Annotated in this window: 47 protein-coding genes (1 of these 47 only partly in view); 38 read left to right on the top strand and 9 right to left on the bottom strand. The window is 71.4% G+C overall.

What is annotated here, in order from left to right:
- Positions 1 to 29 precede the first annotated feature (29 nt).
- Both miaB and ACLQ2N_RS25935 read left to right on the top strand, forming a co-directional pair.
- On the top strand, positions 30 to 1550 hold the full coding sequence (miaB, locus tag ACLQ2N_RS25940; protein WP_425816545.1) for a tRNA (N6-isopentenyl adenosine(37)-C2)-methylthiotransferase MiaB: 1521 nt from the start codon (positions 30 to 32) through the stop codon (positions 1548 to 1550).
- Between the two features lie 92 nt (positions 1551 to 1642).
- Positions 1643 to 2356 carry a class III extradiol dioxygenase subunit B-like domain-containing protein gene (locus ACLQ2N_RS25935; protein ID WP_425816544.1) on the top strand — a complete coding sequence of 238 codons (714 nt, stop codon included), beginning with the start codon at positions 1643 to 1645 and terminating at the stop codon, positions 2354 to 2356.
- A 72-nt stretch (positions 2357 to 2428) separates the two neighbouring features.
- Here ACLQ2N_RS25935 and ACLQ2N_RS25930 read toward each other — a convergent pair whose 3' ends face one another.
- On the bottom strand, positions 2429 to 2680 hold the full coding sequence (locus ACLQ2N_RS25930) for an antitoxin (protein WP_425816543.1): 252 nt from the start codon (positions 2678 to 2680) through the stop codon (positions 2429 to 2431).
- A gap of 145 nt (positions 2681 to 2825) precedes the next feature.
- Here ACLQ2N_RS25930 and miaA point away from each other — a divergent pair, with 145 nt between their 5' ends.
- The 6 genes from miaA (at position 2826) to hflX (ending at position 10770) form a co-directional block, all read left to right on the top strand.
- A complete protein-coding gene (gene miaA / locus ACLQ2N_RS25925; RefSeq protein WP_425816542.1) occupies positions 2826 to 3764 on the top strand; it encodes a tRNA (adenosine(37)-N6)-dimethylallyltransferase MiaA in 939 nt (312 codons plus the stop codon).
- A 104-nt stretch (positions 3765 to 3868) separates the two neighbouring features.
- Positions 3869 to 4336, top strand: a complete 468-nt coding sequence (locus tag ACLQ2N_RS25920) for a hypothetical protein (RefSeq protein ID WP_425816585.1) — start codon at positions 3869 to 3871, stop codon at positions 4334 to 4336.
- Between the two features lie 85 nt (positions 4337 to 4421).
- A complete protein-coding gene (dapF, locus tag ACLQ2N_RS25915; protein ID WP_425816541.1) occupies positions 4422 to 5294 on the top strand; it encodes a diaminopimelate epimerase in 873 nt (290 codons plus the stop codon).
- Between the two features lie 139 nt (positions 5295 to 5433).
- Positions 5434 to 7548, top strand: a complete 2115-nt coding sequence (locus ACLQ2N_RS25910; protein WP_425816540.1) for a RelA/SpoT family protein — start codon at positions 5434 to 5436, stop codon at positions 7546 to 7548.
- Between the two features lie 104 nt (positions 7549 to 7652).
- Positions 7653 to 9107: a M1 family metallopeptidase gene (locus ACLQ2N_RS25905; protein WP_425816539.1), complete on the top strand. Its 1455-nt coding sequence runs from the start codon at positions 7653 to 7655 to the stop codon at positions 9105 to 9107.
- A gap of 142 nt (positions 9108 to 9249) precedes the next feature.
- Positions 9250 to 10770: a GTPase HflX gene (hflX, locus tag ACLQ2N_RS25900; protein WP_425816538.1), complete on the top strand. Its 1521-nt coding sequence runs from the start codon at positions 9250 to 9252 to the stop codon at positions 10768 to 10770.
- An 84-nt stretch (positions 10771 to 10854) separates the two neighbouring features.
- Here the strand turns inward: hflX and ACLQ2N_RS25895 are convergent, their stop codons facing one another.
- Both ACLQ2N_RS25895 and ACLQ2N_RS25890 read right to left on the bottom strand, forming a co-directional pair.
- On the bottom strand, positions 10855 to 12036 hold the full coding sequence (locus tag ACLQ2N_RS25895; RefSeq protein WP_425816537.1) for a trypsin-like serine peptidase: 1182 nt from the start codon (positions 12034 to 12036) through the stop codon (positions 10855 to 10857).
- A 127-nt stretch (positions 12037 to 12163) separates the two neighbouring features.
- Positions 12164 to 13396: a hypothetical protein gene (locus tag ACLQ2N_RS25890; RefSeq protein WP_425816536.1), complete on the bottom strand. Its 1233-nt coding sequence runs from the start codon at positions 13394 to 13396 to the stop codon at positions 12164 to 12166.
- A gap of 327 nt (positions 13397 to 13723) precedes the next feature.
- On the opposite strand from ACLQ2N_RS25890, the gene ACLQ2N_RS25885 reads away from it, so the two are divergent.
- The 5 genes from ACLQ2N_RS25885 (at position 13724) to ACLQ2N_RS25865 (ending at position 21634) form a co-directional block, all read left to right on the top strand.
- The gene (locus tag ACLQ2N_RS25885; RefSeq protein WP_425816535.1) at positions 13724 to 15103 is read left to right on the top strand and encodes a diaminobutyrate--2-oxoglutarate transaminase family protein; all 1380 of its coding nucleotides are present in this window, start codon (positions 13724 to 13726) and stop codon (positions 15101 to 15103) included.
- A gap of 28 nt (positions 15104 to 15131) precedes the next feature.
- Positions 15132 to 17063 (top strand): IucA/IucC family protein, encoded by a 1932-nt coding sequence (locus ACLQ2N_RS25880; RefSeq protein WP_425816534.1) that lies wholly within the window; start codon positions 15132 to 15134, stop codon positions 17061 to 17063.
- A gap of 63 nt (positions 17064 to 17126) precedes the next feature.
- Complete coding sequence (locus ACLQ2N_RS25875; protein ID WP_425816533.1) at positions 17127 to 17717, top strand: GNAT family N-acetyltransferase; 591 nt, start codon at positions 17127 to 17129, stop codon at positions 17715 to 17717.
- A 60-nt stretch (positions 17718 to 17777) separates the two neighbouring features.
- Positions 17778 to 19613 carry an IucA/IucC family protein gene (locus ACLQ2N_RS25870; protein WP_425816532.1) on the top strand — a complete coding sequence of 612 codons (1836 nt, stop codon included), beginning with the start codon at positions 17778 to 17780 and terminating at the stop codon, positions 19611 to 19613.
- 50 nt (positions 19614 to 19663) lie between these two features.
- Positions 19664 to 21634 carry an ATP-dependent DNA helicase gene (locus tag ACLQ2N_RS25865; RefSeq protein ID WP_425816531.1) on the top strand — a complete coding sequence of 657 codons (1971 nt, stop codon included), beginning with the start codon at positions 19664 to 19666 and terminating at the stop codon, positions 21632 to 21634.
- Positions 21635 to 21733: 99 nt separating this feature from the next.
- On the opposite strand, the gene lexA is transcribed toward ACLQ2N_RS25865, so the two are convergent.
- Positions 21734 to 22528, bottom strand: coding sequence for a transcriptional repressor LexA (lexA, locus tag ACLQ2N_RS25860; protein WP_026171816.1), 795 nt, complete (start codon positions 22526 to 22528; stop codon positions 21734 to 21736).
- A gap of 517 nt (positions 22529 to 23045) precedes the next feature.
- Here lexA and nrdR point away from each other — a divergent pair.
- Both nrdR and ACLQ2N_RS25850 read left to right on the top strand, forming a co-directional pair.
- Complete coding sequence (gene nrdR, locus ACLQ2N_RS25855; RefSeq protein ID WP_073967409.1) at positions 23046 to 23558, top strand: transcriptional regulator NrdR; 513 nt, start codon at positions 23046 to 23048, stop codon at positions 23556 to 23558.
- A gap of 164 nt (positions 23559 to 23722) precedes the next feature.
- Positions 23723 to 26626 (top strand): vitamin B12-dependent ribonucleotide reductase, encoded by a 2904-nt coding sequence (locus ACLQ2N_RS25850; protein WP_425816530.1) that lies wholly within the window; start codon positions 23723 to 23725, stop codon positions 26624 to 26626.
- Between the two features lie 66 nt (positions 26627 to 26692).
- Here the strand turns inward: ACLQ2N_RS25850 and ACLQ2N_RS25845 are convergent, their stop codons facing one another.
- On the bottom strand, positions 26693 to 27229 hold the full coding sequence (locus ACLQ2N_RS25845) for a TerD family protein (RefSeq protein WP_425816529.1): 537 nt from the start codon (positions 27227 to 27229) through the stop codon (positions 26693 to 26695).
- Between the two features lie 189 nt (positions 27230 to 27418).
- On the opposite strand from ACLQ2N_RS25845, the gene ACLQ2N_RS25840 reads away from it, so the two are divergent.
- The 6 genes from ACLQ2N_RS25840 to ACLQ2N_RS25815 all read left to right on the top strand — a co-directional run bounded on the left by ACLQ2N_RS25840 (position 27419) and on the right by ACLQ2N_RS25815 (position 33437).
- Complete coding sequence (locus tag ACLQ2N_RS25840) at positions 27419 to 28024, top strand: YdbC family protein (RefSeq protein ID WP_425816528.1); 606 nt, start codon at positions 27419 to 27421, stop codon at positions 28022 to 28024.
- 89 nt (positions 28025 to 28113) lie between these two features.
- Positions 28114 to 28773 carry a histidine phosphatase family protein gene (locus ACLQ2N_RS25835; RefSeq protein ID WP_425816527.1) on the top strand — a complete coding sequence of 220 codons (660 nt, stop codon included), beginning with the start codon at positions 28114 to 28116 and terminating at the stop codon, positions 28771 to 28773.
- Positions 28774 to 28783: 10 nt separating this feature from the next.
- Entirely contained in the window at positions 28784 to 29701 is a 918-nt protein-coding gene (locus ACLQ2N_RS25830; RefSeq protein ID WP_425816526.1) for an ADP-ribosylglycohydrolase family protein, read from the top strand.
- Between the two features lie 218 nt (positions 29702 to 29919).
- Positions 29920 to 31713, top strand: coding sequence for a DUF4153 domain-containing protein (locus ACLQ2N_RS25825; RefSeq protein ID WP_425816525.1), 1794 nt, complete (start codon positions 29920 to 29922; stop codon positions 31711 to 31713).
- A gap of 338 nt (positions 31714 to 32051) precedes the next feature.
- Positions 32052 to 32762, top strand: a complete 711-nt coding sequence (locus ACLQ2N_RS25820) for a ribonuclease HII (protein WP_425816524.1) — start codon at positions 32052 to 32054, stop codon at positions 32760 to 32762.
- A gap of 60 nt (positions 32763 to 32822) precedes the next feature.
- Entirely contained in the window at positions 32823 to 33437 is a 615-nt protein-coding gene (locus ACLQ2N_RS25815; RefSeq protein WP_425816523.1) for a hypothetical protein, read from the top strand.
- A gap of 105 nt (positions 33438 to 33542) precedes the next feature.
- On the opposite strand, the gene ACLQ2N_RS25810 is transcribed toward ACLQ2N_RS25815, so the two are convergent.
- Positions 33543 to 34172, bottom strand: a complete 630-nt coding sequence (locus ACLQ2N_RS25810; protein ID WP_425816522.1) for a hypothetical protein — start codon at positions 34170 to 34172, stop codon at positions 33543 to 33545.
- A gap of 401 nt (positions 34173 to 34573) precedes the next feature.
- On the opposite strand from ACLQ2N_RS25810, the gene ACLQ2N_RS25805 reads away from it, so the two are divergent.
- Positions 34574 to 36733 (top strand): RecQ family ATP-dependent DNA helicase, encoded by a 2160-nt coding sequence (locus ACLQ2N_RS25805; RefSeq protein ID WP_425816521.1) that lies wholly within the window; start codon positions 34574 to 34576, stop codon positions 36731 to 36733.
- 43 nt (positions 36734 to 36776) lie between these two features.
- Here ACLQ2N_RS25805 and ACLQ2N_RS25800 read toward each other — a convergent pair whose 3' ends face one another.
- Both ACLQ2N_RS25800 and ACLQ2N_RS25795 read right to left on the bottom strand, forming a co-directional pair.
- Positions 36777 to 38006 (bottom strand): ATP-grasp domain-containing protein, encoded by a 1230-nt coding sequence (locus ACLQ2N_RS25800; RefSeq protein ID WP_425816520.1) that lies wholly within the window; start codon positions 38004 to 38006, stop codon positions 36777 to 36779.
- Positions 37945 to 39297, bottom strand: a complete 1353-nt coding sequence (locus ACLQ2N_RS25795) for an MFS transporter (protein ID WP_425816519.1) — start codon at positions 39295 to 39297, stop codon at positions 37945 to 37947. The genes ACLQ2N_RS25800 and ACLQ2N_RS25795 overlap by 62 nt, the downstream gene beginning before the upstream one ends.
- A 348-nt stretch (positions 39298 to 39645) precedes the next feature.
- On the opposite strand from ACLQ2N_RS25795, the gene ACLQ2N_RS25790 reads away from it, so the two are divergent.
- The 11 genes from ACLQ2N_RS25790 to ACLQ2N_RS25740 are packed head-to-tail and all read left to right on the top strand — an operon-like array spanning position 39646 to position 50612.
- Entirely contained in the window at positions 39646 to 40884 is a 1239-nt protein-coding gene (locus tag ACLQ2N_RS25790) for a DUF6421 family protein (RefSeq protein WP_425816518.1), read from the top strand.
- A complete protein-coding gene (locus ACLQ2N_RS25785) occupies positions 40877 to 41974 on the top strand; it encodes a branched-chain amino acid aminotransferase (protein WP_425816517.1) in 1098 nt (365 codons plus the stop codon). Before ACLQ2N_RS25790 ends, ACLQ2N_RS25785 begins: the two co-directional genes overlap by 8 nt.
- A complete protein-coding gene (locus tag ACLQ2N_RS25780) occupies positions 41971 to 42570 on the top strand; it encodes a bacilysin biosynthesis protein BacA (protein ID WP_425816516.1) in 600 nt (199 codons plus the stop codon). Before ACLQ2N_RS25785 ends, ACLQ2N_RS25780 begins: the two co-directional genes overlap by 4 nt.
- Positions 42564 to 43817 carry an ATP-grasp domain-containing protein gene (locus tag ACLQ2N_RS25775; RefSeq protein WP_425816515.1) on the top strand — a complete coding sequence of 418 codons (1254 nt, stop codon included), beginning with the start codon at positions 42564 to 42566 and terminating at the stop codon, positions 43815 to 43817. The genes ACLQ2N_RS25780 and ACLQ2N_RS25775 overlap by 7 nt, the downstream gene beginning before the upstream one ends.
- Entirely contained in the window at positions 43814 to 44893 is a 1080-nt protein-coding gene (locus tag ACLQ2N_RS25770) for an aminotransferase class IV (protein ID WP_425816514.1), read from the top strand. The genes ACLQ2N_RS25775 and ACLQ2N_RS25770 overlap by 4 nt, the downstream gene beginning before the upstream one ends.
- A 14-nt stretch (positions 44894 to 44907) precedes the next feature.
- Entirely contained in the window at positions 44908 to 45222 is a 315-nt protein-coding gene (locus ACLQ2N_RS25765) for a 4Fe-4S dicluster domain-containing protein (RefSeq protein ID WP_136205845.1), read from the top strand.
- A 23-nt stretch (positions 45223 to 45245) separates the two neighbouring features.
- Positions 45246 to 46781 carry a coproporphyrinogen-III oxidase family protein gene (locus ACLQ2N_RS25760; protein WP_425816513.1) on the top strand — a complete coding sequence of 512 codons (1536 nt, stop codon included), beginning with the start codon at positions 45246 to 45248 and terminating at the stop codon, positions 46779 to 46781.
- Between the two features lie 7 nt (positions 46782 to 46788).
- Positions 46789 to 47070 carry an acyl carrier protein gene (locus ACLQ2N_RS25755; protein ID WP_425816512.1) on the top strand — a complete coding sequence of 94 codons (282 nt, stop codon included), beginning with the start codon at positions 46789 to 46791 and terminating at the stop codon, positions 47068 to 47070.
- Between the two features lie 19 nt (positions 47071 to 47089).
- Complete coding sequence (locus ACLQ2N_RS25750) at positions 47090 to 47653, top strand: RBBP9/YdeN family alpha/beta hydrolase (protein WP_425816511.1); 564 nt, start codon at positions 47090 to 47092, stop codon at positions 47651 to 47653.
- On the top strand, positions 47650 to 49233 hold the full coding sequence (locus ACLQ2N_RS25745; RefSeq protein WP_425816510.1) for an amino acid adenylation domain-containing protein: 1584 nt from the start codon (positions 47650 to 47652) through the stop codon (positions 49231 to 49233). Before ACLQ2N_RS25750 ends, ACLQ2N_RS25745 begins: the two co-directional genes overlap by 4 nt.
- On the top strand, positions 49230 to 50612 hold the full coding sequence (locus tag ACLQ2N_RS25740) for a S8 family serine peptidase (protein ID WP_425816509.1): 1383 nt from the start codon (positions 49230 to 49232) through the stop codon (positions 50610 to 50612). Before ACLQ2N_RS25745 ends, ACLQ2N_RS25740 begins: the two co-directional genes overlap by 4 nt.
- 18 nt (positions 50613 to 50630) lie before the next feature.
- On the opposite strand, the gene ACLQ2N_RS25735 is transcribed toward ACLQ2N_RS25740, so the two are convergent.
- Positions 50631 to 51716 carry a branched-chain amino acid aminotransferase gene (locus ACLQ2N_RS25735; protein WP_425816508.1) on the bottom strand — a complete coding sequence of 362 codons (1086 nt, stop codon included), beginning with the start codon at positions 51714 to 51716 and terminating at the stop codon, positions 50631 to 50633.
- Positions 51717 to 51808: 92 nt separating this feature from the next.
- On the opposite strand from ACLQ2N_RS25735, the gene acpS reads away from it, so the two are divergent.
- The 5 genes from acpS to ACLQ2N_RS25710 form a co-directional block, all read left to right on the top strand.
- Positions 51809 to 52270: a holo-ACP synthase gene (gene acpS, locus ACLQ2N_RS25730; protein ID WP_425816507.1), complete on the top strand. Its 462-nt coding sequence runs from the start codon at positions 51809 to 51811 to the stop codon at positions 52268 to 52270.
- A 265-nt stretch (positions 52271 to 52535) separates the two neighbouring features.
- Positions 52536 to 53840, top strand: a complete 1305-nt coding sequence (locus ACLQ2N_RS25725) for a DUF4192 domain-containing protein (protein ID WP_425816506.1) — start codon at positions 52536 to 52538, stop codon at positions 53838 to 53840.
- 176 nt (positions 53841 to 54016) lie between these two features.
- The gene (locus ACLQ2N_RS25720; protein WP_425816505.1) at positions 54017 to 54781 is read left to right on the top strand and encodes an NUDIX hydrolase; all 765 of its coding nucleotides are present in this window, start codon (positions 54017 to 54019) and stop codon (positions 54779 to 54781) included.
- A gap of 145 nt (positions 54782 to 54926) precedes the next feature.
- The gene (locus ACLQ2N_RS25715) at positions 54927 to 56801 is read left to right on the top strand and encodes an ATP-binding cassette domain-containing protein (RefSeq protein ID WP_425816504.1); all 1875 of its coding nucleotides are present in this window, start codon (positions 54927 to 54929) and stop codon (positions 56799 to 56801) included.
- A 181-nt stretch (positions 56802 to 56982) separates the two neighbouring features.
- Positions 56983 to 57671: the 5' portion of a FadR/GntR family transcriptional regulator gene (locus ACLQ2N_RS25710; protein ID WP_425816503.1), read on the top strand. It continues 178 nt past the right edge of the window; only the first 689 of its 867 coding nucleotides appear in the window; its start codon is at positions 56983 to 56985; its stop codon lies beyond the right edge, outside the window.

The following is a 57671-nucleotide window of genomic DNA, read 5'->3' as shown; positions in this document are numbered from 1 at the left end:
AGAGCCCGGACACCACCTACCCTGGTCACATGAGCAGCGGCAACCGGAGCGAAGCAGTGGACGTCAGAAAAAGCTATGAGGTGCGCACCTACGGGTGTCAGATGAACGTCCACGACTCCGAGCGTTTGTCGGGGCTCCTGGAGGACGCCGGCTACGTCCGCGCGCCCGAGGGCTCGGACGGCGACGCCGACGTCGTCGTCTTCAACACCTGCGCGGTCCGCGAGAACGCCGACAACAAGCTCTACGGCAACCTCGGCCGGCTCGCCCCCATGAAGACCAAGCGCCCCGGCATGCAGATCGCCGTCGGCGGCTGCCTCGCCCAGAAGGACCGCGACACCATCGTCCAGCGGGCTCCCTGGGTCGACGTGGTCTTCGGCACGCACAACATCGGCAAGCTGCCCGTGCTGCTGGAGCGCGCCCGCGTCCAGGAGGAGGCGCAGGTCGAGATCGCCGAATCCTTGGAAGCGTTCCCCTCCACGCTGCCCACGCGCCGCGAGTCCGCGTACGCCGCGTGGGTCTCCATTTCCGTCGGCTGCAACAACACGTGCACCTTCTGCATCGTTCCGGCCCTGCGCGGGAAGGAGAAGGACCGCCGCACCGGCGACATCCTCGCCGAGATCGAGGCCCTGGTCGCCGAGGGTGTCTCGGAGATCACCCTGCTCGGCCAGAACGTCAACGCGTACGGCTCCGACATCGGCGACCGCGAGGCGTTCTCCAAGCTGCTGCGCGCCTGCGGGAAGATCGAGGGCCTGGAGCGCGTCCGCTTCACCTCGCCGCACCCGCGCGACTTCACCGACGACGTCATCGCCGCCATGGCCGAGACGCCGAACGTGATGCCTCAGCTGCACATGCCGATGCAGTCCGGTTCGGACAAGGTCCTCAAGGCGATGCGCCGCTCCTACCGTCAGGAACGCTTCCTCGGGATCATCGAGAAGGTGCGGGCCGCGATGCCCGACGCCGCGATCTCCACCGACATCATCGTCGGCTTCCCCGGCGAGACCGAGGAGGACTTCGAGCAGACGATGCACGCGGTCCGCGAGGCGCGCTTCGCGAACGCCTTCACCTTCCAGTACTCCAAGCGGCCCGGCACCCCCGCCGCCGACATGGAGGACCAGATCCCCAAGGAGGTCGTCCAGGAGCGCTACATGCGCCTCTCCGCCCTCCAGGAGGACATCTCCTGGGAAGAGAACAAGAAGCAGGTCGGCCGCACCCTGGAGGTCATGGTCGCCGAGGGCGAGGGGCGCAAGGACGGCGCCACCCACCGGCTGTCCGGCCGCGCCCCCGACAACCGCCTGGTCCACTTCACCAAGCCGGAGCAGGACGTCCGCCCCGGTGACGTGGTGACCGTCGAGGTCACCTACGCCGCCCCGCACCACCTGCTCGCCGAGGGCACCCCGGCCGCCGTGCGCCGGACCCGCTCGGGCGACGCCTGGGAGAAGCGCAATGCGGCCGAGGCGGCCAGGCCGGCCGGCGTCATGCTCGGCCTGCCGGGCATCGGCGCTCCGGCACCCCTGCCCGCGAGCGCGGCCCCGGGCTGCGGCTGCGACTGAGGTACGGGCGAGGGGTCGCCCGGGCCCGAAGCAGCCGCTTCCCCCGGGCCGCCCGGTGAGCCCGGGGGAGGGGCCGCAGTACGCTGCCGACCATGCTTGTCGCCGCCGCTGTCTGCCCCTGTCCGCCGCTGCTCGTCCCCGACGTGGCCGCCGGTGCCGCACCCGAGCTGGACGACGCCAGAAGGGCGTGCACCGATGCCCTGGGCGCCCTCGCCGCCTCCCGGCCCGACCTGCTCGTGGTGATCGGCCCGGCCGGCCCCGCCGGGCGCGGCACCCACCCCGAGGGGGCCGCCGGCGGCTTCCGGGAATTCGGCGTCGATCTGGAGGTCCGGCTCGGCCGGGACCGGGGAGAGCGCGACGGCCGCCCCCTCCCGCCCTCGCTCGCGGTGGGAGCCTGGCTCCTCGCCCGTACGGGATGGGGCGACGCCCCCGTGGAGGGCCTCGGTGTGGGCGAGCCACTGGAGACCGCGCGCTGCACGGAGACCGGGCGGGAGCTCGCCCGCCGGGCGGACCGGGTGGCGCTGCTGGTGATGGGCGACGGCAGTGCCTGCCGCACCCTGAAGGCCCCGGGCTACCTGGACGAGCGCGCGGCAGCGTTCGACGCGGAGGCCGCGCGGGCCCTGGGCGACGCCGACCCGGAGGCGCTGGCCGCGCTGGACGAGGCACTCGCGTACGAACTCAAGGCCGCGGGGCGTGCGCCCTGGCAGGTGCTGGCGGGGGCGGCCGAGGGGGCCGGTCTGGCCGGCCGGCTGCTGTACGAGGACGCGCCGTACGGGGTGGGCTACCTGGTCGCCACCTGGTCCTGACGCCTGAGGACGCGCGGAGGGCCCCGGAGCGGTCACCGCGGTCACCGCTCCGGGGCCCTCCCCGCACTCCGCTCAGGCTGAGGGCGGGGGCGGGGGCGGCGTCGCGCCGCCGCCGTCCTTGTTCGCCAGCTTGTCCACCGCGTCCTTGGCCTTCTGCCGGCCCGTCACGATCTTGTCGCTGTACTTGCCCTTGGTCTTCTCGTCCACCGTCCGGGCGGCCTTCTCGAGCCCTTGGTCGATCTTGTCCCCGTGCTGCTGCGCGAGGTCGCTGACCTTCTCCTTCGCCGGGGCCAGCTTCGCCTTCACACTGTCCATGAAGCCCATCGGGCACCTTCTCCGCTCGGAAACTGTGAGAAATAACCCATATGTACAACCACTGTACGGGGAAGACCGCACCGTCGCGTCACCTTCCCCGCCCGGGCTTCCCTCATTCGGGATACGCGGTGCGGGTTTGAGGGAGACTGGGCCGGTGACAAGCTCAGCTCCCGCACCTCGGGTCATCACCGTCGTCGGTCCCACCGCAGCAGGAAAGTCCGACCTGGGGGTGTACCTCGCCCAGCAGCTCGGCGGCGAAGTGATCAACGCCGACTCCATGCAGCTCTACCGGGGGATGGACATCGGCACCGCCAAGCTGACGCTCGCCGAGCGCGCCGCCGTACCGCACCGCCTGCTGGACATCTGGGACGTCACCGAGACCGCCAGCGTCGCCGAGTACCAGCGCCTCGCCCGCGCCGAGATCGACCGGCTCCTGGCCGATGGCCGCACCCCGATCCTGGTCGGCGGCTCCGGACTGTACGTGAAGGGCGCGATCGACGCCCTGGAGTTCCCCGGTACGGACCCCGATGTGCGGGCCGCCCTGGAGGCGGAGCTGGACCAGCACGGCTCCGGAGCTCTGCACGCCCGGCTCGCCGCCGCCGACCCCGAGGCCGGCCGCGCGATCCTCCCGAGCAACGGCCGGCGCATCGTCCGGGCCCTGGAGGTCATCGAGATCACCGGCAAGCCGTTCACCGCGAACCTTCCCGGCGACGACGCGGTCTACGACGCCGTCCAGATCGGCGTCGACGTGGAGCGCCCCGAACTCGACGAGCGCATCGCCCTGCGCGTCGACCGCATGTGGGAGGCGGGACTCGTGGACGAGGTGCGTGCCCTGGAGGCGCAGGGGCTGCGCGAAGGGCGCACCGCCTCGCGGGCCCTCGGCTACCAGCAGGTGCTGTCCGCGCTGGCCGGCGAGTGCACCGAGGACCAGGCGCGCACCGAGACCGTGCGCGCCACCAAACGCTTCGCGCGCCGTCAGGACTCCTGGTTCCGCCGCGACCCGCGCGTCCGATGGCTCAGCGGGGCCGTGGAGCACCGCGGGGAACTCCCCAGCCAGGCACTGGCGTTGGTCGAACGGGCGGTTACAGCCTGATCACGTGATGGCATCGGGACGCTCCGCTCGTCATTTCGGCGACCGCGGCCGTGCCATCATCGAGCATCGATCGACTGGAGTCCGAGTTGGGAGGGCGCGTGGCGATGGAGGCCGGCCCTCGCGACACGGAACAAGACGCCCCGGAACACGGCGCACCGGAACACGGCGCACCGGGTGCCGGGCGTGAGGCGGACGGCCTCAGCCCGGACGGGCCCGACGAGCTCGACGTGACCCCCGAGGTCGAGGTCGAGCTGCGGCCCGCCCGCCGACTGCGCATCTGGCAGCTCGCGCCCATCGTCACGCTCGCCGCGGTGGGCTCGCTGATGTTCGCCTTCCCGCTGGCCTTCGAGTTCGGCGACGGCGGCGCGGTCGTCGCCATGCTGGGCCTCCTGATCAGCTGCTGCGCCGCCGGGTGGTCCATGATGGCCGCCCGCCGCGTCGGCTACGCCTGGCCCGGACTGCCCTCCAGAGGTTCGTCGCAGCGTCCGGACTGGCGCGTGATCGCGCTCTACGCAGGGATCTGCGCCGTGCTCGTCGCGCTCGCCGTCTGGCGCGTGGCCCGGCTGCGCTGACCGGCCGGGGGCCGCGGGGCGGGGAGCGCTCCGCGCCGCGGCGGACGGTTACCCGGCTGTCGGTGCCGCCTCGTACAGTTGTCCCGTGACCACCTCGCAGATCGCCTTCCTCAAGGGCCACGGCACCGAGAACGACTTCGTGATCGTTCCCGACCCGGAGAACGCCCTCGACCTGCCCGCCTCCGTCGTCGCCCGGCTCTGCGACCGCCGCGCGGGCATCGGCGGCGACGGACTGCTGCACGTCGTGCGTTCCGGCGCGCACCCGGAGGCGAAGGCGATGGCCGACGACGCCGAGTGGTTCATGGACTACCGCAACTCCGACGGCTCCGTCGCCGAGATGTGCGGCAACGGCGTGCGGGTCTTCGCCCGCTACCTCCAGCGCGCCGGCCTGGTCGAGGCGGGCGACCTCGCGGTCGCGACCCGGGGCGGGGCCAAGAAGGTCCACCTGGCCGAGAACGGTGACGTCACCGTCTCCATGGGGCGGGCCCTGCTCCCCGCCGACGGCGTCACCGTCACCGTCGGCGACCGGGCCTGGGGTGCTCGAAACGTCAATATGGGCAACCCGCACGCGGTCGCCTTCGTGGACGACCTGGCCCACGCCGGCGACCTGCTCACCGAGCCGTCCTTCGCCCCGGCCGCCGTCTACCCCGAAGGCGTCAACATCGAGTTCGTCGTGGACCGGGGCCCCCGCCACGTCGCCATGCGGGTCCACGAGCGCGGCTCCGGCGAGACCCGCTCCTGCGGCACCGGCGCCTGCGCGGTGGCCGTCGCGGCCGCCCGCCGTGACCAGGCCGACCCCGCGAGGACCGGCGAGCCCGTCACGTACACCGTCGACCTCCCCGGCGGCAGCCTCGCCATCACGGAGCACCCGGACGGCGGGATCGACATGACCGGACCGGCCGTCATCGTCGCCGAGGGCATGATCGATCCGGCCTGGCTCGAAACGCCGAACGAGTAACGCTTCGCTCGAATGGGTGATCCGTTTCACGCTGGGCGAGAGCGGGACTCCGCCACGTGGTGGGCTCGGTAGCATCAAGCACCGGCCCGGAGGCGCGCCCCGTCTCCCCACCGCCGGTCGACGTCGCCGGAGGTGCCCCATGAGTGCAGAGGCCACCAGCCCAGGTGCTCCCATCCGCAGGCGGGGCCGTCCCCGGATCGACTTCCGCAGGCTCGGCAGAGCCGCGCTGTTCGGCCCGGTCTCCCGCGACCGGCTCCCCGACGCCATCGCGCACGTCGTCGAAGCGCACCGGGCCCACCATCCCGAAGCCGACCTCTCGGTCCTGCAACGCGCCTACGTCCTCGCCGAGAGTTCGCACCGGGGGCAGATGCGCAAGAGCGGCGAGCCCTACATCACCCATCCGCTCGCCGTCACCCTCATCCTCGCCGAGCTGGGCGCCGAGACGACCACGCTGACCGCCTCCCTGCTCCACGACACCGTCGAGGACACCGACGTGACCCTCGACCAGGTGCGGGAGGAGTTCGGCGAGGAGGTCTGCTACCTCGTGGACGGAGTCACCAAACTCGAGAAGGTCGACTACGGGGCCGCCGCCGAACCCGAGACCTTCCGCAAGATGCTGGTCGCCACCGGGGACGACGTCCGCGTCATGTCGATCAAGCTCGCCGACCGGCTGCACAACATGCGCACCCTCGGCGTGATGCGGCCCGAGAAGCAGGCCAGGATCGCCAAGGTCACCCGCGACGTGCTGATCCCCCTGGCCGAACGGCTCGGCGTCCAGGCGCTCAAGACCGAACTGGAAGACCTGGTCTTCGCCATCCTCCACCCCGAGGAGTACGCGCGCACCGACGCGCTGATCACCGAGGCGGCCGACGGCGCCGACCCGCTCGGCGCCATGGCGGGGAACGTGGCCTCAGTGCTCCGCGAGGCCGGCATCTCCGCCGAGGTCCTGGTCAGGCCCCGCCACTTCGTCTCCGTCCACCGCGTCCGCATCAAACGCGGCGAACTGCGCGGCAGCGACTTCGGACGGGTCCTGGTGCTCGTCGGTGAGGACGCCGACTGCTACGCCGTCCTCGGCGAGCTGCACACCTGCTTCACCCCGGTGATCTCCGAGTTCAAGGACTTCATCGCCGCCCCCAAGTTCAACCTGTACCAGTCGCTGCACACCGCGGTGGTGGGCCCGGACGGCGAGGTGGCCGAGGTCCTCATCCGTACGCACCGCATGCACAGGGTCGCCGAGGCCGGCGTGGTCGCCCTCGGTAATCCGTACGCCTCCGAGGGCGCCCCCCAGACCGCCGAACCGGCCGACGGCGAACGCGCCGACCCCACCCGCCCCGGCTGGCTCTCCCGCCTCCTCCAATGGCAGCAGTCCGCGCCCGACCCGGACACCTTCTGGACCACCCTGCGCGCCGACCTCGCCCAGGACCGCGAGATCACCGTCTTCCGCACGGACGGCGGCACGCTCGGCCTGCCCGCCGGTGCCAGCTGCGTCGACGCGGCCTACGCCCAGCACGGCGACGCCGCCCACGCCTGCATCGGGGCCCGGGTGAACGGCCGGCTGGCCACGCTGAGCACCGTGCTGAAGGACGGTGACACCGTGCAGCCGCTGCTGGCCGAGGACGCCGCGTCCGGCCCCTCGCCGGACTGGCTCGACCACGCGCGCACACCCGCCGCCCGGATCGCCATCACCGGCTGGCTCGACGCCCACCCGCAGGCGGCGGAGGCCGGGCAGCCCGGGGAACCGGCCGGTCCCGACCCGCAGCCGGTCCCGCCCTCGGCGCCCCGGGGTGCCCGCGCCCGCACGGCCACCGCCGTGGCGGAGCGCCCGGACGCCGCGGTACGGCTCGCCGGCTGCTGCACGCCCGTGCCGCCCGACGAGGTCACCGGCTTCCCGGTACGCGGCGGCGCCGCCGTCACCGTGCACCGGCTGGAGTGCCCCGCCGTGGCCCGCATGGAGGCGATCGGGCGGACACCGGTCGCGGTGAGCTGGGGCGACGAGCAGGCGTGCCGGGTGACGCTGATCGCCGAATCGTTCGGCCGCCCCCGACTGCTCGCGGACCTCACCGAGGCGATCGCCGGGGCCGACGCCGCGGTGATCTCCGCCACCGTGGAGCCCCCGAGCGAACAGCGCGTACGGCACACCTACACGCTGCGGCTCCCGGACGCGGCCGGTCTGCCCGCGCTGATGCGCGCGATGCGCGAGGTGCCCGGCGTGTACGACGTGACCCGCGCCCAGCATCCGGCCGGGGCGCTCTGAGGTCCGGGGCGCTCTGGGGCACCGGGCCGTCAACCGCGTTCTCATTCGGGTGGCACGGCGCGCGCCGCGCCCGTCCGGCGGGGCGGCGCTGATAGCCGTAGTCCATGCCGTTCCTCTCCCGCCGTTCGCGGGCCGCCCTGCTGGCCGCCGCGTCGGCCGCCCTCGTCGCCGCCGCCCTGCCCGCCGACCCGGTGCCCCTCGGCATCGGTGACCCGCTCTTCCCGCACCTCGGCAACCCCGGGTACGACGTGCTCGCGTACGACATCGGACTCGTCTACCGGGGCCGCAACGACGAGCCGCTGGACGCCGTCACCACCATCGACGCACGGACGACCGAGCCACTGGACCGCATCAACCTCGACTTCACCCGGGGCACCGTGCGCTCCGTCGCCGTCAACGGGCTGCGGACCGGCTTCGACACCGCGGGCGAGGATCTCGTCGTACGACCGGTGGGCCGCATCCCGGCCGGAGTGCCCCTGCGCATCACCGTCCGTCACACCAGCGACCCCACCGGCGAACAGGACAGCGGCGGCTGGGTGCGCACCTCCGACGGACTCGCCCTGGCCAACCAGGCGGACGCCGGGCACCGGGTCTTCCCGAGCAACGACCACCCCGCCGACAAGGCGTACTTCACCTTCCACGTCACCGCGCCGAACGATCTGACCGTCGTCGCCAACGGCCTCCCCACGGGGCGCAGCCGCGACGGCGACAGCACCACCTGGACCTACCGCACCCAGCACCCCATGGCGACCGAACTGGCCCAGGTCAGCATCGGCGGCTCGACCGTCGTGCGGCGTACCGGACCGAACGGACTGCCCGTGCGCGACGTCGTACCGACCGCGGACCGGGACCGCCTGGAACCCTGGCTGAAGAGGACCCCCGCCCAGCTGGAGTGGATGGAGGAGCAGGTCGGCCGCTACCCCTTCGAGAACTACGGAATCCTCGTCGCCGACACCGAGACCGGATTCGAGCTGGAGACCCAGACCCTGTCCCTCTTCGAGAAGCGCCTGTTCACCGACGCGCGCTTCCCCGAGTGGTACGTCGAGTCGGTCATGGTCCACGAACTGGCCCACCAGTGGTTCGGCGACAGCGTCTCCCCGCAGTCCTGGTCCGACCTCTGGCTGAACGAGGGGCACGCCACCTGGTACGAGGCGCGGTACACCGAGGACCACATGGACGCACCACTTGAGGCGCGCATGCGGAACGCCTACATCCGCTCGGACACCTGGCGCGCCGCCGGAGGCCCGCCCGCCCGTCCCGCGGCCCCGAAGCCCGGCCAGAAGATCAGCCTGTTCCGGCCCGTCGTCTACGACGGCAGCGCCCTCGTCCTGTACGCGCTGCGCCAGGAGATCGGCCGCGACGCCTTCGGCCGGCTGGAACGGCTCTGGGTGCACAAGCACCGCGACTCCAACGCGGCCACGGCCGACTTCGTCCGGCTCGCCTCGCAGGTGGCGGGGCGCGATCTGACCGCGTTCTTCGACGGCTGGCTGTACGGGACGAAGACACCGCCGATGCCGGGGCACCCGGACTGGCGGAGCACAGCCCCGGCCGCCTCGTAAACCCGGGTGACGCCCCGCGCCGGCCGTGCCACTATCGACGGGTCGCCGAGGCGGCCGGAGTGGAGGATTTCCCCCTCGGGAATCTTCCGCACAGGTCACGCGTTGTGACTGATGCAACCACTTCTATCGACGTAAGGATCCAATGACCTCCTCTTCTTCCCTTCCCCAGGACGCGCGCAACGCGCAGAGTGCCACGGAGAACGCGACCGAGAGCCTCACCGAGGGCCTGCGGGCCGACGCCCTGATGGAAGAGGACGTCGCCTGGAGCTTCGAGATCGACGGAGAGCGGGACGGCGATCAGCTGGACCGCTCGGAGCGCGCCGCGCTGCGACGCGTGGCCGGCCTCTCCACCGAGCTCGAGGACGTCACCGAGGTCGAGTACCGCCAGCTGCGCCTGGAGCGCGTGGTGCTCGTCGGTGTCTGGACCTCGGGCACCGTGCAGGACGCGGAGAATTCGCTCGCCGAGCTGGCGGCCCTCGCCGAGACGGCGGGCGCCCAGGTGCTCGACGCCGTCTTCCAGCGCCGTGACAAGCCCGACCCGGCCACCTACATCGGTTCCGGCAAGGCGCTGGAACTGCGTGACCTCGTGGTCGAGACCGGAGCCGACACCGTCGTCTGCGACGGTGAGCTGTCCCCCGGCCAGCTGATCCACCTCGAAGACGTCGTGAAGGTCAAGGTGGTCGACCGGACCGCCCTGATCCTCGACATCTTCGCCCAGCACGCCAAGTCCCGGGAGGGCAAGGCGCAGGTCTCCCTGGCGCAGATGCAGTACATGCTGCCCAGGCTCCGCGGCTGGGGTCAGTCGCTGTCCCGTCAGATGGGCGGTGGCGGCACCAGCGGCGGTGGCGGCATGGCGACCCGTGGTCCCGGTGAGACCAAGATCGAGACCGACCGGCGCCGTATCCGCGAGAAGATGGCGAAGATGCGCCGGGAGATCGCGGAGATGAAGACCGGCCGTGACCTCAAGCGCCAGGAACGCCGACGCAACAAGGTGCCCTCGGTCGCCATCGCCGGCTACACCAACGCCGGCAAGTCCTCGCTGCTCAACCGCCTGACCGGGGCGGGAGTGCTGGTGGAGAACGCCCTGTTCGCCACCCTCGACCCGACCGTGCGCCGGGCCGAGACGCCGAGCGGCCGGGTCTACACCCTCGCCGACACCGTCGGGTTCGTACGGCATCTGCCGCACCACCTGGTCGAGGCGTTCCGCTCCACCATGGAGGAGGTCGGCGACTCCGATCTCATCCTGCACGTGGTGGACGGCGCGCACCCGGTGCCGGAGGAGCAGCTCGCCGCCGTGCGCGAGGTGATCCGCGAGGTCGGCGCGACGGACGTGCCCGAGATCGTCGTGATCAACAAGGCGGACGCGGCGGACCCGCTGGTCCTCCAGCGCCTCCTGCGCAACGAGAAGCACGCCATCGCGGTCTCCGCCCGCACCGGAGCCGGCATCGACGAGCTGCTCGCGCTGATCGACAGCGAGCTGCCCCGCCCGTCGGTCGCGATCGAGGCACTCGTGCCGTACACCCAGGGCGGACTCGTCTCCCGGGTGCACGCCGAGGGCGAAGTGGTCTCCGAGGAGCACACCTCGGAGGGCACGCTGATCAAGGCGCGCGTCAACGAGGAGCTGGCGGCGGAGCTCGCCGCGTTCATCCCCGCCGTGCACTGAGCCGTACCGCACCCGGAACGGCCGGAAGGCCCGTCCCCCTCGGCCAGGGGGACGGGCCTTCCGGCCTTCCTGCGGGCGGCGCCGCTACTGGGCGCCGTACTTCTCGCTCATCATCGTGAAGATCTGCTCGGCGCCCTCGCCGAGGTGCGGTCCGGCCAGCCAGCCGGCCGTCACCGGGCCGATGGACGTGTTGGAGACCAGTGCGAGCTTCCCGTCACTGCCCTCGCTGAACCATCCGCCGCCGGAGGAGCCGCCGGTCATCGTGCAGCCGATGCGGTACATGGTGGGCGTGGCCGGACTGATCGAGAGCCGGCCGGGGCGGTCGACGCACGTGTGCATGATCAGACCGTCGTACGGCGGGGCCGCCGGGTAACCCCAGGCGCCCATCGCGCTGATCTGCGAGACCTCGGGGGCGTCGAAGTTCACCGGAAGGGCGTTGCCCACGGTCTCTTCGAGGGACTTGGTGCCGTGCTCCGGCTTCACGTGCAGCACGGCGTAGTCGTACGGGGCGCCCTCGCCGCCGGTGGGACCGCCGTCCTTGATCCACTCGCCGGAGGTGCTGGCCCAGTCGGCCCAGTACGCGCCGTACGGGGCGATCTCCTGGGGCTGCGCGTTCTCCAGCGCCGCGGGGCTCTTGCCCTGGTCGTTGTACGCGGGCACGAAGACGATGTTGCGGTACCAGCCGCCGGCGGATCCGGCGTGCACGCAGTGGCCGGCGGTCCACACCAGGTTGGACTTCCCCGGGTGCTTCGGGTCCTTGACGACCGTGCCCGAGCAGACCATGTGGCCCTTGGGGGAGTCGAAGAAGACCTTGCCGACCGGGGCCGCGTGGTCGTGGTACGGCGTCTTCACGCGTTCGGCGGTGACCGGCTCGGGCTCCGGGTCGGTGACGCCCTGGTCGCCGGAGAAGTCACCGGCGGCCATGGTCTTGGCCGGGTCCTTCGCCGACTTCATCCGCGCCGGTTTCCACAGCCCCTCGATGACCGGGTTGACGAAGTCCTTGGCCTCACGCAGCCACTTGTCCTTGTCCCAGTTCTTCCACTCGCCGTCGCGCCACTTGTCCGGGTCGATCCCGTGTTTCCTGAGTTCGTCGGCCAGCCCGCCGGGAGGGCCGCTGCCCTTTTCGGCGCCGTCGGAGGCCGAAGCGGTCGCGGTGGCGGCCGGCTTGTCGGCGCCCTCGTCCTCGGTGGGGCCGCAGGCCGTGGCCGTCAGCGCGAGCGCGGCGACCAGACCGGTCGCGGCGAGGAGCGGACGTATGGATCGCATGTAAGGGAATCCCCCTTGAATCTGCACACTTGCCGTCTGCGTGCCAGGGGCCTCCGAAGCGGCCTGCGCCGCCCCGAAGGCCCCTGGGCTTCCGTCGTACGCGCCCGTGCGGGCGCGGTCCTGCCTGTTACTTGTCCGCGTACTTGTCGCTGACCGCGTCGTAGACGCCCTTGGCCTCCGGACCGAGGCGCGGTCCGGCGAGCCAGCCCGCCGTCACCGGGCCGATGGAGGTGTTCGAGACCAGTGCGGGCTTGCCGTCCTGGCCCTTGGCGACCCAGCCGCCGCCGGAGGAGCCGCCGGTCATCGAGCAGCCGATGCGGTACATCGTCGGGTCGTCCTGGGCGAGCGACAGACGGCCCGGCTTGTCCTTGCACTGGAACATCTTCTGGCCGTCGTACGGCGCCGCGGCCGGGAAGCCGGTGGCCGTCATGTCCGTGATCTTGGGCACCGCCGGGGCGTTGAACTCGACCGGCAGGGCGGAACCGACCGTCTCCTCCAGGGACTTGCCGCCCGCACCCTCCTCGGGCGTGACGTGCAGCACGGCGAAGTCGTACGGGGCCCCGAGGCCGCCGACCGAGGCGCCCTGGTCGATCCACTGCTGGGAGGTCTGCGCCCAGGTGCCCCACCAGATGCCGTAGGGGGCGACCTTCTCCTTCGGCGGGTTGTTCCGCAGCTCGGCCGTCGACAGCCCGCCGTTGTTGTACGAGGGAACGAAGGCGATGTTGCGGTACCAGCCGCCCTTCTTGCCCGCGTGGACGCAGTGGCCGGCGGTCCACACCATGTTGGACTTGCCGGGGTGCGCCGGGTCCTTCACCACGGTCGCCGAGCAGACCATCGAGCCCTCGGGGCCGTCGAAGAACAGCTTGCCCGACTCCGGCGCGCTGTCGTGGTACTGCGTCTTCACGCCCACGGCCCGGACCGGCGCGGGCGTCGGGTCCGTGACGCCCTCGTCGCCCGAGATGTCGTTGTCGACCGGCTGCTCCGGAGGCTTGTCGGCGTCCTGCATGCGGTCGGGGTCCCAGAGGCCCGCGATGATCGGGTTGATGTAGTCCTTGGCCTCACGCAGCCATGTGTCCTTGTCCCAGTTCTTCCATTCGCCGTTCTTCCACTTGTCGATGTCGATCCCGTGTTCCTTGAGCCGGTCCTTCAGATCGTCCGGGATGGCGATCTTGTGGTCCGACGTCGCACCGGCCGTGCTGCTCCTGCTCGGCTCGGCCTTCGCGTCTTCCTCGGTCGGCCCGCAGGCGGTCGCCGTGAGCGCGAGGACGGCGGTGAACGCGGCGGTGACGAGCACGGGGGAGGAGGCGCGGCGCGCACTCCTGCCCCGGCGTGCGGTGCTTCCTGGTCGAACGAGACGCATCTGCTGATCCCCCTGGGACTTCGTAACTCTTCGCTTCTGTACTGCACTTGTGTCCGGCGCGCCGCACGGTCCGCCGAACGGGCAGGAGGCAGCGCGGTCTTCGGGGCGTGCCCGAGCCCGGCGCGGCACCCACTATGCCGGTGCCGCTGTCGGCGGTGCGCGGCAGGGTTGCGCTCCGCAAGGATCTTCGGATTCAGCCGTGATCCTTTGCCCCCTCGGTCGTTGGTACGCGTGGGGGGCACGGAGACAGCGTTCACCCTCGCAGGCCGTCCTTGCGAAATCGTACTGACGTGCAACGCAACTGTTACAGCGGGAGGATCAAGAGCCGTGGCCGTGACCGAACCAGCTCCGGCGCCACCCCTGGCCGCCCACGAAGGCATCCTGCGCCGCCAGTCACTGCGTGAATCGGCCGCCCGCACCTACGCCAGATCGCTGCCGATCGTGCCGGTGCGCGCCCGGGGCCTGACCATCGAAGGCGCGGACGGGCGGCGCTATCTCGACTGCCTCTCCGGGGCGGGGACACTGGCCCTCGGCCACAACCACCCGGTCGTCCTGGAAGCGATCAAGAAGGTCCTCGACTCGGGCGCCCCGCTGCACGTGCTGGACCTGGCCACCCCGGTCAAGGACGCGTTCGTCACGGAGCTGTTCAGCACCCTGCCGCGGCAGTTCGCCGACGACGCACGGGTCCAGTTCTGCGGCCCGGCCGGTACGGACGCGGTCGAGGCGGCTTTCAAGCTGGTCCGCGCCGCCACCGGCCGCAGTGGCCTGCTGGCCTTCACCGGCGCCTATCACGGCATGACGGAGGGGGCCCTCGCGGCCTCCGGCGGCGCCGAGGACGTACGGGTGACCAGGCTGCCCTTCCCCCAGGACTACCGCTGCCCCTTCGGCATCGGCGGCGAGGCCGGTGCGCGGACCGCCGCCCGCTGGACCGAGAACCTCCTGGACGACCCCAAGAGCGGAACACCCACCCCCGCCGGGATGATCCTCGAACCCGTCCAGGGCGAGGGCGGGGTCAACCCCGCACCCGACGGCTGGATGCGCCGGATGCGCGAGGTCACCGAGACCAGGTCCATCCCGCTGATCGCCGACGAGGTCCAGACCGGGGTCGGCCGGACCGGCGCCTTCTGGGCCGTCGAGCACAGCGGAATCGTGCCCGACGTCATGGTGCTGTCCAAGGCCATCGGCGGCTCCCTCCCGCTCGCCGTGATCGTCTACCGCTCGGAGCTCGACACCTGGCAGCCCGGCGCCCACGCCGGCACCTTCCGCGGCAACCAGCTCGCCATGGCGGCCGGCACGGCCACCCTCGCGTACGTCCGCGAGAACGGCCTCGCCGAACGGGCCGGGGTCCTCGGAGGCCGCATGCTGGCGAACCTCAGGTCGCTCGCCGCCGACCACCCGTGCGTCGGCGACGTCCGCGGGAGGGGGCTGATGATCGGCGTCGAGATCGTGGACCCCGAAGCGCGACCGCAGGGCACCGGCACCGAACCCCCGCCGGACCCGGTCCTCGCCGCCGCCGTCCAGCAGGAGTGCCTGAGCCGTGGGCTCATCGTCGAACTCGGTGGCCGGTACTCCACCGTCGTACGCCTGCTGCCGCCCCTCACGCTCACCGACGAACAGGCGACAGCGGTGGTCGACCGCCTCGCCGACGCCCTGGCAGCGGCGGAGCGCTCACCGCACCGCCGCCTGCCGACCGGATCGCTCCGCTGACCACGGACACCAGCACAGGAAGACCGCCGTGAACCCCACCCCCGCGCCCGAGGCCGACGGCCCTCCCCCCAGCCACCTCCCCGAGCCGGAGGCCCCCGGCCGGCTCGCCGTCGAGGCGACGACCGTGCCGCGCCAGAAGGAGACCCCGCACGACCTGTGGCACGCGTCGCGGCCCGCCACCCCGCCGCAGACCTCCGTACCCCCGGAAGCCCCGACGGCAGCCGCCCCGGACGACCCGGCCGCCGACCCCCTCGACCATCCCGACCCGCTCCGCGCCGCCGACGCGGCCGGCGTCGAGAACCTGCTGCGCTGCTGGGTCCGCGAGAACGACCTGCCCCGCCCGGCCGGGCCGGCCCTCCGCGTCCCGCTTCCCGCGAGCGGCACCGCCCTGCTCGTCCCCGTCCGCCACTGGTCCGCCACCGGCTGGCACCGCTTCGGACCCCCCGCCCTGGAACGGGCGCCCGCCGCCGCGCCCACCGCCGACGCGGTCACCGTGGCCGCCCTGCTCGGCCGGGAGGCCGGTCACCACGACGGCGCCGACATGGCCGGCCGGGTCGCCGACTCGGTACGGCGTACCGCCTCGTTCATCGAGGAGCGGCGCCGCCGGCCCGCCGCCCCCGAGGAGGCGGACCTCTTCCTCACCGCGGAACAGTCACTCCTGCTCGGCCACCCCCTGCATCCTTCGCCCAAGAGCAGGGAAGGGCTCACCGACGCCGAAGCGCGGGTCTACTCACCCGAGTTGTACGGCTCCTTCCCGCTCCACTGGGTGGCCGCCGACCGCTCCGTGCTGGCCACCGACTCCGCGTGGACCGACCAAGGCCGCCCCGTGCCCGCCGCCGACCTCGTCGCCCGGCACGCCCCGGGCCTCGCCTTCCCCGAACACACCGCGCCCCTTCCCCTCCACCCCTGGCAGGCCCGCGAGCTGCGGAGCAGGCCCGAGGCCGCCGCCCTGCTCGACGCCGGCCTCCTGCACGACCTCGGCCCCTACGGCGCTCCGTGGCACCCCACCTCCTCGGTGCGCACCGTGCACCGGCCGGGGACCGACCTGATGCTGAAGCTCTCCCTCGGCGTCCGGATCACCAACTCCCGCCGGGAGAACCTCCGCAAGGAGCTCCACCGGGGCGTCGAGGTCCACCGGCTGCTCCGCACCGGGCTCGCCCGCGAGTGGCACGCGGCGCACCCCGGCTTCGACATCGTGCGCGACCCCGCCTGGCTCGCCGTCGACACCCCGGACGGCGCGCCCGTGCACGGCCTCGACGTCATGCTGCGCCACAACCCCTTCAGCCGGTACGACGACGCCGTGTGCATCGCCGGGCTCACCGCTCCACGCCCCTGGCCGGGCCGGACAGGAGTGCACTCGCGCCTCGCCGACGTGGTCCACCGCCTCGCCGCGGCCACCGGGCGGACGACGACCGCGGTGGCCGCCGAGTGGTTCCTGCGCTACCTGGAGCGCGTCGTCCACCCGGTGCTCTGGCTCGACGCCCACGCCGGGGTCGCGCTCGAAGCCCACCAGCAGAACACCCTGGTCCTGCTCGACGCGGACGGCTGGCCCATCGGCGGCCGTTACCGTGACAATCAGGGCTACTACTTCCGGGAATCGCACCGCACCGCGCTCGACCACAGGCTCCCCGGCATCGGATCGGCCAGCGACACCTTCGTCTCCGACGCCGTCACCGACGAACGCTTCGCCTACTACCTCGGCATCAACAACGTATTCGGACTGATCGGGGCGTTCGGCTCCCAGCGGCTCGCCGACGAGCAGATGCTCATCGACGCCTTCCGGCGCTTCCTGAAGACGGCGTGTGAACTCGGCTCCCCGTTCCCCGCCCACCTGCTCGAGAAACCGCGTCTGCGCTGCAAGGCCAACATGCTGACCCGCCTCCACGGACTCGACGAACTCGTCGGCCCCGTCGACACCCAGTCCGTCTACGTCACCATCACCAACCCCCTGCACGGCTGAGAGCCGGGCCGCGCGCCGGGGGCGAAGAGCCGATCGCCGAGAGCTGAGAGAGGAGCGCCGCCCGTGTCTGCCCCCGACGCGCCCGCCGGCCCCGTCCTCCGGGTGGACTGGGCCCCCGTGCCCACACCGGCCGGGGAGTTCCAACTCGTCCCCGTCCGCCCGGAACGCGATCTTCCGACCCTCACCCGCTGGATGAACGACCCCGTCGTGGCCGCCTTCTGGGAGCTGGCCGGCGACGAGAGCGTCACCGCCCGGCACCTCGCCGCGCAGCTGTCCGAGGGCAGCCACAGCACGCCGTGCATCGGGGTGCTGTCGGGCAGGCCGATGAGCTATTGGGAGCTCTACCGCGCCGACCTGGACCCGCTCGCCCGCCACTACCCGGCCCGGCCCCACGACATGGGCGTCCACCTCCTCATCGGTGAGGGCCGTCACCGGGGCCGCGGCACCGGCACGACGCTGCTGCGCGCCGTGGCCGGCCTCGTGCTCGACCACGTCCCCCTCTGCACACGGGTCGTGGCCGAGCCCGACCTTCGTAACGTCCCGTCCGTCTCCGCGTTCCTGAGCGCCGGATTCCGCCTCTCCGCGGAGATCGAACTCCCGGAGAAGCGGGCCGCGCTGATGGTCCGCGACCGAGTCCACCGCCCCCTGCCATGAACGCATCCCCGACCCGTCCGCACCGCTCGAACCCCATCGGTTCCCACCCGAGGAGTCCCCGTGCCGAAATACCCCGCGCACCACGACGCACCGGAGCCGCCCGCACTGCTCGACACCCCGGAGCTCAACCGGGTGGCCTGGGACCGGGCCGCCTCCCGGATGCTCGCGAAGATGCTCGGTGAATTCGCCTACGAGGAAGTCATCGAGCCCGCTCCGCCAACCGCCGGCGGCAGCACGTACAGCCTCCCGCTTGACGACGGCGGCAGCCTCTCCTTCACCGCCCGGCGCGGTGTGTACGGCAGCTGGCGCGTGGACCCCGGATCGATCCGCGCGGAGGGCCCCGACCCCGCCGCGGGCAGCGTCCCGTTCCACGATCCGCTGCTGTTCGTCACCCGGGCCCGCCGCCTCCTCGGCCTCGACGGCGCCACCCTCGGCCACCTCCTCCGCGAGCTGACCACCACGCTCGCCGCGGACGCCCGCCTCGACCACACCGCGCTCACCGCCGCCGAGCTGGCCGGTCTCGGCTACGCGGAGCTGGAGGGCCACCAGACCGGCCATCCCTGGATCGTCGCCAACAAGGGCCGGCTCGGCTTCTCCGCCACCGACGCCGCCCGCTACACCCCGGAGGCCCGCGAGCCCGTCCGGCTTCCCTGGCTCGCCGTCTCCCACCGCATCGCCGCGTACCGGGGCGTGCCCGCCCTGTCCACCCCGGACAAGCTCTACACCCAGGAGCTCGACGCCCCGGTCCGCGCGTCCTTCGCCGACAGCCTGCGCGCACGCGGCCTGGACCCGGACGACTACCACTTCCTGCCGGTCCACCCCTGGCAGTGGGACGAGTGGATCGTGCCCCTGTTCGCACCGGCGATCGCCGCCCGAGACATCGTGCCGCTGCCCGCAGACCCCGACGTACGGCTGCCGCAGCAGTCCATCCGTACCTTCGCCAACCTCGCACGGCCCGACCGGCACACGGTCAAGCTGCCGCTGTCGGTCCTCAACACCCTGGTCTGGCGCGGACTGCCCACCGAGCGCACCATCGCCGCGCCCGCCGTCACCGGCTGGGTGCTGGGGCTCCGCGACAACGACCCGTTCCTGCGCGACACCTGCGGCGTGATCCTCCTCGGCGAGGTCGCCTCGGTCACCGTCGAGCACCCGCTGTACGACCACCTCCCCGAGGCGCCGTACCAGTTCAAGGAGATCCTCGGAGCGATCTGGCGCGAGCCGCTGCAGCCCCGCCTGGCGCCGGGGGAGCGGGCCCGTACCCTCGCGTCCCTGCTCCATACCGACCCCGAGGGACGTGCCTTCACCGCCGAGCTGGTCGCCCGCTCCGGACTGGCTCCCACCGTCTGGCTGACCCGGCTCTTCGCCGCACTGCTGCCGCCGCTGCTGCACTTCCTCTACCGCTACGGCACCGTCTTCTCGCCGCACGGCGAGAACGCGATCGTGGTCTTCGACGAGCAGGACGTGCCCGTGCGCCTCGCGATCAAGGACTTCGTGGACGACGTCAACGTGAGCGCGCAGCCGCTGCCCGAGCACGACACCATGCCCGCGGACGTGCGCCGCGTCCTGCTCACCGAGGAACCGGCCTTCCTCACCCAGTTCATCCACTCCGGGCTCTTCACCGGGGTCTTCAGGTTTCTCTCCCCGCTCTGCGAGGAACAGCTCGGCGTCCCCGAGGGCGAATTCTGGTCACTCGTCCGGGCGGAGATCCTGCGCCACCACGCCCGCTTCCCCGAGCTGAAGGAGCGCTTCGAGATGTTCGACATGCTCACCCCGCGCATCGACCGCCTCTGTCTGAACCGCAACCGGCTGCATCTGGACGGCTACCGCGACCGGCCCGTACGCCCGCACGCGGCGGTCCACGGCAGTGTGGCCAACCCGCTCCACCCCTCCGCGTGAGGCCGGGAGTGCCCGTCGATGTCAGTGGCGCCCCGTAGGCTGGCGGGGCTATGACGAAGCCATCCCTCCCCGAGCTCCTGCACGCCGCCGTGACCGCCGTCGGCGGTACGGAGAGGCCCGGCCAGGCCGCCATGGCCGCCGCCGTCGCCGAGGCCGTAGACGACCAATCCCACCTGCTCGTCCAGGCCGGCACGGGGACGGGCAAGTCGCTCGGCTACCTGGTGCCGGCCCTGGCGCACGGCGAGCGCGTCGTGGTGGCCACGGCGACGCTGGCCCTCCAGCGTCAGCTCGTGGAGCGCGATCTGCCGCGTACGGTCGACGCGCTGCATCCGCTGCTGCGCCGCCGCCCCCAGTTCGCCATGCTCAAGGGCCGGTCGAACTACCTCTGCCTGCACCGGCTCCACGAGGGCGTGCCGCAGGACGAGGAGGAGGGACTGTTCGACCAGTTCGAGGCGGCGGCCCCGTCCAGCAAGCTCGGCCAGGACCTGCTGCGCATGCGCGACTGGGCCGACGAGACGGAGACGGGCGACCGGGACGACCTCACCCCCGGCGTCTCGGACCGGGCCTGGGCGCAGATCTCGGTCTCCTCCCGGGAGTGCCTGGGCGCGAGCAAGTGTGCCTACGGGGCGGAGTGCTTCGCCGAGCAGGCCAGGGAGCGGGCCAAGCTCGCCGATGTGGTGGTCACCAACCACGCGCTCCTGGCGATCGACGCCATCGAGGGTGCTCCGGTGCTCCCGCAGCACGAGGTGCTGATCGTGGACGAGGCCCACGAACTGGTCTCCCGGGTCACCGGTGTGGCCACCGGCGAGCTCACCCCCGGCCAGGTCAACCGCGCGGTGCGGCGCGCCGCGAAGCTGGTCAACGAGAAGGCGGCCGACGCGCTGCAGACCGCCTCCGAGGGCTTCGAGCGGGTCATGGAGCTGGCGCTGCCCGGCCGCCTGGAGGAGGTGCCGGAGGACCTGGGGTACGCGCTGATGGCCCTGCGGGACGCTGCGCGCACGGTGATCTCCGCGATCGGCGCGACGCGGGACAAGTCCGTCCAGGACGAGGACGCGGTCCGCAAGCAGGCGCTGGCCTCGGTGGAGTCCGTCCACGCCGTCGCCGAGCGCATCACGCAGGGCTCCGAGTACGACGTCGTCTGGTACGAGCGCCACGACCGGTTCGGCGCCTCGGTGCGCGTCGCCCCGCTCTCCGTCTCCGGGCTGCTGCGCGAGAAGCTGTTCGCCGAGCGCTCCGTCGTGCTCACCTCCGCCACGCTCAAGCTGGGCGGCGATTTCAACGGTGTGGGCGCCTCCCTGGGGCTCGCCCCGGAGGGTACGGCGGGCGAGGACGTCCCGCAGTGGAAGGGTCTGGACGTCGGCTCGCCGTTCGACTATCCGAAGCAGGGCATCCTGTACGTCGCGCGGCATCTGGCGACCCCCGGGCGCGAGGGCTCCCGCACGGACATGCTGGACGAGCTGTCCGAGCTCATCGAGGCGGCCGGCGGGCGCACGCTGGGGCTGTTCTCCTCGATGCGGGCGGCCAAGGCGGCGGCCGAGGAGCTGCGCGGCCGGCTGGACAAGCCGATCCTGCTCCAGGGCGAGGAGACCCTGGGCGAGCTGATCAAGAACTTCGCCGCCGATCCGGAGACCTGCCTCTTCGGCACGCTGTCGCTGTGGCAGGGCGTGGACGTGCCCGGAGCCAGCTGTCAGCTGGTGGTCATGGACCGGATCCCGTTCCCCCGCCCCGACGATCCGCTGATGAGCGCCCGGCAGAAGGCCGTCGAGGAGGCCGGGGGCAACGGCTTCATGGCGGTGGCGGCCACGCATGCCGCGCTGCTGATGGCCCAGGGCGCCGGCCGTCTCGTGCGGGCCACGGGGGACAAGGGGGTCGTCGCGGTGCTCGACCCGCGCCTGGCCAACGCACGCTACGGCAGCTATCTGCGGGCCTCGCTCCCCGGTTTCTGGTACACCACCGACCGTAATCAGGCCCGGCGCTCGCTCGCCGCGATCGACGCGGCGGCGAAGGCGGACGGGCGGTAGCCCCTCGCGGGCGTACGGACAGGTGCACGAGAAGGGGCCCCGACGCCGGCGCGAAGCCGGAACGGGGCCCCTTCTCCCAGAGAGCGTGAGGTGCGGGTCTCAGACCCTGCGCAGCACCGCGACGACCTTGCCGAGGATCGTCGCCTCATCGCCGGGAATCGGCTGGTACGCGGCGTTGTGCGGGAGCAGCCAGACGTGGCCGTCCTCGCGCTTGAAGCGCTTCACCGTGGCCTCGCCGTCCAGCATGGCGGCCACGATGTCGCCGTTCTCCGCGACGGGCTGGCGGCGCACGGTGACCCAGTCGCCGTCACAGATCGCCGCCTCGATCATCGAGTCACCGACGACCTTGAGCACGAAGAGCTCGCCGTCGCCCACCAGCTGGCGGGGGAGCGGGAAGACGTCCTCGACGGACTCCTCGGCGAGGATCGGCCCACCGGCTGCGATCCGGCCCACCAGCGGCACGTACGAGGCGGCGGGCTTGCCCGTGGTGTCCGTCGGCTGCGTGCTCGGCTGGTCGGAGCCGCGTACCTCGTACGCCCGGGGGCGGTGGGGGTCGCGGCGCAGGAAGCCCTTGCGCTCCAGCGCCATCAGCTGATGGGCGACGGAGGAGGTGCTGGAGAGGCCCACCGCCTGGCCGATCTCGCGCATCGACGGCGGGTAGCCGCGTCGCTGAACGGAATCCCGGATGACCTCGATCACCCGCCGCTGCCGGTCCGTGAGCCCCGAGCTGTCCGCCCGGATTCCGGGAGGTCGTCCGGGGAGCGAGCGCGCTGGGCGTCCGGGCTCCGGCCCCTCCGTGTTCGTGACTGAGTCATTCATGGCATGCACCGGCTCGAGTCGGCTCTGGGAGCGGTCCTGGGCAGTGATGATGGCACTGTCTGCGGTGGTGGTCACGTCGGCGGCCCCTCTCGAATGGTCTCCCTGGCTGCACAACGGTAGTAGCTTTCGAAAGGTTGCGCCAAACACACGTTCGAGTGAAAAACGAATAAAAGACTGTCGGGACTCCGCTGCCAGGTGTATGAGGCTGCCTACGGTGCGCGACGGCCGCGTGCCGGCGTCGGTGCCGCCATGGGCTGCGGCGGTGGTCGCGGCCGCTCCAGGACGGTAGCGCGGCAGCCCCTGCGGGGCCGTCGCGGGGTGGCCGCCCGGTCGTCCGTCGTCCGGGTGCTTCCCGTACCCTCTTGGTCGGCCTTACGCTGCCTTCCGGCCGCCGTCCGGGGCGACACGCGCTTAGGGCCAAATGCGCGGCCGGACCCAAGATCTAGTGGTTGGATAGTTCCGGCCGCCCCGAATGTAGTGGTCCCCCGTCCATCGGGGGCGCGGTCATCGCCTATGCTTGAGACCGCTTCGAGGGCCCCCGACCGGGCCTGAAGAGGCTATTCAGTCGTGCTGTGAAGGAGGGTTGGGAGCCATGCACTGCCCCTTCTGCAGGCACCCCGACAGCCGGGTCGTCGACAGTCGCACCACCGACGACGGGACCTCGATCCGCCGGCGCCGCCAGTGCCCGGACTGCTCCCGCCGCTTCACCACGGTGGAGACCTGTTCACTCATGGTGGTCAAGCGCAGCGGGGTCACCGAGCCCTTCAGCCGCACCAAGGTCATCTCGGGTGTGCGCAAGGCGTGTCAGGGGCGGCCGGTCACCGAGGACGCCCTCGCCAAGCTGGGCCAGCGGGTCGAGGAGGCGGTGCGCGCGACCGGCAGCGCCGAGCTGACCACGCACGACGTGGGCCTGGCCATCCTCGGTCCCCTGCAGGAACTCGACCTCGTCGCCTACCTGCGCTTCGCGTCCGTGTACCGGGCGTTCGACAGCCTCGAAGACTTCGAGGCCGCCATCACGGAACTCCGTGAGCGGCGGCCTCGCGCGGAATCATGCGGGAGCGGCGAGACCATCGAGGTCCCCGCCCCCGCCGTCGCCGCCGACTGAGCGGCGGTCGCCGGCCGCGCCGATCCGGGGATCGCGTGGACCGGCACCAGGACCTTGCTCCGGGCGACGCATGACGAATGCGGCGGCCGAAGCATCAGACACACACTGTGCCCGGGGAAGTTCTCGGCACTTCAGGGCGTTTTTGCCCACATATGGGAGGCGGCATGACAGAGACGGCGAGCGGCCCGGCACGAGGTTCCCGCAACAAGGGGACCAAGTCGACTGCGTCCAAGCAGGGCCTGCGTATCGAGCGCATCCACACCACCCCCGGCGTGCATCCGTACGACGAGGTGTCCTGGGAGCGCCGTGACGTCGTCATGACCAACTGGCGCGACGGCTCGATCAACTTCGAGCAGCGTGGCGTCGAGTTCCCCGACTTCTGGTCGGTGAACGCGGTCAACATCGTCACCAGCAAGTACTTCCGGGGCGCCGTGGGCACCCCGCAGCGCGAGACCGGTCTGCGGCAGCTGATCGACCGGATCGTCAAGACGTACCGGAAGGCCGGCGAGGACTACCAGTACTTCGCCTCCCCCGCCGACGCGGAGATCTTCGAGCACGAGCTGGCGTACGCCCTCCTGCACCAGATCTTCAGCTTCAACTCCCCGGTGTGGTTCAACGTCGGCACGCCCCAGCCGCAGCAGGTCTCCGCCTGCTTCATCCTGGCCGTCGACGACTCCATGGAGTCGATCCTCGACTGGTACAAGGAAGAGGGCATGATCTTCAAGGGCGGCTCCGGTGCCGGCCTGAACCTCTCCCGTATCCGTTCCTCCAAGGAACTCCTCTCCTCCGGCGGAAACGCCTCCGGTCCCGTCTCCTTCATGCGGGGCGCCGACGCCTCCGCCGGAACCATCAAGTCCGGTGGCGCCACCCGCCGCGCGGCCAAGATGGTCATCCTCGACGTCGACCACCCCGACATCGAGAACTTCATCGAGACGAAGGTGAAGGAGGAGGAGAAGATCCGCGCCCTGCGTGACGCGGGCTTCGACATGGACCTGGGCGGCGACGACATCACGTCCGTCCAGTACCAGAACGCCAACAACTCGGTCCGTGTGAACGACGAGTTCATGAAGGCCGTCGAGTCCGGCGGCAAGTTCGGGCTGCGCGCCCGGATGACCGGCGACGTCATCGAAGAGGTCGAGGCGAAGTCCCTCTTCCGCAAGATGGCCGAGGCCGCCTGGGCCTGTGCCGACCCGGGCATCCAGTACGACGACACGATCAACCACTGGCACACCTGCCCCGAGTCCGGCCGGATCAACGGCTCGAACCCGTGCAGCGAGTACATGCACCTGGACAACACCTCGTGCAACCTCGCCTCGCTGAACCTGATGAAGTTCCTCAAGGACGACGGCAAGGGCAACCAGTCCTTCGAGTCCGAGCGCTTCGCCAAGGTCGTCGAGCTGGTCATCACCGCGATGGACATCTCCATCTGCTTCGCCGACTTCCCGACGGAGAAGATCGGCGAGAACACCCGCGCCTTCCGCCAGCTCGGCATCGGTTACGCCAACCTCGGCGCCCTGCTGATGGCGACCGGCCACGCGTACGACAGCGACGGCGGCCGCGCGCTCGCCGGCGCCATCACCTCGCTGATGACCGGCACCTCGTACAAGCGCTCCGCCGAGCTGGCCGCCGTGGTCGGCCCGTACGACGGCTACGCCCGCAACGCCGAGCCGCACCAGCGCGTCATGAAGCAGCACGCCGACGCCAACGCCGTGGCCGTGCACGCCGACGACCTGGACAATCCGATCTGGGCCGCCGCGACCGAGGCGTGGCAGGACGTGATCCGGCTCGGCGCGAAGAACGGTTTCCGTAACGCGCAGGCGTCGGTCATCGCGCCCACCGGCACCATCGGCCTCGCCATGTCCTGCGACACCACCGGTCTCGAGCCCGACCTCGCCCTGGTCAAGTTCAAGAAGCTGGTCGGCGGCGGCTCGATGCAGATCGTCAACGGCACCGTCCCGCAGGCCCTGCGCCGCCTGGGCTACCAGGAGGAGCAGATCGAGGCGATCGTCGCCCACATCGCCGAGCACGGCAACGTGATCGACGCCCCCGGCCTGAAGACCGAGCACTACGAGGTCTTCGACTGCGCGATGGGCGAGCGGTCCATCTCCGCGATGGGTCACGTGCGCATGATGGCGGCCATCCAGCCGTGGATCTCCGGCGCGCTCTCCAAGACGGTGAACCTGCCGGAGACGGCCACCGTCGAGGACGTCGAGGAGGTCTACTTCGAGGCGTGGAAGATGGGCGTCAAGGCGCTCGCGATCTACCGCGACAACTGCAAGGTCGGCCAGCCCCTCTCCGCCAAGACCAAGGAGAAGGAGAAGGAGGCCGTCACGGCCAAGGCCGAGGACACCATCCGTACCGCGGTCGAGAAGGTCGTCGAGTACCGCCCGGTCCGCAAGCGTCTGCCCAAGGGCCGGCCCGGCATCACCACCTCGTTCACGGTGGGCGGCGCCGAGGGGTACATGACGGCCAACTCCTACCCGGACGACGGCCTGGGCGAGGTCTTCCTGAAGATGTCCAAGCAGGGCTCGACCCTCGCCGGCATGATGGACGCCTTCTCCATCGCGGTCTCGGTGGGCCTGCAGTACGGCGTCCCGCTGGAGACGTACGTCTCGAAGTTCACCAACATGCGCTTCGAGCCGGCCGGCATGACGGACGACCCGGACGTGCGGATGGCGCAGTCGATCGTCGACTACATCTTCCGCCGCCTGGCGCTCGACTTCCTGCCCTTCGAGACCCGCTCCGCCCTCGGCATCCACTCCGCCGAGGAGCGTCAGCGCCACCTCGACACCGGCTCCTACGAGCCGACGTTCGAGGAGGAGCAGCTGGAGGCCGAGACCCTGGCCCAGACCGCCCCGGTGCGGACGGAGACCCTGAAGGCGGTCGCCCCGGTCCAGGAGACCGAGAAGGCCGAGCCGAGGACGGCGCACACCTCGGCCGAGCTGGTCGAGATGCAGCTCGGCATCAGCGCGGACGCCCCGCTCTGCTTCTCCTGCGGTACGAAGATGCAGCGCGCCGGCTCCTGCTACATCTGCGAGGGCTGCGGCTCCACCAGCGGCTGCAGCTGATCGCTGAACGGCGAGTGCGGGCAGGTCTTCCCCGGAAGACCTGCCCGCACTGCTTGTACGCGGCGCCTACGCGCCGAAGGCGCGGCCGCCCATCGCCGCGGCGAACTCCTCGGGGTCGCCGTCGAAGCCCCGGACAGCGCCGTGGAAGTGCCAGCCGCCTGACTCGTCCCGTACGAATTCGGCCACGACTGCCGCGGTGGCGCCCCCGATGGAGGCGAAGTCGTCCTCCGCGAGCGTCGTGTAACCCTCGCGGACCTGGACCCGGGTGTTCTCTATGGCGCCGAACGTCTTCCGGCCGTCACGCTGCTGGATGGCGACGCCGACGACGACCCGGGCATAGGCGTCGGACAGCCGGCCCAGCTCCAGCATCATCACCTCGTCGTAGCCGAGCCCCTGGCCCGTCCTGCTGTCCCGGTCGAGGGTGATCGTGCCGTCGGGCGCCCGGCTGTCGAAGTGGACGAGGTACGCCGGACTGCCGTACGGCTCGTCCGCCGGGTAGGTCGCCGCGATGATGTCGAGGTCGTTGGGAGCCTCGCCCCGGTCGCTGGGATCCCACTTGATCCGCACCTCGGCCTTTTCGAGATCCTTGTTGGGAGTGCTCATCGGACTTCCCTCCTGCGCGTGGGGCGGCGCTCCGGTTCCGTCCCCCGATCATGCCGCAACGTGCCCCGGAACCAACCGGATTGGGGACGAGCGGCTGAAACGGGCCAGGATCGGGCGGGAGACGGCCGGTTCCGGTGGACTCCGTGGGAGCGTGACCCACGCCACGCCCGACGGCCGTACGATGGCGCCGTGCTGGTCAAGTGGATTCGCTGCAGTGTGTCGGACCGTCGAGGTTTCGAACAGGGGCAGCGGAAGTGGGCGGGGCTGCTGGGTGAGCCGGGGTTCAGGGGGCAGGGCGGCGGCTGGAGCCGCGTCCGGCCGGAGGTGGCGCACGTCTTCGCCTTCTGGGAGAACCGCGTCTTCTACGACTCCTTCATGGCGCGCGGCCACGACGCCCTGGCCGCGCCGCAGTCCGGCACGTACCAGGACCTCCAGGTCAAGCTCTTCGAGTACCGCTTCGACGTGAAGACCGGTTTCGAACCGCGCTTCACGGACGCGGATGTGCTCAGGGTGGCCCACAGCCGGGTCCACGAGGACCGGGTCGAACACTTCGCGCTGATGCAGCAGCGGGTGTGGAACCCGGCGATGGCGGGCTCGCCGGGAATGCTGCGGGGGGTCTTCGGCGAGGCGCCCGGGCACGAGTTCCTGGTCCTGTCCATGTGGCAGTCCAGCGCGGAACGCGGCAAATACCGGCCGGGAAGCGTGGACCGGCTCTCGCAGCGCGCGGGCACGGAGGAGGACGTGGCGGCGCTCGCCGGGGACGTGGTGCAGCTCGAACCGTCCTGGACGGTGTGACGGCGCCGAGCGGCGGGTACGGCGGCGACATGCACCGACGAATTCCGGACAGGTGCTCGGACGGCGATGACTCGAACTAGTGTCGTTGTATGGCACGACCGCAACGCATCGTTCTTGTCCGGCACGGCGAGTCCGAGGGCAACGCCGACGACACCGTGTACGAACGCGAACCCGACCACGCGCTGAGGCTCACCCCAGCCGGCCTGCGCCAGGCCCGGGAGACGGGGGAGCGGTTGCGCGGGCTCTTCGGGGAGGAGCGGGTCAGCGTGTACGTCTCTCCCTACCGGCGAACCCACGAGACGTTCGCATCGCTCGGCCTGGACCCCGGGCGGGTACGGGTCCGCGAGGAGCCCCGGCTGCGCGAGCAGGACTGGGGGAACTGGCAGGACCGCGACGACGTCAGACTGCAGAAGGCTTACCGGGACGCCTACGGACACTTCTTCTACCGCTTCGCACAGGGCGAGTCCGGGGCGGATGTGTACGACCGGGTCGGCGCCTTCCTGGAGAGCCTGCACCGCAGCTTCGAGGCCCCCGACCACCCGCCGAACGTCCTGCTGGTCACCCACGGTCTGACCATGCGGCTCTTCTGCATGCGCTGGTTCCACTGGTCCGTGGCCGAATTCGAGTCGCTTTCGAACCCCGGGAACGGGGAATCCCGGACACTCCTGCTCGGCAAGGACGGGCGGTACACGCTCGACCGGCCCTTCGAGCGCTGGCGTACTCCTGAGCCCTACGGCATCTCCGGATAGAGTGGAAGCGATGACCGAATCCGCTTCCGACCAGCGTCTCGAGCGCACCCTGGCCAGTCTGCGCGGCCTGTCCGTGGGAGACGCCCTGGGCTCCCAGTTCTTCGTGCCCGCCCACTATCCGCTCCTGAAGGACCGCGCCCTGCCGGCCGGGCCCTGGCAGTGGACCGACGACACGGAGATGGCCTGCTCCGTCGTGGCCGTACTCCAGGAGCACGGCCGCATCGACCAGGACGCCCTCGCCCGGTCCTTCGCGCACCACCACGACTTCGACCGGGGGTACGGCCCGGCCGTGAACCGCATGCTGCGCCTGGTCCGCGAGGGCGGCGACTGGCGGGAACTCGCCTCCTCCCTGTTCAACGGACAGGGCTCCTGGGGCAACGGTTCCTCGATGCGCATCGCGCCGCTCGGCGCCTGGTACGCGGACGATCCCGAGCAGGCCACGCACCAGGCGGAGATCTCCTCGTACACCACGCACCAGCACCGCGAGGCCGTGGTGGGCGCGATGGCCGTCGCGGCGGCCGCGGCCCTCGTCGCCTCACCGGCTGGGCGGCCCACTCCTGAGGACCTGCTGGACGGCGTCGTCGCGCTCGTCCCGCGCAGCGCCGTCGGCGCCGGGCTTCGGCGGGCCCGGGACATGCTCGACTACAAGGACGCGGGCACCGTCGCGGCGGTCCTCGGCAACGGGCGCCGTACCAGCGCGCACGACACCGTCCCCTTCGCCCTGTGGTCGGCGGCTCGGAGCCTCGGCGACTTCGAAGAGGCGTTCTGGGTGACGGCCCAGGCCGGTGGCGACGTGGACACGACCTGCGCCATCGTCGGCGGCGTGCTCGCGGCAAGCCCCGCTGGCGCCCCGCCGGCGGACTGGACGGCCCGGACGGAGCCCCTTCCGGGCTGGATGCCCCGTCACTCGTGGGGTGGTCCCGGCTGAGCCGCTGAGCCGCCGCACTGCGTCGGCCGGGCCGCTGCTCCGACTGTCACGGTCCTGCCACAGCATCCCTCCGCACGGCTGACGGCCGTGACACGGGGATACTCTTTCGGCCACGCCGCCCTCGGTGATCATGACGACGGGTGCGCACCGAATGAGACGCCGGGGGGCTGTGCGTTGCCCAGGGCACGCGTGAGCGGACCCCGGTGGGGAGGGGTCCCGTGTCCGAAACACCGCCAGATGCATCCCGGCCCGAACCTGCGCCGGACCAGGCCGCCTCACCCCGGCCCATGCCGGACCGGGCCACTCACAAAACGGCACCCGTCCGGGAGGAAGCGCAGATCCCGGCGCCGGCCGCAGCCCCCGAGGCCATGGGCAGGGGCGAGGCCGGCGGCGGCACGCCGCCGGTGCCCGAACCGCCCAAGGTCCCGGCCTACGCGGCGCAGCGCACCGGTGGGCAGGGACAGCCGAGCCCGTGGGGCAAGCCACCGCCCTCGGTGACGACGCGGCTCCGGGCCGCGAAGCCCGGGCCCGTCCACGCCGGCACCCTCTGGGCCACCGTCGCGACGGCCCTGCTCAGCATGGTTCTGCTGGGCGACGGCATCGGGCTGAACCTGCTCCTCGTGGCACTGCCTGCCTCGGCCGGCGCCTGGACCGCCGCCAGGGCGGCGGGCCGCACGCTTCGTCCCTGGACCGCCGTGTGGGGGATCGGTGGCCTGGCGCTCCTGGCCGTTCCCGCGCTTCGGGACGCCGGCTGGCCCACCTTCCTCGCGATGGTGTCCGCCCTGGCACTCGGTTCGCTGGCGCTTCACGGCAGCCGGAGCTGGCTCGGCGTGTTCCTTGGTTCTCTCGGTGTGTTCACCTCCGTTTTCGAATCGCTGGGCTGGGGTGTCCGCGGTGTGCGCGAGCGTATGTCCGGGTCCCGGGGCCGGTTCGGCGTCGTGTTCCGGTCCGTGGCCGTGGCCGTCGTCCTGCTCATCGTGTTCGGCGCGCTCTTCGCGAGTGCCGACGCCGCGTTCGCGGACTTGCTGAGCAGCCTGACCCCGGACGTGTCGGTCGGTGACGGCCCTTGGCGGATCTTCCTGGGCCTCCTCGGACTGGTGGGCGCCCTCGCCGCCGCCTACACCGCCGCCGCCCCGGTCCGCTGGGACGGGTTGAAGGTACGGCCGGGCAAGGCGCGCGGGCGGCTGGAATGGGCCCTCCCGCTGATCGTGCTGAACCTCCTCTTCGCCGCGTTCCTCACCATCCAGCTCACGGTGCTGCTCGGCGGATACGACAAGGTGATGGCCGAGACCGACCTGAGTTACTCCGCCTACGCCCGCCAGGGCTTCTGGCAACTGCTCTGGGCCACCGTGCTCACGCTCGGCGTCATCGCGCTCGCCCTTCGCTGGGCCCCGCGCGGCGGCACCCGCGACCGCACTCTCGTCCGCTGCGTGCTCGGCACGCTGTGCTTCCTCACGCTTGTCGTGGTCGCCTCGGCTCTGCGGCGCATGGACCTCTACGTCGACGCGTACGGCCTGACCAGGCTGAGGATCTCCGTGGCCGCCGTGGAACTCTGGCTCGGCGTGATCCTCGTACTGATCATGGCGGCCGGCGTCTTCGGCCCTCGCCTGCTGCCGCGTGCGGTCGCGGCGAGCGCGGCCGTCGGCGTACTGGTCTTCGGTCTCGTTTCGCCCGACGGGCTCATCGCGGAGCAGAACGTCCAGCGATACCGCAACGATCACTCGATCGACATCGAATACCTCAAGGGCCTGTCGGCCGACGCAGTTCCCGCTCTCAACACGTTGCCCGAGCCCCTGCGCTCCTGCGCGTTGCAGGACATCCAACGCGCGCTCCGGAACTCCGACGATCCCTGGTACGCGACGAGTTGGGGCGAATCGCGAGCCCGGGACATCCTCGGCGACTGGGACCCCGGCTTCCGCGCTCTCGACTGCCGTGGACTGAGCACGGGCGACAACGGCGACGAGCGCGACGGTGGGACGGACGACGTCTACGACCCGTACGACCCGTACTGATCAACCCGTAAGAGGTTCCGTCGCGTTGCCGAAGCCTCACCCATGCCGTTCGTGCGGGCCGTTCCTCAGGAGCGGGCGGCCCGCAGCAGGCTTCCCGCTCCGCTCGGCGACCGCGGATTCAGGCCCTCCGGCCGCGGCCTGGCGGACCGATCCTTCTGCTCCGGTGACGCCTGTGCCGGGACCGCGGGCACGTGCCGTTCTTCCGCTCCGGCCCCCGCTGAAGGCCGTGCCCGGACCCCTGTGTCGCGCGCAGTCCGGCGCGCGACCGCCGGGACGAGCCTGCGAGGGTGCCCCCGGGGTGTTCCTGCCGCCCCCTTCGGCGTACGCTGACAAACGCCATGCCGTACGAACCACCCACGCACACCGTCGAGCGCTCACTGCGCGCCACCACCGGTGCCAAGATCGTCGCCGGTGTCGACGAGGTCGGACGCGGAGCGTGGGCAGGGCCTGTCACGGTGTGCGCCGCGGTCACCGGTCTCCGCAGGCCCCCCGCCGGACTCACCGACTCCAAGCTGATCAGCCCCAAGCGCCGTGCGGAACTCGCGCCGATGCTGGAGAGCTGGGTCACCGCGTACGGCATCGGTGACGCCTCTCCCCAGGAGATCGACGAGCTGGGCATGACCGCCGCGCTCCGGCTCGCGGCCGTACGCGCCCTGGAGGCGCTGCCGGTCCGCCCCGACGCGGTGATCCTGGACGGCAAGCACGACTACCTGGGCAGCCCCTGGCGGGTCCGTACCGTCATCAAGGGGGACCAGTCCTGCGTCGCGGTGGCCGCGGCATCGGTGATCGCGAAGGTCCGTCGGGACGCCATGATGGCCGAACTCGGCGTGCAGAACGCGGAGTACGCGGACTTCGCGTTCGAGGCCAACGCCGGCTACCCGTCGCCCGTGCACAGGGCCGCACTCGAGGAGCGTGGGCCCACCGCCCACCACCGCCTCTCGTGGTCCTACCTCGACGCGCTGCCCCGGTGGCAGCACCTCAAGAAGGTCCGTTTCTCCGCCGAGGCGGCCGCACTGGAAAGCGGGGGCCAGCTCGGCTTCGACTTCTGATCGCGCATATGTGCCCACCCGCCGATGCCCGTGGTATCGGCGTTTGATAGACAACCACCCATGCCTCTCATCCCCGAGGAGCCTCAGATTCACGAGAGCGCCCAGGGTCCCCGCGCCACCACGGCCACCGGCCGCGCCGCGTCGACCCCTCGTCCCGTACCCGGTCCGCGTTCAGCGGCCACGCCGCGCCCCGGTCGCCCGGGGCCCGGCCCGCGGCCTGCGCCCCCGGCGCAGCGCCAACACCCCACCTCCGGCCGGCCCCGGACGGCCCCGCCGGAGAATCGTTCCGCACCGCAGGTCCAGGTCGTCCCCGCATCGGCCGACGGGGCGCTCGACGCCGCCGACGAGGCGGTGGATCTGCTGCTCGACTCAGGTCGCGCACCCGGCGACATCCTGGTGCTGACCACGGGCGGGCAGCACCCGTGGGCGGCTCACGAGCTCTCCTTCGGTGAGGCCGCCTACTGGGCCCAGCTCGAAGCGGGCGACGACGTCTTCTTCGCCGCGGCCGAGGCGGAGCGGATCAAGCCCCGGCCCGTAGTGGTCGTCGCGGTCAACGGCCCGGCCGACGACGCGGCCGCCCGGGCGCTGGCCAAGGCCCGCGAGTCCGCCGGTGTGCTGCTGATCGTCTGCGGTGACCCGCAGCGGATCAACGCCGCGCTCGGCGCCGGCGTCTGAGCTTCATCGCCGGCGGGTCCGCGGCCGGTTCCGCCGCGGCGTGACCCGGCGGCTTCGGCGGCCCGGCTGTCCCGGAGGGCGGCCGGGCCGCCGAAGCGTGCCCTGTCAGCGTGCGGCGGAACGGTGCAGTGCCTGCGCTGCCCCGCCGCCGGAGCGCGACGGGACCTGTTCGGAGGGCAGGGCGGTGTCGGCGAGGGCGGAAGGCTGCGACGTGGAGTTCGGACGGCGACCGCCCCGGCCCTCGCCCAGCACCTGCCAGCCGCCCCGGGTCAGCGTGATGTACGCCCCGCACCGCAGCCCATGCAGTGTGCAGGCGTCCCGCAGCCCCCACATCCACGCTCCGTCCTCCTCCGTCCAGCGCTCGTCCCCTTCGCGGCAGTAGAGGAGTACCGCGGTGCGGACGGGGGTACGGCGTCGCAGATCATGCGGGATGACGCGGCGCAGATGCGCCAGCAGTGAGTTCCGGAACTCCCAGCCGTCGGCCGTCACGGAGCGGCGGGCGAAAGAGGCGCTTGCCGTCAGACGCTCCTCGTGGTCCAGGACGGCGACCACAGCGGTGGCCGGGGTCGGCCGGTGCCTGGAGTGCAGGCCGCTGACCACCTCACGTGGGCTGCGCAGCAGGGGTATTCCGGCCGCTGCCCATTCTGCCGGTTCGAGCATTCTGGCAAGGCGGTTGGCGGAGTCGGTGGCTGTCGACATCGAAGTGGCTGCGGACGGAGCGAATCCGAAGGTCACGGTCCTCCCTTCGCATACGCGCCCACGATGCGGGCAGGGTCGGGTGAGGGCGCGCCGCGGCACAGCCCTTTCGGGCCCGCGAAAGGACCGTGCGGGGAGCGAGTCCGATTCTCCCTGGCGTATCGGCAGGCGGCAACGAGCAATTGGTGAGGCTGACGGTATTCAGCCGGAATGACACGGATATCCCTGCCCGGTCCGGCCCCGCCCGACGCTCCCGTCACGCCTGAACGGCGAGGACCAGCGGAAACACCGCGGTGTCCGGTGGGGCGGTGGCAGTGCGCGCCGAACCGCGCGACGGCCGCCGGCGCGGCCCGCCGCCGTCAGTGGGCGATCTCTTCGTGAGCCCTCTGACACGGTGCGTGAATTCGCTGATTGTCAGTGGCATCGGGTTGCATGGGGGCATGGACACTCTGCAGCTGCGCGCTGAAGCCGACGCCGTCCTTGCCGAGCTGATCGGCGCCCCCGCAGGGGCGGCGCGGCTGCGGGAGGACCAGTGGCAGGCGGTGGCGGCCCTCGTCGAAAAGCGCTGCCGGGCGCTGGTGGTGCAGCGGACCGGGTGGGGGAAGTCGGCGGTGTATTTCGTGGCCACCGCTCTGCTGCGGCGCCGCGGGGCCGGCCCCACGGTGATCATTTCACCGCTGCTGGCCCTGATGCGCAACCAGGTCGAGGCGGCGGCGAAGGCGGGCATTCGGGCACGTACGGTCAACTCGGCGAATACGGAGGAGTGGGAGACGGTCTACGGGGAGGTGGAACGCGGGGAGACCGACGTTCTCCTGGTGAGCCCGGAGCGGCTCAATTCCATCGATTTCCGCACACAGGTGCTGCCGAGGCTCGGGGCGACGACCGGTCTGCTGGTGGTGGACGAGGCGCACTGCATTTCTGACTGGGGCCATGACTTCCGCCCCGACTACCGGCGGCTGCGCACGATGCTCGCTGAGCTGCCGGCCGGGGTCCCGGTGCTCGCCACCACGGCCACGGCGAACGCCCGCGTGACGGCGGATGTGGCGGAGCAATTGGGTACGGGCGGTGTGGACGCCCTGGTGCTGCGGGGCCCGCTGGACCGGGAGAGCCTTCGGCTGGGGGTCCTGGAGCTGCCGAGTGCGGCGCACCGCCTGGCGTGGCTGGGGGAGCGGCTGAGTGATCTCCAGGGATCGGGGATCATCTACACGCTGACGGTGGCGGCGGCCGAGGAGGTGGCGGCGTTTCTGAGACAGCGTGGATATCCAGTGGCCTCCTACACCGGCAAGACGGAGAACGCCGACCGGTTGCAGGCGGAGGAGGATCTGCTGGCGAACCGGGTCAAGGCGCTGGTGGCCACATCCGCACTCGGAATGGGCTTCGACAAGCCGGACCTCGGCTTCGTGGTGCACCTGGGATCCCCCTCGTCCCCGATCGCGTACTACCAGCAGGTCGGACGCGCCGGACGCGGTGTGGATCATGCCGATGTCCTGTTGCTGCCGGGCCGGGAGGACGAGGCGATCTGGGCCTACTTCGCTGCGGTGGGTTTCCCGCCCGAGGAGCAGGTGCGGCGCGCTCTGGACGCGCTCGAGAGTGCCGGGCGCCCGTTGTCGCTGCCGGCGCTGGAGCCCTTGGTGGATCTTCGGCGCGCACGTCTGGAGTCGATGCTGAAGGTCCTGGACGTGGACGGGGCGGTCAAGCGCGTCAAGGGCGGCTGGACCGCGACCGGGCAGCCGTGGGCGTATGACGCGGAGCGGTACGCCTGGGTCGCGAAGCAGCGGGCGTCCGAGCAGCAGGCCATGCGGGACTACGTGGCGACCACCGGCTGCCGTATGGAGTTTCTGCAGCGGCAGCTCGATGACGAGCGGGCGGTCCCGTGCGGTCGCTGCGACAACTGCGCCGGCCCTTGGCTCGATTCCGCCGTCTCGTCCGAGGCTCTCGCGGCGGCGACGGGCGAGCTGGACCGGCCGGGAGTGGAGGTCGAGCCCCGCAGAATGTGGCCGACCGGCCTCGCCGCGGTCGGTGTGGACCTCAAGGGCCGCATCCCCGAAGGACAGCAGGCCCTCACCGGGCGGGCGCTGGGCAGACTGTCGGACATCGGCTGGGGCAATCGCCTGCGGCCGCTCCTGTCGGCGCAGGCGGTGGACGGGCCGGTCCCGGACGAGGTGCTGAACGCCGTGGTGGCCGTGCTGGCGGACTGGGCCCGCTCGCCGGGAGGCTGGGCCGACGGCTCCCCCGACGCGATGGCGCGGCCCGTCGGCGTCGTGGCCATGCCTTCCCGTACCCGCCCCCGGCTCGTCTCCTCCCTGGCCGAGGGTGTGGCGCGTGTCGGCAGGCTCCCGGTGCTGGGCAGCCTGGCCTACAGCCCTCAGGCCGACGAGCACGCCGCGCACCGCAGCAACTCCGCCCAGCGGCTCCGCGGCCTGGCCGGGGCGTTGGTGGTGCCGGACGAGCTCGCCGCCGCCCTGGCCGCCACCCCCGGGCCGGTCCTGCTCGTCGACGACTACACCGACTCCGGCTGGACCCTGGCCGTCGGTGCGCGCCTCCTGCGCCAGAACGGAGGAGGCGAGGTGCTCCCGCTCGTCCTCGCGCTGGCCGGATAGGCGGATCGCGCCCGCCCCGGGGCACCGCGGGCGGGCGGTCGGATCACTCGGCGACGGGCTCCGCCGGGGCCACGGGCTCGACGCGTATCGTGGCGAAGGCATCGGAGAGGAAGCGGTCCAGCTCGGCCGAGTCACCCGGGCCGACGACGCCTGCCAGGGGGATGTCGGTGTCCGCGTAGCTGAGCACCGTCTTGATCGGCTCGTCCTCGGTCCGCTGGCTCCAGCGGTACACCAGCGGGCTTTCGCGGAACTCGTCCGCGCCCTCGATCCGGCAGTACTCGGCTCCCAGCCGGTGGCTCGGCCAGCAGAACCATCCGTAGCGCGATCCGTCGGGCTCGGGCCAGCTCAGCTCCTCGGCGGCCACACCGCCGGTGACCATCTGGAGGTACCGGGAAGGCATGTGCACCCCGGTGGCCAGCTCGAAGGTGTCCACCACGTCCGCGCCGCCGAACCGGGCGCCGACCTCCAGGAAGACCAGCCCGTCCGGGGTTTCGATGCCTTCGAGGTGGAAGAGGCTGGTGGTGATGTTGACGGCGGCGAGGCAGTCGGCGGTCCAGCGACTCAGCTGCGGTGTCAGCTCGATCTGCACCGAACCCAGCGGTGAGCCCTCCGCGTAGCCCAGGCAGGTGCCCACATAGCGGCTGGCCTGGATCGCCATGGGCTTGCCGTCGATCAGCATGCCGTCCACGTGCACGATGGGCCCGCTGACGAACTCCTCGACCTCGAAGCCGTCCCGTTCGGGTCCTTCGGGCACCACCCCGGTCTCGCGCACCGCCGCCAGGGCCTCGGCCGCCGTCGGGTAGATGTGGACGTTCATGCTCGCCGCGCCGTCCAGGGGCTTGAGCACCGTCTCACCGGTCCACGGCAGTTCGCCGGCCGCCAGGGCCTCTGGCAGGGACAGGTAGCGGGGAACCCGCAGACCGGCCGCGGCGACCATGGACTTCATGACCACCTTGTCGCGCCAGGGCCGGATCTCCTCCTCCGTGTCACCCGGCACGCCGAGGGCGGCCCGTACCCGGGCGCCGGCGATCAGGTCGAACTCGGACAGCGCGAGCACCATGTCGAAGGGGGGCAGTCCTTCGACGGCGGCCAGCACCTCTTCCGTGAGGTCGCCGGTGTCGGGACGAACGATGCGGGTGCAGCGGAGGTCGGACGGGAGCGTGGCCAGCCGGTCCGCGGGACCGACATAGGTGACGTCGTGGGCCGCGTGGTCAATTCCGGTCGCGTGCCGGATCATTTTGTCCGTGACTCGGTGCAGGATCAGGATGCGCATGGTGGGTCCTCAGACGTGCGAGAAGCGGAATGAGTAGGACGACGGCACAGGCGGAGCCGATGACGGAACCCAGGACGATGCTCTGGGGGCTGAAGGAGGTGGTGAGGAGCGTGACCAGGAGCCCGGCCGCCGGCAGGGACAACTGGTTCAGGAGAATGATGATGGCGATGGTCTTCGCGAAGTGCTCGCGCGGAATTCGCCTCACACGCTCCGTGCGGATGACGACGTTGAAGAACCCGACGGTCCCGAGCAGGACCGCGTAGCCCAGGGCGTACTGGGTGAACGTGCTCGCGAGGCCCACACCGATGGCTCCGAGGCAGATCAGCGAGTAGGACGTCATCAGAGCGGCGAAGGGATTCAGCCGCTTCGCCGCTCGCGGGACGACGAAGAACGTCAGGATGCCGACGATCCCCGCTCCCGTACTCAACGCCCCGTAATACCGGTCCGGTTGGTGGAATACGCCCACTGTGGTGGCCGCGCTGGTGGCCATGCCGACGCCGACCATGAGATTGACCGTCATCGTCAGCCCGACCAGGCCCAGGATCGCGGGCAGCTTCAGCAGAGTCGCCACACCTTCGGTGATGCCGGTCCCCACCGAGCGGACCGTGGTGCGTTCGCCGGGCGCCACGTCGAGTGTCTCGGCACGCAGCCAACGGCGCAGCGAGAAGGTGTTGAGGGTGGTCAGCGCGTACACCACACCGATGACTGCGAGGAGGCCCGTCGTCGGGAGCGCCGAGGCGAGCAGTGCGGCCAGCACGGGGCCGATGACCTCGCTGGTCTGCTCCGTCCCCTGGATGATCGACTGCGCCCGCACCATCTGGTCCAGAGGGACGAACCGGGGGAGGGTGGCCTCAAGGGCGATGTAGGACTGCGCGCCGGCCACCGACATCCCCGCGGCGAGCACGCACAGGGTGATGAACTTCCCGTCGGGTATCAGGTACATCAGGGCGAAGGCGGCCAGACCGAGAGCCGAGCGGACGCAGTCCGAGCCGACGTACAGGACGTAGCTGCGTATTCGGTCCGCGAACACGCCGGCCACCGGCAGGAATATCACCCGGGGCAGCCATTCGACCAGGAATATCAGTCCGGTCTGGGAGGCGCTGCCGGTCAACCGGTAGGTGAGCAGAGGTATGGCGAACAGGAGGAACTGGTCCCCGAGAGCGGCGAGTCCGCGGCCACCTACGAAACGGGCCACCTGAGGGCCCGGCATGTAGGCGCGCGAAGGGGCCGGCGCATCGCCGCCGTCTTGCTGGAGGGCATCGGCCGTGTTCTTCTCCGCTTCCTGGCTCATGCTCCCCCGTTGTTCGTGTCACCGCTGTCGTGAAGCAGGTTCGACGGTCGTGGCCGGCCCGAGGGCGGCCTCACCGCCCCCGTGTCCGCGCTGCGAGCAGCCGGACGAATGCGCCCACTCGCGGGTGGTGCCAGAGTATAAGCACGTGGCAGGCGGCCGCGGGGGTATCGCCTGAGCGCCGTTCCGTCCGCTGAGCGGGCACGGGAGTGCGGGCTCGCCCGACATCCGAACACCCCTTGCCTGCAGGGGATGTCGGGGCTAGCTTCCTGGTCGAACGGATCGGACGGGGTGCCTGTCGGGCACGTTCCCCACCGGGGATCGTCCTTGAGCCGCTGAACGGGGGGTGTCGTGGGGCCGCGCACTGTTGCCGCACTGCTGGAGTTCGAGCGAGACGTCATTCCTGCCGTCAACTCTCTGAGACAACTGCGCAGTCGGCGCAGCGACGCGCAAGCTGACGGTTGCGTTCCGGCCGGCTTCGACGAGGAGATACGTTTCGCCGTCGACGCCGTATGCGCGGCCGTCGAACGTGCGCAGGGCCTCATGCCCGCTGAGCAGATCGCGGCCACGTGCAAGGACCTGCGGGTCTGGCGGGACGCGGGCTGTGAGGGTGTGCCGCAATTCGACAGCACCCGGGACACGGTGCCCGCACCCGAGGACGGCGAGGCCGCCGCGTTCGTGGGGCCCGTGACGCTCCCCAACAGCGACCGGCACGACGTCCACATCGAGGCGTTCTCGGTGATCCGCCAGGACCCCGCGAGTACGCCCGAGCTCCAGGCGGAGTACCCGCACCCCAAGGCCGTCTTCCAGTCCACCCGCCTGCTGTCCGCGTCGCGCGGCCTGCGGGAGGGCAACTGCGTGGTCTTCTTCCCCGAGAACATTCCGGCCGCCACCCGATGTACGGACCAGAACTTCGCCTGGTTCTTCTTCAACCGGCACACCGAGATCTACGCCCAGACCCTGGCGATCACCGAGCGCCTGTGCGGACCCGGTTCGCCCTTCGAGGGCGAGGCCGAGCTGGTCTCCGCGGAGGTGGACCCGGAGGACACCTACCAGGCGCGCTGCGTCTGGGGCTACCTGCACGACTACTTCCACCACACCGGCCCGCGCCCCCTGGACCAGCACCTGGCGATCAAGACGACCTGGCGCCCCGGCCTCCTGGAGGAGCTCAAGGTCGACATGAAGTCGGCGATCGCCTGTTTCGAGGAAGACGTGCCGTTCGGCCCGATCGTCTTCGAATACATCATCCTGGAACGCCTCTTCCGCTACCCGGCACAGCCCGAGCCACTGCGGAACTTCGACGCCGGGACCGGCTTCGCCCTGGGCACCTGGCTCGCGTCGCAGGGCCTGTTCACGCTGGACGGGCAGGGCCGCCGCGCCCTGGCCCCGAAGGCCCGGATCGTCGAGTCGGTACGGGAACTGGTGGGCCTGATCGAGGACATCGAGAGAACAGAGGACGACGCGGCCTACAAGGCAGGCGCCGTGGACTTCCTGTTCGGGACTCTGCTGCGGCGCCCGGAAGGCAAACCGGACCGGTACGGTGGCCCGCTCGCCCCGCTCGACCTGTGGGGTAGCGAAGTCCATGTCTGAGCCGCACGGCGCGGCGGAGCTCGAAGCGATCCTCAAGGCCCCGGGCTTCTGCCGCCACTCCACCGGTCACACCGCCGTCGTCGACTGGGACGCCGACTCCGGCTGGTCGGACCCGCGTGTCGAGCCCTGGTCCGACCTGGCGATGGACCCGGCCACGCTCGGACTCCACTACGGGCAGGCGGTGTTCGAGGGCCTGAAGGCGTTCCGCGCCGAGGACGGGTCGGTGCACCTGTTCCGTCCGGAGGACCACGGGCGGCGTCTGGCCAGGTCCGCCGCCAGGCTCGCCATGGCCGAGATGCCCGCCGACCTGTTCGCCCGTGCCTGTGCGGCCCTGGTCGCGGCCGACGAGGCGTGGGTGCCGCACGGTTACGGGCAGAGTCTCTACCTGCGCCCGCTCCTCATCGCCACCGAACCCGACCTCGGACTCCGGCCCTCCAGGCGCTACCGGTGCGTGATCCTGGCCTACCCGGCGGACCCGTGCTTCGGGGCCGCCTTCCGGCCTCTGTCGGTCACCACCGCGACCGAGACGGTACGGGCCGTACGCGGCGGCACCGGGGAGTCCAAGTGCGCGGGCAACTACGCCGCCGGCCTCCTCACCCGTACCGAGGCACAGGCCGCCGGCTACGACGAGGTGCTGTGGCTCGACGGGCTGGAGCGGAAGCGGATCGAGGAGCTCAGCACCATGAACCTCTTCCTCGTCCAGCGGGACGGGGCGGAGCTCCGGGTGACGACCCCGCCCTGCGACGGGACCATCGTCCGCGGCCTGACGCGTGACTCACTGCTCACCCTGGCGAAGGACCGGGGGATCGCCGCCGCCGAGGAGCACACCACGATCGATGCAGTCCGGGACGGCCTGCGCTCCGGCCGGCTGACCGAGGTGTTCGCATGCGGCACCGCCGGTGTCGTCGTCCCGGTCGGACGTCTCGGCATCGGCGGAGAGGACCTGATGGTGGGCGACGGAGGAGAGGGACCGATGACCGCAGCTCTGCGCAGCATCCTGCTGGACGTCCAGCACAGACGTACACCCGACGCGCACGGCTGGCTGCGGACCGTCGTGCGGGCCGAAGGGAACGAGGGACGACGCGCATGAACGATCACCACTCGCTCCCGAAGGCCGGCCGGGAGGACGTCCTGTCCGGGGTCACCGTGATCCACACGCTGGGGCCCACGGGCACCAACCTGGAGAAGGCCGCCCACTACTGGCTCACCCGGCGCGGGACCGCCGGCAAGGTGGTGCTGCACGCCGAGGTGGAGGACGGTCTGGACGCCATGGCCTTCGACGGCACCGAGGCCGTCCTCGCCTGCGCCGTCTACCCCCGCCTGCACGACCTCGTCTTCCAGAACCTGCACCGCCTGGAGATGGCCGACAGCTTCATCCTGGACACCCACGACATGGTGCTGGCCGGCCGTCCGGGCCACACCGCCCTGTCCACGATCGTCAGCCACCCGGCCCCCAGCAGCCTGGTGGCCGAGCGCGGCGACGTCACCCTGACCAGCAGCAACTCGCGTGCCGCCGCGCTGTGCGCGGCCGGGCGGTACGACGCCTGCGTCACGACAGGGCCCGCGGCGGCGGCCGAGGGACTGCGGCTGATCGAGAACTTCGGCCCGGTGCCCATGATCTTCACCCTGCACGTCGGCCGGATCCTCGGCGACGGCGGCGGTCCGGGGGGCGTGGGCGCATGCTGATCATCGTCCAGCCCTTGTCGGCCGGGACCCGGCTCACCGCCCGGGCGGTGGCCGCCGGAGTTCCTTGCCTCGTCCCCACCCAGTTCCCCGAACTGCTGCCGCCCGAGGTCCACTCCGGCGCGACCGTCGTCGACTGGCACCCCGACGAGGGGGTGGCGGGACTGCTCCGCCTGGTCGAGAAGGCCGTCGCGGACACCGGGACCCCGCCCACCGGGGTGGTCGCCGGCTTCGAGTACGCGGTGCCGGAGGCCGCCGAACTGGCCCGGGTCCTCGGGCTCCCCGCGCTCGGTGCGGAGGCGGCCGAGGCGGTGCGGCAGAAGGACGTCATGCGGCAGCGGTGCCAGGAGCGCGGCGTCGCCCACCCCCGCTCGGTCGCGGTCGGCCCCGAGACGGCGGGCGACTGCCCGTTGCCCTTCCCCGTCGTGGTCAAACCGGTCGACTGCGGCGGCAGTCTGATGGTGAGTCTCTGCCGCGACCAGGAGGAGTACGCGCGGGCCTGCGCGCTGGTCCACGACCCCGGCGAGGAGGTGAAGTTCCACCCGAATCCCCGCCGGGCCGCCCTCGTCGAGGAGTACGTGGAGGGCCCCGAGTTCTCCCTGGACGGCTGGGTCGACACCGACGGCCCGCACCTCGCGAGCGTCACCACGAAGTTCCTGTCCGCCCCGCCCGACTTCTTCGAGATGGGCCACATCGCCACAGCGCCCGAGTGCTCGCCGCACGGCGAGGTCCTGGAGCGCTTCGCGCGCCAGGTCGTGGCCGCCTTCGACCTCACCGTGGGCCCGTTCCACATCGAGACCCGGATCGCCCGCGACCGCGGCCCCGTCCTGATCGAGGTCGGCGCCCGACTGGCCGGCGACAACATCCCCGAACTGGTGCTCGCCGGCCCCGGCGTGGACCTGTGCGCCGCCTCGGCCGACGCGGCGCGCGGGCTGACCCACGACCCCGGCACGCTGTCGCCGGTGAGCGCGGGGCTCGCGTTCGTCACCACCGACCGGTCCGGCACCTACGCCGGCACGCTCTCCGGCATCGACGCCTTCACGCGGGAGGCCGAGTTCCGCGGCCTCCTGCCGGAAGCGGCGCCCGGAACACTGCTCGACCCCGGCGACATCTTCAGCAACCGGGTCGCCCGTATCCATTTCGAGGGCGACCTCGACCGGGTCGAGCGCCTCGTCGCCTCGGTCCTCGCCGACGTGAAGGTCGACGTCGACGGCGTCGGCCACCAGGACAAGGAAGGTGCCCCCGCATGAGCAACGAACTGACCGTCACCCCCACGACCACCCCGCGGCCGCGGCCCGATGCGGCCGGGAGGACCGGGGCCGTCCTCACCGACCACGCGTTCTTCATGCGGACCGGCAAGCGGCGCAGCTGGCAGGGGCTGACCGTGGCGGACCGGGACGCCATTCCGGCGCTGCGGCCCACAGCGGCCGCCGTGCTCGCCGGCCAGACGGTCGTCGACGAGTTCGCCGCGTACCGGCTCGCGGACGGCACGGTCTCCGTGTTCCGTCCCGACAGCCACATCAAGCGGCTGAACAACGGCGCCCGGCGCCTCGCGATGCCCCAGGTCGACTTCGACCGGGTGTGGAGTTCGGTGCGGGCGATGGTCGAGCTGGACGAGGGGTGGCTGCCGCAGGAGCCGGGCGCCTCGATGCGGCTGCGCGCGGTGCTCGCCGCGGACGGCACGGCGCTGACCGCCGGACCCGCGGACGACTGCCTCTTCTACGTGCTGGGCTCGGTGCCCGCCGCCACGGCCGCGAAGCCGCTGAAGGCCATGACCCTGGACGGTTACGTGCGGGCCTGGCCCGGCGGCACCGGCGACCTGAACACGGCGGGCGGGATCGCCGCGGGCGTTGTGCCCGGCGAGATCGCCGACAACTACGGCAACGACCATGTCCTGTGGCTCGACGGGGACGGCCGCTTCGTCCAGCAGATCGGCGAGCTGAACGTCTTCTTCGTGATCGACGGCGTGCTGACCACGCCCGCGCTCGACCGTACCGTCCTGCCCGGCGTCACCCGTGACTCCGTCGTGAAGCTCGCCCGGGACGCGGGCACCACCGTGGTCGAGCGGCCGGTGGAACTCGCCGAGGTCCTGAAGGGCATCGCCGACGGATCTGTCACCGAGTGCTTCGCCACCGGCACGGCCACCGGGGTGGCGCCGGTGGCCTCCCTCGGCCACCAGGGCGAGGAGTACCGGCTCGCGTCGCCGGAGGCCGGTGCGGTGACCGCCCGCTTCCGGGACCTGCTGGACGGTGTCCACCGAGGCGACTCCACCGACCGGTTCGGCTGGATGCGGCGGATCACCGAAGTGGCACCCGTCCACGCCTGAGGGAGGAGAGAACCATGGCGTACGTCGTCACCGACGAATGTGTGGGCTGCAAGTACACGGACTGTGTGGACGTCTGCCCCGTGAGCTGTTTTCACGAGGGCCCCGACATGCTCTACATCAACCCCGAGGAATGCATCGACTGCAACGCGTGTGTCGCCGAGTGCCCGCCCGAGGCCATCTGGGCGGACGTCGACCTGCCGGAGGACAAGTTCCAGTGGATCGAGATCAACGGCGAGATGAGCAACAAGTACCCGGTCATCTTCGAGAGCCGGGGCACCCGGGGCGAGCCCACCGAGGCCCCCGCCGAGCCCTCCAGCCAGCCTTCCTGACCCAAAGAGCGGGAGCCTAGGTCATGACGACCCACGTCGAGAACCCCTTCATGCTCGGCCTCGACTCGAACTTCTATCTGAAGGACGAGTTCGAGAGCCCCGAGAAGCGCACCAACGTCACCTGGTTCTACCCGAAGATCTGCGCCTTCCAGGACGCGCTCGACTCCGAGGGCAAGAAGGCCGAGTACTTCTCCTTCCTGGACCGGCAGTCCCACCCCGAGCAGACCGACATCCTGCTCTACTTCCACATCCCCTTCTGTGAGGCGTTCTGCAACTTCTGCGCCTGCTTCAAGGAGTCGGCGGCGAAGTACCAGGGCGAGCGGCAGAAGCGCTTCGTCCAGGCCATGGTCAAGGAGATCCAGCGCAACGCCCGCTCCAAGTACTTCGAGGGCACCAAGGTCAAGTACGTCCAGTTCGGCGGCGGTACGCCCTCGGCCCTGGAACAGGAGTCGATGGCCGCCATCCTGGAGGCCGTCCACCGCGAGTTCGACCTGAGCGAGGTCGACGGCATCTCCCTGGAGGGCAGCCCGCTCGGGCTCTCCAAGGACGGCTACATCGAGATGCTGAAGTCGCTCGGCATCACCCGCATCTCCTTCGGCGTGCAGACCCTCGACGAGGAGATCCGTCGCAAGCTGACCATCAAGGCGAGCGTGGAACAGGTCCACCAGACGGCCGAGAACATCCGCAAGGCCGGCATCCGCACCTTCGCCCTGGACCTCATGTACAACCTGCCGGGGCAGGACGACGACGTCCTGGCCCGAGACCTGGAGGGCATCTGTGCCGAGCTGCGCCCCAGCTTCGTGCAGACGTACCGCTTCAACCAGTGGGAGGGCACCCGCCTCGACCAGCAGATCCGGGCCGGCAAGGTCGCCGAGGTCAAGCCGTCGGGCGCCATCGAGCGGGAGCAGTACCGGCAGATCAAGGAGGGCCTCGCCGGGTACGGCTACGACAAGCAGCTCCTGATCAACTTCTTCACCCACCTGGACGACCCGGGCGAGATCGGCCTCAACCACGCCTGTGGTGGCAACGGCTACCGCGCCAGCTACACCCTCGGCATCGGCCCGGCCGCCGAGAACTACATGGGCGAGCGCAGCTACCGCAACCACACCGACGTCGAGCGGTGGATGCGGGAGGTCGAGGAAGGCGTCATCCCGATCGAGCAGGGCCGCATCTGCTCCGAGGACGAGGTCGAGAACCGGGTCATGGTCTTCTTCCCGGTCTTCGGCAGCGTCCGCAAGGCCGATGTCGCCAACTTCGAGAAGTACCGCCGTGAGGTGGACTGGCTGGTCGCGGGCGAGTACGCGATCGAGACCGATGAGGAACTGACCCTCACCGAGGCCGGCCGGGAGAACGCGGGCAACATCGCCTTCCTCTTCTACTCGGACGAGGAGAAGGCCCGCGCCCGGCGCACCATGTACCTGTCGCTGAAGAACAAGCGCAACCCCTTCCACCAGGACGCGCAGAACATCCCGCGCACCCCGCTCTTCCTCCAGACCCGGCCGAAGTCGGCGGAGGAGACCGCCAACGCGGCCGCCCCGACGAAGACCGAGGGGAGCTGAGCCACCGGTGGAGAACCGCAAGACCCAGAAGGACATCGAGGGCGACCTCCGCGAGGTGATCGCGCAGATCTTTCCGGGACAGCTCGTCGAACTCGACACCGACACCCCGCTGTTCAACGGCGGGCTGTCGCTCAACTCGACCCAGATGATCGAACTGACCCTGGCCTTCGAGACGTTCTACGACATCGAGCTCGAACCCGAGCTGCTGACGACGGAGAACTTCGCGACCCTGGGTTCCCTCGCCGGTCTCCTGGAGGAACTCCTCGAAGACGAGGTGTCCCCTGTCTGAGATTCGTTCGGACGTGCGCGTGGTGCTGATCCACGGGAACGCCGGAGCGAGCGTCGAGGGCATCTGGTTCCCGTACCTCAAGCGGGAACTGGAGGCCCTCGGCGCCGAGGTGGTGGCGGAGACCTTTCCGGACCCCATCAAGGGCCGGATGCGGTACTGGCTGCCGTATCTCACCGACGTCATCCGTCCGGACGAGCGGACGGTCATCGTCGGCCACTCGTCCGGTGCGCTGGCCGCCTTCCGGTACGCGGAGAGGGCGCCGCTCCTCGGCACCTTCGCCGTCGCCGGCCACCACCACGACTGCGGGTTCGAACTGGAGCGCCGTAGCGGTTTCTTCGACACCCCGTGGGACTGGGACGCCATCCGGGCCAACCAGACGTTCATCGAGCAGTTCCACTCGAAGGACGACCCCTGGGTGCCGTTCGAAGTCGCCGAGGAACTGCACGAGCTGACCGGCAGCACCTTCAACGTCATGCACGGCATGGGCCACTTCGGCTCCTACGACCAGCAGATGGACACCTTCCCGGAGCTGCTGAAGGCGATCCACCGCCGCCTCGACGGGACTCGCCTGGAGGAACGATGAACGTCACGTTCGCCGACGAAGTACTGGAGCGACGGCGCGACAGCACGGCCACCGCGGTCGTCGACCTGGAGACCGGCGAGCAGGTCTCGTACCGGACGCTCGCCCGGCGCGTCCAGGCCCTGACCGACCTGCTGGCCGGCCTCGGCGTGGGCCGGGGCGGGACCGTCGCGATGGCGATGGACAAGTCCGCCGCCTCGGTGGCCGCCATGTGGGCCGCGCTGCGGCTCGGTGCCCGCTACGTACCGCTGGACGAATCGCTGCCGGCGGCCCGGATCGCGACGCTGCTCGACAGGTGCGCGCCCACCGTCACCCTGGTCCAGCCCGCCCACCGGGAACTGCTCGACGGCGCCCCGGCCGGGAAGGTGGTCACGGTGGGCGCGGAACCGGCCGAGGCCGGCACCGGCTGGGACCCCTCGGCCGAGGCCGAGCCCAGGCCGGCCGAGGTGGCCGGGCGGGCCCCCGAGGACGACGCGTACGTCATCTTCACCTCCGGCTCGACCGGTTCGCCCAAGGGCGTCGTCGTCAGCCACAGGGCCATGTGCGCCCTGCTGGCAGGCGTGCAGGAGACCGTCGGTTTCGAGGAGGGCATGCGCTTCCTCAACGTGGCACCCCTCTTCTTCGACGCCTCCGTCGTGGACCTGTGGTCGACGTTCCTGGTCGGCGGCACCGTCCACCTGCTGCCCAAGCTCCGGATGCCCACCCAGGTGACCCGCGCCGTCGAGGAGTGGCGGATCACCGACACCCTGCTCGTGCCGTCCGTGATCCGGATGTTCGTCAGCCGGTTCAGCGACGCCGCGCGCCGTGACCTCGGCTCGCTGCGACGGCTGTGGTTCGGCGGAGAGCCCTGCCCGGTATCGGTCCTGAAGGCGTTCTCCGCCCTCGTACCGGGGCTGCGGTACGTGCACGGCTACGGACCGACCGAGACCACGCACAGCGCCACGCTCTTCCTGACCGACAGCCCGGGTGAGGACGGCGAGGAGTTCCTGCCGATCGGCCATCCGCTTCCGGCCGTCGACGTGCTCGTCGTGGACGACGCGCTGCGGCCGGTGCCGGACGGGGAGACCGGCGAACTCCTCATCGGTGGCGCCCAGGTGATGACGGGCTACTGCGGTGAGCCCGAGCGCACCGCCCGCGCGGTGATCGAACTGCCGACCGGATCAGGGCGACGGTACTACCGCTCGGGCGACTACGTGCGGCAGCGGCCCGGGGACGGAGCACTGGTCTTCCTCGGGCGTCGCGACGACGCCCTGAAGATCAACGGCAACCTTGTGCACCTCTCCGAGGTGGAGGCGGCGACGCTGGCCGCCGCCGATGTGACGGACTGCTGCGCACTCCCCGTGGCGCACCCGCTCACCGGCCGGGCGATCATGCTCTTCGTCCTGGGCGCACGCGGCGACACCGGCACGCGGGGGGAGGAGCTGCGCCGGGAGCTGGCGCTGCGGCTGCCCGACTACATGCTGCCGTCCCGGATCGAGTTCCTGGCCGACGGGGACGTGAGCCTGACGCCGTCCGGCAAGCTCGACCGCGCCCGGCTGCGCGAGGCCGCGGACGCGGCCGGACACGGAACGGAGTCCAGGTGAGCGAGGTGGAGGCGGCCCGCTTCGAGCGGTGCGGCGTGCTGACGGTCGTGCCCCGCCCGGCCACCGGGCTCATCCTCGGCGACGACGCCGCGCAGCTCCTGCGGCACGGGGCGGAGGACTTCCTGCCGGCGCCCGGCACCGTGGACCGGCTGGCCACCGCCTACACCTGCGAGGGCCTGGCCGTCGAGGCGCGCACCGAGGTGGGCCTCACCGTCTCGGGCCCCCCGGAGCTGCTCGCGTCGGTCTTCGGCCACCCGGTGCGGCCGGTACGCAACAAGTACATCCGGGAGACCGTCCGCCACGAGTTCGCCGCCCGGGGACCGCTCCACTCCCGGCTCCACCCCGAGCTGGTCGCCGAGGTCCGGGTGCCCAGGGCAGGCTTCGAGCTCGGCGGCGGGGCGCCGGCCGAGCCCCGGGCCACTCCGCCCCTGCCCCGCGACTCCCGCCGCCTGCGCCTGCCCGAGGACGCGGTGCGCCTGGCGGGCGCCGAACGGGCGCACGCGGCCGGTGTCCGGGGCGACGGCGTCCGGGTGGTGATGGTCGACACCGGCCTCTACGACCACCCCCACCACCGCTCCCACGGATACCGCACCTCGGTCGTCCCCGCGCTGTCCGCCCTCGACCCCGCCGTGGACGAGCGAGGCCACGGCACGGCCATGTCGGCGCTCCTGCTCGCGGTCGCGCCCGCGGTCGAGCTGACCATGGTCAAGATGGCCTGCGAGACCTTCTCCTTCCCGGTGGCGGCCTTCCAGCGGGCGGTGGAGCTGGAGCCGGACGTCATCTCGTGCAGCTGGGGCACCCTGCGCGAGGAGCCGCACCTTCACCTGGAGGTCGCGAACGCGCTGCGACGCGGAATCACGGTCCTGTTCGCCGCGGGGAACGGCTCCACGGACCGGCGCACCGCCATGTTCCAGTCGGTGGCGACCCCGGGCGTGATCACCGTCGGCGGGGTCCATGTCGCCCCGGACGGCCGCAGGTCCGCCGCAGACCTCGCCTCAAGCTACCGTTCGGACGTCTTCCCCGGCCGTCGGGTCCCCGACCTGTGCGGGCCCTGCGGCATGCTGCCCAACGGCGACTACGTGGTGTTCCCGACACAGCCGGGCTGCATGTTCGACCGCCGCAACAGCGCGTACGACGGGACCGCTCCCGACGACGGCTGGCTGGTCTCCAGCGGGACGTCGGGGGCGACGGCGTACGCCGCCGGACTGGTCGCGCTCGCGGTGCAGCAGGGCGTCGGCAAGGGACGCGCGCTGACCGTCGCGGACCTGGCCGACGCCTGCCTGCCGGTGACGGAGGGGCGGACGCTGACCGGCGACGAATGCGGCGGGGTCTGCCCGAATGCGGCAGTGGGTCACGGCATGCTCACCGCCGTGGCCTGATCCGGCGGACGCGGCGGCTCAGACGAGGCGCCGCATCCAGCCGTACTGGTCGTCGGCGCGACCGAACTGGATGTCCACCAGACGGCGGCGCAGCCTCATGGTGACCGAGTCCTCGGTGGCGGTGTCGGGGGCGGTCACCTCTCCGCCCTCCCAGACGAGCCGGCCGACGGGGGTGACCACGGCGCCGGTGCCGCAGGCGAACACCTCGCGGATCTCGCCGGTGCGGGCGCCCTCCTGCCACTCCCGGATGTCGACCTGCCGCTCCTCGACGTCGAGACCGAGGTCCTTGGCGAGGGTGAGCACGGAGGCGCGGGTGACGCCCTCCAGGATGGTGCCCAGCTCCGGGGTGACGAGGCGGCCGTCGTGGGTGACGAAGTACAGGTTCATGCCGCCCAGTTCCTCGACGTAGCGCCCCTCGGCGGCGTCCAGGAAGCAGACCTGGTCGCAGCCGTGCTCGTCGGCCTCCAGCATGGGCGCGAGGCTGGCCGCGTAGTTGCCGCCGCACTTCGCCGCGCCGGTGCCGCCGCGTCCGGCTCGCGTGTACTGGCCGGAGAGCCAGATGGAGACGGGCTTCACGCCGCCGGAGAAGTACGGGCCGACCGGCGAGGCGATGACCATGTAGGTGACCTCAGCGGCCGGCCGTACCCCGAGAAACGCTTCGGAGGCGAACATGAACGGCCGCAGATACAGGCTCTGTTCGCCCTGGCCGGGCACCCAGTCGCGGTCCGCGCGCACGAGTTGGGTGACGGAGTCGAGGAAGGCGTCGACGGGCAGTTCGGGGAGGGCCAGGCGCCGTGCCGAGCGGTTGAAACGTTCGGCGTTGGCCTCGGGCCGGAAGGTCCACACCGTGCCGTCCGCGTGCCGGTATGCCTTCATGCCTTCGAAGATCTCCTGCGCGTAGTGCAGGACGGCGGCCGCCGGGTGCATGGGGACGGGTGCGAACGGCACGACGGCGGCGTCCTGCCAGCCGTCCTCCTTCTTCCACACGGCGCGAGCCATGTGATCGGTGAAGTACCGGCCGAACTTGGGGTCCTGAAGGATTTCGGCGCGGCGGGCGCGACTGGCTGGATTGGGGTTGGCCTCGGTCCTGAACCGCACACTCATCGCGGGACCCTCTCGGTACCTTGGTGCATTGTCGGCTGGCGGCAGGCACCTTAACCTGAGGGAGTTCGGGCAGCAAGGACGGGGAGACGTGGGTGGCGGCCCAAGCAGCGTGGGCGGAAGGCATGGTCGGCAAGCGGGTCCTGTGCGTCGGAACGGATCTGGTGGACGTGGCCGAGATGCGGGCCGTCCTGCTCCGGCAGCCTCGATTTCTCGCCAAGGTGTTCACCGCGTCGGAGCGCGCCTACTGTGACATCCCGGACGACCCGGCGGAGCGGTACGCCGTCCGGTTCGCGGCGAAGGAAGCGGTGCTGAAGGCCCTCGGGACCGGCCTGAGCGGCTCGGCCCTGACGGACATCGAGGTCCGCCGCGCTCCGGACGGCAAGCCCTCCCTCCGTCTCGCCGGCCGTGCGGCGGCGCTCTCGGAGGCGGCGGGCGTCCACTCCTGGCTGATCAGCCTCACGCACACGGCCACCCGGGCACACGCCATGGTGGCGGGGGTCGGCGCCGACGACGACACCTGCTGCCGCGATGGGGCGGACGCTGCCCGGTCCTGAGGGCCGTCCCGTCATCCCTGGCGGGCGCACGACGACAGCTACGGCGCCTCGCCGCGTTGCCGGAACGCCCGAATACGTCCAGTATGCGGGCGCCCCTCCGCCTTGCGACGCACCGCATCCGACGCCGCACGCTGATCCACCGGGGATGACGGGACAGCCCTCGGCGTCGGGTCTTCGTGAGGGGAAACTGAGCGAATGTCACCTGCTGTATACAAGTTATCCACAGGGGGTGGCGAAGATCGGCGAACCGCGAGACGGTCCTGCCATGAACAAGCACCCCGAATCATTCGGTCCCTCCGACGAACAGCAGATCACCCTTCGGGGCCCGGCGGAGCTGGCCGACGCTCTCCCCTATCTCATGGGCTTCCATCCGAGCGACAGCGTGGTCATGGTCGCCCTGCACGGTGGCCGAGGCCGGTTCGGAGCCAGGCTCAGGCTCGGCATCCCGCAGTCTCCGCTGGAGTGGCCGGCGGTCGCCGAGCAGCTTGCCGAATGCCTGATCAAGGGAAGTGAGCGGCGTGACGGCCGGCCCGACGCCATCGTCGTCTTCCTCTGCCAGGACCCGGTGGACGGCGAGACGGGCAGCCAGACCATGGAGCGCCTGCGGCCATTCGCCCAGCGGTTGCGTACCGCCTGCGGAGCGCTGGACGTGCCGGTTCTCGAAGCGCTGTGCATCTCGGACAACCGGTTCTGGTCCTACGTCTGCCCCGATGCCCGCTGCTGCCCGGCGGAAGGGAACCCGATGGCCATGCCCGGCTCCTCGGTCATGGCGGCGGCGGCCACCTATGCCGGCATTCAGGTACGGGGATCGCTACGCGAGATGGAGGCGAGGCTCACGCCGCTCTCTCGCGTATCGGGCGCCGCCCAGCAGCGCGCTCTGGACGCGGCGGGCAGCGCGATGGTGCCCTTGCTGCTCGACCGGGAACGCCGCCACGAACTCGCGGGTGACACGCTGAAACTCGCAGGCCGCCTGATCGACCGCCTCGGGAAGGCGCCCGTGACGGCACCGTCCCTCGCAGACATCAACGACGACCGGCTGATCAGCGACGAGGAGGCGGCATCGATGATTTTCGGTCTCCAGGACAGGGAGACCCGCGACAGGGCGGCTGAGTGGATGGAGGGCCCGAAGGCGCTTGCCGCCCTGCGGCTCTGGCGGGCGCTGGCCCGCCGCTGCGTCGCCCCGTACGAAGAACACGCCGCAGCCCCTCTCACTCTGGCGGGCTGGGTCTCCTGGTCGACCGGCGACGAACCGGCCGCGCGCGTCGCGCTGGGACTCGCTCTGCGCCTCGATCCGCATTACACCTTTGCGCAACTGCTGCACGAGGCATGCAATCAAGGGCTCGACCCGGAGACGCTGCGGCGATGCCTGCGCGGCGAGCGCACCATGCGGGCAGCCCGGCACGGCCGGCGTGCCGAACGGGTCGCGGGGGCCCGTCCGGCACGCGTGAGGCCGGCCGGGCGGGCCAGGACGCGTCCCGGTTCGACTCGGCCAGGCCCGGGCCGGGCGGACAGGCGGCGGCCCGTCCGGCCCGGAGCGCAAGGGCGTCGCGGGACCAGGACCGGCCGTTGAGACCAGTGCGACGCCGGGCCCCGGCGCCGCACGCGGGGCCGGCCGTACGCCTCGCGCCGGCTGAGGGATGCCCGGCCCGCATTCTTCCGGACGCCCGGTGACGGGCTCCGGAAGGCCGGTGAAGAGTCGGCGGGGAAGGGAGTGTTTATCGTCAGGAAGACGACTATGATCGCGGCATGCCGCCCTACGACCCGTCGACCTTTCCGCCGTTCGCCGTCACCGTCGATCTGGTGGTGCTTACGGTGCGTCGGCACGCCCTCTGTGCCCTGGTGGTACGTCGGGGTGAAACCCCGTTCCAGGGCAGGTGGGCCCTGCCGGGCGGCTTCGTCAGGGCCGACGAGGATCTGGGGGCGGCAGCGGCACGAGAGCTGGTCGAGGAGACCGGCCTGTGCGCGCAGGATCCGGCCGCACCGGCCGTCGGCAACGGCGCCCACCTGGAACAGCTCGCCACGTACGGGGACCCTGCCCGGGATCCGAGGATGAGGGTTGTCAGCGTCGCCCATCTCGCGCTGGCCCCCGATCTGCCCGCTCCCAGGGCGGGCGGCGACGCGAACAGTGCGCGATGGGCGCCCGTCGAGGACCTGCTCGGCCCCGAGGGCGGCTACGCCCCGGACGGCGAGAGCCAGGCGCCGTTGGCTTTCGACCACGCGAGGATCCTCGCCGACGGGGTCGAGCGGGCCCGGTCCAAGATCGAGTACTCCTCGCTGGCCACAGCCTTCTGTCCGCCCGCCTTCACGGTCGGCGAGCTGCGTCGGGTGTACGAGGCGGTGTGGGGCGTCGTGCTGGATCCCCGGAACTTCCATCGGAAGGTGACGGGTACGCCGGGCTTCCTGGTACCCACCGGGGGGACGACCACCCGGCAGGGAGGCCGTCCGGCCCAGCTGTTCCGGTCGGGCACGGCGACTGTGCTCAACCCGCCGATGCTGAGGCCCGAGGTCTGAGGTCCCGCCCGTTCTGGGCGGAGACCCGAGCCGCCGCGCAGCCCGCCTTGCGCTGAAAATCCTATATGTCGGGTTATCGTGCTGCGGTACTCACTCGCCGCCGGGCGGCTCCGCCTTCGCCGTCCCATTTCCTGCGAGAGAAGCGATGCTCCAGGCCATCGGACTTACCAGTGCCCCCTCCCGTGGACAAGCCCCCGCCGTGGACGACCTCACCTTCGACGCCGAGCCGGGATGCGTCACGGCACTGCTGGGGGCGCCGGGTTCCGGAAAGACCGCCGCCCTGCGGTTGATGCTCGAACTGGAACCGGGCCGGGGGATCACCTACTACCGGGGCAGGCCGCTGCATCGCGTCCCGAACCCGGCCAGTGAGGTGGGAGTGGTGCTGGGGGATGTGCCGGGGCACCCTGCCCGCACCGTTCGAGGACAGCTGCGCATGCTCTGCGCAGCGGCTGGCGTACCCGTCTCCAGGGCTGACGAACTGCTCGACGCGGTGGGCCTGGCCGGTCTGAGGGACCAGCGCATCGCCACGCTCTCCCTCGGCATGGATCGCCGACTGGCGCTGGCGTGCGCGTTGCTCGGGGACCCGCACACACTCCTTCTGGACGATCCGGCGGAAGGCTTGGCGCCGAGAGAGGCCGACTGGCTGCACGGGATGCTGCGTTCCCACGCCGAGCGGGGCGGCACCGTGGTGTTCGCGACCAGGGACCCCAAGGAAGCGGCGCGCTCGGCAGGCCATGTGGTCACCCTCGACGGTGGGCGCGTGGTCGCCGACCAGGACGGGGCGGCCTTCTCCCGCACCCGCCTGCGGCCTCGCGTGGCGGTCCGCTCCCCGCAGGCCGTCCGCCTCGGCGCCATCGTCAGCCGGGAGGCGCGTGCTGCCCGGCGGTACGTAGAGGTCGTCGCCGAGGCGGCCGGCAACCGGCTCTCCGTGTACGGCAGCAGCTGCGCGGAAGTGGGCGACACCGCGTTCCGGCACGGGCTTCCCGTTCACCAGCTCGCCGACGAAGTGGGGGACACGCGTCCCGTAGGGGCGACCGGTGATCCGGCCGGCCGCCACGCCCCCGGCACGGCCGAGGCCGGTGCCGTCCTCGCGGCTCGGGACGAAGGTGCCCCGGTGCGGCCGGCCGAAGCCGGTGGCCCTGAAGCGTCATCGCGGAGAGCCGTCGGTGACAGTTCCGGCGCCTTCTCCCGCTCCACGCGGTCCACGGCGCGGGGGGAGGTCCCGCCGCCGATCAGGCGGCGTCCGGCCCGGGGGCCGATGCGGCCGGTGCGGTACGAACTGCGCCGCCTCTTCGGTGTGCGGACGACAACCGTGATCATGGCCGTCGTTCTCACCGCTTCGGCAGGTCTCTCCGTGCTGCTGGCCCGTGACGGCCGCACCCCGCTTGTTCACGTCATCGCGGCCTGGCCCTCGCTGCTGCCGCTTCCGCCCGCCGCACTCGGGGCCGGGCTCCTCGGAGCGCTCTCCTTCGGCGACGAGTTCCGCTATCCAGCACTCGCCGCCGGGCGGGGGAGTGTGCCCCGCAGACTCGGACTGCTCCTCGCCAAGCTGGCGGTGTCCGGGGCGGTCGCCTTCCTGCTGGCTTTGTTCGTCGTGCTCGGCTCGGCTGCGACCCTGCGCGTCGTCTACGGCGGGAGCCTGCTCTCCATCCCCTCGAACGTGGTGTCGCTGGCGGTGAGCTGGTCCGCTCTGACGGTCGGCTGCGCCTGGGCCGGGCTGCTGGCCGCAGGCGTTTTCCGGGTGGCGGCCGCGGGCATCGCCGCTGTGCTCGCCGTACCCGTGGTGATGGTGCCGCTCGTCGAGCGGATGCCGAAGGCGACGACTGTGCGTTCGATGGCTGGGCTTCCCGGCCGGCTGCGGGACCTGGCCTGGCTCCAGTGGCCGGGGGAGGCGGACCGGTGGATGCTGGCCGGCGCGCGGATCGTGGCGCATCCCGTGGGTGCGGCCTTGCTGCTGGCCCTATCGGCTCTGACCTGTGCGTTTCTGCTCACCAGCCTTCGCGGGAGGGTTCGGTGGTGAGCGCGCGGCGTGACAAGGGGCGGCATCTCCGTAACCCCTGCAGCGAAACATCCTGTTTATACCAGTAAGGCGTCAATTGAGGGGCAGGTGCCGATCACCCTTTCGTGTGCTTTTCAGCAAAGACCTCAAGGGGCGGAGGGCACCCGCCGACAAAGGATGCGTGAGTACCCTTGCGCACACCATGATGACCAACGCCCGCTCCGTCGATTCCGGCCTCGCCGGCCCGGGTGAACTCGACCGTTACTCGTACGCGGAGGCGCCGGCCGGCGAGCGCGCCGCCGCACGCTCCTGGGATGACGCCGAAGCCGGACTCGGCCGGGTGGGCCGACGGGGGTCGGCCAGCCGTGGCCGCGGGCTCCATGGCCAACTCGTTCAGCAGCTGGGGCAGATGATCGTCTCCGGCGACCTCGGTGCGGACCGCCCCCTGGTGCCCGAGGAGATCGGCCAGCGTTTCGAGGTTTCCAGGACCGTTGTGCGGGAATCGCTTCGCGTGCTGGAGGCGAAGGGGCTGGTCAGCGCCCGCCCCAACGTCGGCACCCGGGTGCGGCCGGTCAGTGACTGGAATCTGCTCGATCCCGACATCATCGAATGGCGCGCCTTCGGCCCGCAGCGTGATGACCAGCGCCGCGAGCTGGGTGATCTCAGGTGGACGATCGAGCCACTCGCCGCCCGCCTTGCCGCAGGGCATGGGCGCGAGGATCTTCAGCAGCGTCTTGTCGACATGGTCGAGATCATGGGGCACGCGCTCGGTCAGGGCGACATGATCACATGCGCCCGTGCCGACGCGGAGTTCCACTCCCTGCTGATCCAGGCCGCAGGCAATCGCATGCTGGAACACCTTTCCGGGATCGTCTCGGCGGCGCTGCAGGT

The sequence above is a fragment of the Streptomyces sp. DT224 genome (genome assembly GCF_049844595.1).
GTDB lineage: Bacteria > Actinomycetota > Actinomycetes > Streptomycetales > Streptomycetaceae > Streptomyces.
The sequence above is the reverse complement of the archived record's forward strand: the minus strand, read 5'-3'. Positions and strand labels throughout refer to the sequence as shown.

Excerpts from the sequence above, each read along its gene's own strand:
- miaB (WP_425816545.1), top strand. The coding sequence starts at position 30 with ATGAGCAGCGGCAACCGGAGCGAAGCAGTGGACGTCAGAAAAAGCTAT.
- ACLQ2N_RS25935 (WP_425816544.1), top strand. The coding sequence starts at position 1,643 with ATGCTTGTCGCCGCCGCTGTCTGCCCCTGTCCGCCGCTGCTCGTCCCC.
- ACLQ2N_RS25930 (WP_425816543.1), bottom strand. The coding sequence starts at position 2,680 with ATGGGCTTCATGGACAGTGTGAAGGCGAAGCTGGCCCCGGCGAAGGAG.
- ACLQ2N_RS25920 (WP_425816585.1), top strand. The coding sequence starts at position 3,869 with ATGGAGGCCGGCCCTCGCGACACGGAACAAGACGCCCCGGAACACGGC.
- ACLQ2N_RS25910 (WP_425816540.1), top strand. The coding sequence starts at position 5,434 with ATGAGTGCAGAGGCCACCAGCCCAGGTGCTCCCATCCGCAGGCGGGGC.
- ACLQ2N_RS25905 (WP_425816539.1), top strand. The coding sequence starts at position 7,653 with ATGCCGTTCCTCTCCCGCCGTTCGCGGGCCGCCCTGCTGGCCGCCGCG.
- hflX (WP_425816538.1), top strand. The coding sequence starts at position 9,250 with ATGACCTCCTCTTCTTCCCTTCCCCAGGACGCGCGCAACGCGCAGAGT.
- ACLQ2N_RS25895 (WP_425816537.1), bottom strand. The coding sequence starts at position 12,036 with ATGCGATCCATACGTCCGCTCCTCGCCGCGACCGGTCTGGTCGCCGCG.
- ACLQ2N_RS25890 (WP_425816536.1), bottom strand. The coding sequence starts at position 13,396 with ATGCGTCTCGTTCGACCAGGAAGCACCGCACGCCGGGGCAGGAGTGCG.
- ACLQ2N_RS25865 (WP_425816531.1), top strand. The coding sequence starts at position 19,664 with ATGACGAAGCCATCCCTCCCCGAGCTCCTGCACGCCGCCGTGACCGCC.
- nrdR (WP_073967409.1), top strand. The coding sequence starts at position 23,046 with ATGCACTGCCCCTTCTGCAGGCACCCCGACAGCCGGGTCGTCGACAGT.
- ACLQ2N_RS25850 (WP_425816530.1), top strand. The coding sequence starts at position 23,723 with ATGACAGAGACGGCGAGCGGCCCGGCACGAGGTTCCCGCAACAAGGGG.
- ACLQ2N_RS25845 (WP_425816529.1), bottom strand. The coding sequence starts at position 27,229 with ATGAGCACTCCCAACAAGGATCTCGAAAAGGCCGAGGTGCGGATCAAG.
- ACLQ2N_RS25835 (WP_425816527.1), top strand. The coding sequence starts at position 28,114 with ATGGCACGACCGCAACGCATCGTTCTTGTCCGGCACGGCGAGTCCGAG.
- ACLQ2N_RS25830 (WP_425816526.1), top strand. The coding sequence starts at position 28,784 with ATGACCGAATCCGCTTCCGACCAGCGTCTCGAGCGCACCCTGGCCAGT.
- ACLQ2N_RS25820 (WP_425816524.1), top strand. The coding sequence starts at position 32,052 with ATGCCGTACGAACCACCCACGCACACCGTCGAGCGCTCACTGCGCGCC.
- ACLQ2N_RS25815 (WP_425816523.1), top strand. The coding sequence starts at position 32,823 with ATGCCTCTCATCCCCGAGGAGCCTCAGATTCACGAGAGCGCCCAGGGT.
- ACLQ2N_RS25805 (WP_425816521.1), top strand. The coding sequence starts at position 34,574 with ATGGACACTCTGCAGCTGCGCGCTGAAGCCGACGCCGTCCTTGCCGAG.
- ACLQ2N_RS25800 (WP_425816520.1), bottom strand. The coding sequence starts at position 38,006 with ATGCGCATCCTGATCCTGCACCGAGTCACGGACAAAATGATCCGGCAC.
- ACLQ2N_RS25795 (WP_425816519.1), bottom strand. The coding sequence starts at position 39,297 with ATGAGCCAGGAAGCGGAGAAGAACACGGCCGATGCCCTCCAGCAAGAC.
- ACLQ2N_RS25785 (WP_425816517.1), top strand. The coding sequence starts at position 40,877 with ATGTCTGAGCCGCACGGCGCGGCGGAGCTCGAAGCGATCCTCAAGGCC.
- ACLQ2N_RS25780 (WP_425816516.1), top strand. The coding sequence starts at position 41,971 with ATGAACGATCACCACTCGCTCCCGAAGGCCGGCCGGGAGGACGTCCTG.
- ACLQ2N_RS25775 (WP_425816515.1), top strand. The coding sequence starts at position 42,564 with ATGCTGATCATCGTCCAGCCCTTGTCGGCCGGGACCCGGCTCACCGCC.
- ACLQ2N_RS25770 (WP_425816514.1), top strand. The coding sequence starts at position 43,814 with ATGAGCAACGAACTGACCGTCACCCCCACGACCACCCCGCGGCCGCGG.
- ACLQ2N_RS25765 (WP_136205845.1), top strand. The coding sequence starts at position 44,908 with ATGGCGTACGTCGTCACCGACGAATGTGTGGGCTGCAAGTACACGGAC.
- ACLQ2N_RS25760 (WP_425816513.1), top strand. The coding sequence starts at position 45,246 with ATGACGACCCACGTCGAGAACCCCTTCATGCTCGGCCTCGACTCGAAC.
- ACLQ2N_RS25745 (WP_425816510.1), top strand. The coding sequence starts at position 47,650 with ATGAACGTCACGTTCGCCGACGAAGTACTGGAGCGACGGCGCGACAGC.
- ACLQ2N_RS25735 (WP_425816508.1), bottom strand. The coding sequence starts at position 51,716 with ATGAGTGTGCGGTTCAGGACCGAGGCCAACCCCAATCCAGCCAGTCGC.
- ACLQ2N_RS25725 (WP_425816506.1), top strand. The coding sequence starts at position 52,536 with ATGAACAAGCACCCCGAATCATTCGGTCCCTCCGACGAACAGCAGATC.
- ACLQ2N_RS25720 (WP_425816505.1), top strand. The coding sequence starts at position 54,017 with ATGCCGCCCTACGACCCGTCGACCTTTCCGCCGTTCGCCGTCACCGTC.
- ACLQ2N_RS25715 (WP_425816504.1), top strand. The coding sequence starts at position 54,927 with ATGCTCCAGGCCATCGGACTTACCAGTGCCCCCTCCCGTGGACAAGCC.